The sequence below is a fragment of the Calyptranema fuscum S582 genome, from assembly GCF_055793305.1.
On record NZ_JBSLYH010000005.1, the window covers coordinates 115,343 to 173,013 of the forward strand.

Annotated in this window: 43 protein-coding genes (1 of these 43 cut by a window edge); 34 read left to right on the top strand and 9 right to left on the bottom strand. The window is 45.0% G+C overall.

The window, feature by feature from the left end:
* Positions 1-549 precede the first annotated feature (549 nt).
* The 28 genes from ACR6Z4_RS05485 (at position 550) to ACR6Z4_RS05620 (ending at position 37,212) form a co-directional block, all read left to right on the top strand.
* The gene (locus ACR6Z4_RS05485; protein WP_479716225.1) at positions 550-2,757 is read left to right on the top strand and encodes a GumC family protein; all 2,208 of its coding nucleotides are present in this window, start codon (positions 550-552) and stop codon (positions 2,755-2,757) included.
* A gap of 64 nt (positions 2,758-2,821) precedes the next feature.
* On the top strand, positions 2,822-3,892 hold the full coding sequence (locus ACR6Z4_RS05490) for a polysaccharide biosynthesis/export family protein (RefSeq protein ID WP_479716226.1): 1,071 nt from the start codon (positions 2,822-2,824) through the stop codon (positions 3,890-3,892).
* Between the two features lie 901 nt (positions 3,893-4,793).
* Entirely contained in the window at positions 4,794-6,584 is a 1,791-nt protein-coding gene (locus ACR6Z4_RS05495; RefSeq protein WP_479716227.1) for an SLC13 family permease, read from the top strand.
* A 758-nt stretch (positions 6,585-7,342) separates the two neighbouring features.
* Positions 7,343-7,897, top strand: coding sequence for an adenylyl-sulfate kinase (gene cysC, locus ACR6Z4_RS05500; protein ID WP_479716228.1), 555 nt, complete (start codon positions 7,343-7,345; stop codon positions 7,895-7,897).
* 94 nt (positions 7,898-7,991) lie between these two features.
* Entirely contained in the window at positions 7,992-9,797 is a 1,806-nt protein-coding gene (locus tag ACR6Z4_RS05505) for an ABC transporter ATP-binding protein (RefSeq protein ID WP_479716229.1), read from the top strand.
* Positions 9,798-9,914: 117 nt separating this feature from the next.
* Positions 9,915-10,754 (top strand): sulfotransferase family protein, encoded by an 840-nt coding sequence (locus ACR6Z4_RS05510; protein WP_479716230.1) that lies wholly within the window; start codon positions 9,915-9,917, stop codon positions 10,752-10,754.
* A 101-nt stretch (positions 10,755-10,855) separates the two neighbouring features.
* On the top strand, positions 10,856-11,803 hold the full coding sequence (locus tag ACR6Z4_RS05515; protein ID WP_479716231.1) for a sulfotransferase family protein: 948 nt from the start codon (positions 10,856-10,858) through the stop codon (positions 11,801-11,803).
* Positions 11,800-12,714, top strand: coding sequence for a putative capsular polysaccharide synthesis family protein (locus ACR6Z4_RS05520; protein WP_479716232.1), 915 nt, complete (start codon positions 11,800-11,802; stop codon positions 12,712-12,714). Before ACR6Z4_RS05515 ends, ACR6Z4_RS05520 begins: the two co-directional genes overlap by 4 nt.
* A gap of 105 nt (positions 12,715-12,819) precedes the next feature.
* Positions 12,820-14,187: a glycosyltransferase family 4 protein gene (locus ACR6Z4_RS05525; protein ID WP_479716233.1), complete on the top strand. Its 1,368-nt coding sequence runs from the start codon at positions 12,820-12,822 to the stop codon at positions 14,185-14,187.
* A 24-nt stretch (positions 14,188-14,211) separates the two neighbouring features.
* Positions 14,212-15,279 carry a glycosyltransferase family 4 protein gene (locus ACR6Z4_RS05530; RefSeq protein ID WP_479716234.1) on the top strand — a complete coding sequence of 356 codons (1,068 nt, stop codon included), beginning with the start codon at positions 14,212-14,214 and terminating at the stop codon, positions 15,277-15,279.
* A 56-nt stretch (positions 15,280-15,335) separates the two neighbouring features.
* Positions 15,336-16,301, top strand: coding sequence for a glycosyltransferase family 2 protein (locus tag ACR6Z4_RS05535; RefSeq protein WP_479716235.1), 966 nt, complete (start codon positions 15,336-15,338; stop codon positions 16,299-16,301).
* Between the two features lie 19 nt (positions 16,302-16,320).
* A complete protein-coding gene (locus ACR6Z4_RS05540; RefSeq protein WP_479716236.1) occupies positions 16,321-17,106 on the top strand; it encodes a sulfotransferase in 786 nt (261 codons plus the stop codon).
* Between the two features lie 45 nt (positions 17,107-17,151).
* Positions 17,152-18,399 (top strand): glycosyltransferase family 4 protein, encoded by a 1,248-nt coding sequence (locus ACR6Z4_RS05545; RefSeq protein WP_479716237.1) that lies wholly within the window; start codon positions 17,152-17,154, stop codon positions 18,397-18,399.
* Between the two features lie 119 nt (positions 18,400-18,518).
* Positions 18,519-19,820: an O-antigen ligase family protein gene (locus ACR6Z4_RS05550; protein ID WP_479716238.1), complete on the top strand. Its 1,302-nt coding sequence runs from the start codon at positions 18,519-18,521 to the stop codon at positions 19,818-19,820.
* Positions 19,821-19,873: 53 nt separating this feature from the next.
* Complete coding sequence (locus ACR6Z4_RS05555; protein ID WP_479716239.1) at positions 19,874-20,680, top strand: hypothetical protein; 807 nt, start codon at positions 19,874-19,876, stop codon at positions 20,678-20,680.
* A complete protein-coding gene (locus ACR6Z4_RS05560) occupies positions 20,677-21,822 on the top strand; it encodes a glycosyltransferase family 4 protein (protein ID WP_479716240.1) in 1,146 nt (381 codons plus the stop codon). Before ACR6Z4_RS05555 ends, ACR6Z4_RS05560 begins: the two co-directional genes overlap by 4 nt.
* 50 nt (positions 21,823-21,872) lie before the next feature.
* On the top strand, positions 21,873-22,862 hold the full coding sequence (locus tag ACR6Z4_RS05565; RefSeq protein ID WP_479716241.1) for a sulfotransferase family protein: 990 nt from the start codon (positions 21,873-21,875) through the stop codon (positions 22,860-22,862).
* Positions 22,863-22,901: 39 nt separating this feature from the next.
* Positions 22,902-24,080, top strand: coding sequence for a glycosyltransferase (locus ACR6Z4_RS05570; protein ID WP_479716242.1), 1,179 nt, complete (start codon positions 22,902-22,904; stop codon positions 24,078-24,080).
* 63 nt (positions 24,081-24,143) lie between these two features.
* Complete coding sequence (locus tag ACR6Z4_RS05575; protein ID WP_479716243.1) at positions 24,144-24,986, top strand: glycosyltransferase family 2 protein; 843 nt, start codon at positions 24,144-24,146, stop codon at positions 24,984-24,986.
* Between the two features lie 111 nt (positions 24,987-25,097).
* Positions 25,098-25,877: a WecB/TagA/CpsF family glycosyltransferase gene (locus ACR6Z4_RS05580; protein WP_479716244.1), complete on the top strand. Its 780-nt coding sequence runs from the start codon at positions 25,098-25,100 to the stop codon at positions 25,875-25,877.
* Positions 25,878-26,050: 173 nt separating this feature from the next.
* Positions 26,051-27,220 carry an endo-1,4-beta-xylanase gene (locus tag ACR6Z4_RS05585; RefSeq protein WP_479716245.1) on the top strand — a complete coding sequence of 390 codons (1,170 nt, stop codon included), beginning with the start codon at positions 26,051-26,053 and terminating at the stop codon, positions 27,218-27,220.
* 612 nt (positions 27,221-27,832) lie between these two features.
* On the top strand, positions 27,833-28,291 hold the full coding sequence (locus ACR6Z4_RS05590) for a cupin domain-containing protein (protein WP_479716246.1): 459 nt from the start codon (positions 27,833-27,835) through the stop codon (positions 28,289-28,291).
* Positions 28,292-28,556: 265 nt separating this feature from the next.
* Complete coding sequence (gene psb35, locus ACR6Z4_RS05595) at positions 28,557-28,772, top strand: photosystem II assembly protein Psb35 (RefSeq protein ID WP_479716286.1); 216 nt, start codon at positions 28,557-28,559, stop codon at positions 28,770-28,772.
* A gap of 362 nt (positions 28,773-29,134) precedes the next feature.
* Entirely contained in the window at positions 29,135-29,749 is a 615-nt protein-coding gene (locus ACR6Z4_RS05600; protein ID WP_479716247.1) for a hypothetical protein, read from the top strand.
* Between the two features lie 712 nt (positions 29,750-30,461).
* Complete coding sequence (locus ACR6Z4_RS05605) at positions 30,462-31,406, top strand: SMP-30/gluconolactonase/LRE family protein (RefSeq protein WP_479716287.1); 945 nt, start codon at positions 30,462-30,464, stop codon at positions 31,404-31,406.
* Positions 31,407-31,511: 105 nt separating this feature from the next.
* The gene (locus tag ACR6Z4_RS05610) at positions 31,512-32,396 is read left to right on the top strand and encodes an ABC transporter permease (RefSeq protein ID WP_479716248.1); all 885 of its coding nucleotides are present in this window, start codon (positions 31,512-31,514) and stop codon (positions 32,394-32,396) included.
* Positions 32,397-33,104: 708 nt separating this feature from the next.
* Positions 33,105-36,125 (top strand): glycosyl hydrolase family 28-related protein, encoded by a 3,021-nt coding sequence (locus ACR6Z4_RS05615; protein ID WP_479716249.1) that lies wholly within the window; start codon positions 33,105-33,107, stop codon positions 36,123-36,125.
* A 286-nt stretch (positions 36,126-36,411) separates the two neighbouring features.
* Positions 36,412-37,212, top strand: a complete 801-nt coding sequence (locus ACR6Z4_RS05620) for an E3 ubiquitin ligase family protein (RefSeq protein ID WP_479716250.1) — start codon at positions 36,412-36,414, stop codon at positions 37,210-37,212.
* On the opposite strand, the gene ACR6Z4_RS05625 is transcribed toward ACR6Z4_RS05620, so the two are convergent.
* Together ACR6Z4_RS05625 and ACR6Z4_RS05630 are read right to left on the bottom strand one after the other, a co-directional pair.
* On the bottom strand, positions 37,199-40,891 hold the full coding sequence (locus ACR6Z4_RS05625; RefSeq protein ID WP_479716251.1) for an MHYT domain-containing protein: 3,693 nt from the start codon (positions 40,889-40,891) through the stop codon (positions 37,199-37,201). The two genes, ACR6Z4_RS05620 and ACR6Z4_RS05625, sit on opposite strands and share 14 nt — an antisense overlap.
* Before the next feature lie 386 nt (positions 40,892-41,277).
* Positions 41,278-41,949, bottom strand: a complete 672-nt coding sequence (locus tag ACR6Z4_RS05630) for a response regulator (RefSeq protein WP_479716252.1) — start codon at positions 41,947-41,949, stop codon at positions 41,278-41,280.
* A 353-nt stretch (positions 41,950-42,302) separates the two neighbouring features.
* On the opposite strand from ACR6Z4_RS05630, the gene ACR6Z4_RS05635 reads away from it, so the two are divergent.
* Positions 42,303-42,692, top strand: coding sequence for a hypothetical protein (locus tag ACR6Z4_RS05635; RefSeq protein WP_479716253.1), 390 nt, complete (start codon positions 42,303-42,305; stop codon positions 42,690-42,692).
* A 156-nt stretch (positions 42,693-42,848) separates the two neighbouring features.
* Here ACR6Z4_RS05635 and ACR6Z4_RS05640 read toward each other — a convergent pair whose 3' ends face one another.
* Entirely contained in the window at positions 42,849-43,220 is a 372-nt protein-coding gene (locus ACR6Z4_RS05640; RefSeq protein ID WP_479716254.1) for a hypothetical protein, read from the bottom strand.
* Positions 43,221-43,388: 168 nt separating this feature from the next.
* On the bottom strand, positions 43,389-44,279 hold the full coding sequence (locus tag ACR6Z4_RS05645; RefSeq protein ID WP_479716255.1) for an ABC transporter permease: 891 nt from the start codon (positions 44,277-44,279) through the stop codon (positions 43,389-43,391).
* A gap of 59 nt (positions 44,280-44,338) precedes the next feature.
* On the opposite strand from ACR6Z4_RS05645, the gene ggt reads away from it, so the two are divergent.
* Positions 44,339-45,907 (top strand): gamma-glutamyltransferase, encoded by a 1,569-nt coding sequence (gene ggt, locus ACR6Z4_RS05650; RefSeq protein ID WP_479716256.1) that lies wholly within the window; start codon positions 44,339-44,341, stop codon positions 45,905-45,907.
* 187 nt (positions 45,908-46,094) lie between these two features.
* On the opposite strand, the gene ACR6Z4_RS05655 is transcribed toward ggt, so the two are convergent.
* Positions 46,095-46,793, bottom strand: a complete 699-nt coding sequence (locus ACR6Z4_RS05655) for a carbonic anhydrase (protein WP_479716257.1) — start codon at positions 46,791-46,793, stop codon at positions 46,095-46,097.
* Positions 46,794-47,138: 345 nt separating this feature from the next.
* Here ACR6Z4_RS05655 and ACR6Z4_RS05660 point away from each other — a divergent pair, with 345 nt between their 5' ends.
* Both ACR6Z4_RS05660 and ACR6Z4_RS05665 read left to right on the top strand, forming a co-directional pair.
* Positions 47,139-47,312, top strand: coding sequence for a PCP reductase family protein (locus ACR6Z4_RS05660; protein ID WP_479716258.1), 174 nt, complete (start codon positions 47,139-47,141; stop codon positions 47,310-47,312).
* Positions 47,313-47,468: 156 nt separating this feature from the next.
* Entirely contained in the window at positions 47,469-47,705 is a 237-nt protein-coding gene (locus tag ACR6Z4_RS05665; protein WP_479716259.1) for a hypothetical protein, read from the top strand.
* Between the two features lie 156 nt (positions 47,706-47,861).
* Here the strand turns inward: ACR6Z4_RS05665 and ACR6Z4_RS05670 are convergent, their stop codons facing one another.
* From ACR6Z4_RS05670 to ACR6Z4_RS05685, 4 genes are all read right to left on the bottom strand, one after another.
* Positions 47,862-49,313, bottom strand: coding sequence for a hypothetical protein (locus ACR6Z4_RS05670; protein ID WP_479716260.1), 1,452 nt, complete (start codon positions 49,311-49,313; stop codon positions 47,862-47,864).
* 1,179 nt (positions 49,314-50,492) lie between these two features.
* Positions 50,493-51,242: a class I SAM-dependent methyltransferase gene (locus tag ACR6Z4_RS05675; RefSeq protein WP_479716261.1), complete on the bottom strand. Its 750-nt coding sequence runs from the start codon at positions 51,240-51,242 to the stop codon at positions 50,493-50,495.
* A 50-nt stretch (positions 51,243-51,292) separates the two neighbouring features.
* Positions 51,293-52,192, bottom strand: a complete 900-nt coding sequence (gene rsmH / locus ACR6Z4_RS05680) for a 16S rRNA (cytosine(1402)-N(4))-methyltransferase RsmH (RefSeq protein WP_479716288.1) — start codon at positions 52,190-52,192, stop codon at positions 51,293-51,295.
* A gap of 266 nt (positions 52,193-52,458) precedes the next feature.
* Positions 52,459-55,530, bottom strand: coding sequence for a DUF4347 domain-containing protein (locus ACR6Z4_RS05685; RefSeq protein WP_479716262.1), 3,072 nt, complete (start codon positions 55,528-55,530; stop codon positions 52,459-52,461).
* 916 nt (positions 55,531-56,446) lie between these two features.
* Between ACR6Z4_RS05685 and ACR6Z4_RS05690 the strand changes: the two genes are divergently transcribed.
* Positions 56,447-56,947, top strand: coding sequence for a pentapeptide repeat-containing protein (locus tag ACR6Z4_RS05690; protein ID WP_479716263.1), 501 nt, complete (start codon positions 56,447-56,449; stop codon positions 56,945-56,947).
* Positions 56,948-57,082: 135 nt separating this feature from the next.
* A protein-coding gene (locus tag ACR6Z4_RS05695) for a 5-(carboxyamino)imidazole ribonucleotide synthase (protein ID WP_479716264.1) crosses the window boundary here: on the top strand, positions 57,083-57,671 show its 5' portion. 584 nt of this gene lie beyond the right edge of the window; the window shows 589 of its 1,173 coding nt (coding positions 1-589); the start codon lies at positions 57,083-57,085; its stop codon lies beyond the right edge, outside the window.

Consider the following 57,671-nt stretch of genomic DNA (forward strand, 5'->3'; position numbering starts at 1 on the left):
CAGGCAAATCTAAGTCGTAATGCGAATGTACTATCAAATTAGCATTAACCTGGCAATTCAATCAAACTGTTGCGAACACTAAATTTTGCAACATGGGGGGGTGGACTGCGCCCCCACGCAGGGGTTCCACCCCTGCACCCCGTTATGAAACGTCTAATTGTGCCGGAAAGCGTCTCAGAGCGCTCTGTTCACTACATCATCATCCTGGTTGTGAGGGCATAGTGCTTGGGAGAGAATGAGGCAAACGAGAACTGATCCGGGGGAACTGACTTGCTAAATTCGCGTCAATGTTCTCAACACTTATTCATAAAGCTTTCTTAAAGCTGCTCTACCGATTATGTCTGAAAGCCTTGAATAGGCTTACCTCCGGACACTATCCGTAAATCTCTGTAAAGCTGCCTATAGCTCATCAGTAGCTCAGCATCCGTCAAAAATGCATTGCTTGATGATGAATTTGAACGTAAACCCTTCGGGTTCAGATCCAAATTCATCTTCCAAATCAGCAGCGCTAAAAAATCACCCATCGTCCCTTACACAAGCTCAACCCTCATGGAGTTAAAAGACTATTCTGAGGAAATTGATTTCCAGAAATATTGGCTCGTCCTCAAACGACGCTGGTTTCCTGCAACATTGGTGTTTAGTGCTACGGTCGCCCTGGCAGCTCTCTATACCTCCATGCAAACGCCAGTATATCAGGCAACTGGAAAGCTGTTGTTTAGGAGCGATCGCACCTCTTCTTTAACTGGGTTGGAAACGAACCTGGGAGAGGCTGAAACTTTTACCAGAGATAGCGATCCACTGGCGACTCAATCAGAAATCATTGTTTCTTTACCCATAGCCGAAGCCACGGTCAAAACACTGGATCTGAGGGACGAAGACGGCGAACTGGTTGACCCTAAAATGATTGCCTCGGGTCTGGATACAAAAACCATCACCGGAACAGATATCATTCAGCTTTACTACAAATCGACCGATCCTGAATTGGCGGCGGCTGTGGTCAATGAGGTGATGAAAGCCTACATTCAGAATGATGTCCTGAGAAACCGCGCAGAAGCAGCATCCGCCCGAACATTTATCCTTCAACAATTGCCAGCCAGTGAGTCTGCTGTGAGCAAAGCAGAAGACAACCTGCGCCGCTTTAAAGAACAAAATGGCATTTTGGTGTTGCAAGAAGAAGCCAGTGCCGCTGTTTCAGCAATTAGCAGTTTAGATAAAGAACTCACTGATGCTCAAGCAGATCTCGCCGATGTCAGTGCCCGCTCTGCCCAGTTGCGTCAGCAAGTGGGAATGGATACGGCGACGTCACTCACTATCAGTACGTTGAACCAGGCTCCAGGGGTTCAAGATGCCTTGCATGAACTTCAGGAAGTACAGACTGAACTGGCGAGTGAACGTGCTCGTTATCAGGAAAGACACCCGACAATTACCCAACTGGAACGTCGTCAAACAGAATTACAAGAGTTGCTGCAAGAGCGGGTTCAGCAAGTCTTAGGCACCAATCAATCCGTATCGGTTGGCGATCTGGAAATCGGTGAACTCAAACAAAAATTGATCGAAGACTTTGTACAAACGGAGAACCAACGAGTTGGGTTAATTCGGCGGATTAATGATCTGTCGCAATCTCAATCGGCTTACGTTCAAAGAAGTCAAGTGTTACCCGGGTTAGAAAAAACGCAGCGCGAACTCGAACGACAATTAACCGCTGCCCAAACAACGTATGAAACGTTATTAAGTCGTTTACAGGAAGTACAGGTCGCCGAAAATCAAAACATCGGCAACGCCAGTATTATTTCTGAAGCAGTTGTACCCGCCGGTGCGATCGCACCGAGTAAGGAGATGGGTCTGGCAGCGGGTGCGGTGGTGGGTATCTTTTTAGGAATTTTGGCTGCATTTTTGCTAGATCTGGGCGATCGCTCTATGCAAACGCTCAAGGAAGCTAAAGATCTATTCAAATATACCCTTCTGGGCATTATTCCCGATGTCAGTAAGCTAGAAAAAGCGATCGCGTCTGCGGATGATTCAGATCCTCGCATTCCTACAGTATTTGCTAGAGATTGCCCGGACTCGGCAGTGCAAGAAGCCTATCATATGCTCCGTGCTAACTTGAAGTTCCTCAGTTCTGATAAAGAGCTCAAAACAATTGTCATTACCAGTTCTGTTCGAGCCGAAGGGAAGTCGGAAGTTGCTGCTAATTTAGCAATGGCGATCGCTCAGGTGAAGCGCCGAGTGTTATTGGTCGATGCCGATATTCGTCATCCGATGCAGCATCACATTTGGAATCTGACCAATATGGCTGGTCTGACTAATTTGATTGTGGGTGAAGTGAAAGCTAGCGATGTGATTAAAACGGTGTCACCCACGTTGCATGTTCTGCCTTCGGGGGTGATTCCACCCAACCCATTAGCTCTGCTTGATTCGGCAAGAATGGCTACGATTGTCAACGCTGTTTCGCAGAAGTATGATGTCGTGATTTTTGATACGCCTGCTTTGTCAGGAACAGCGGATGCGTCTGTTTTGGGCAAAATGACCGATGGTGTGTTGCTGGTTGTTCGCCCCGGCGTGGTCGATTCAGTCAACGGTGCGGCAGCCCAGACCTGTTTGAATCAGTCTAACCAAAATGTGTTGGGTATGGTTGTTAATGGGGTGAATGCCAAAGGGGAACCCGATAGTTACTTCTACTACACCCAAAAAGATCAGGGAACGCCCAAACGAAATAAATCAAATGATGCTGTAGACGTGTTGAGCCATATTAAATAGCATGGTGGGTGCAAAGGTCTGATACGTCTTCCACGATGATTTAGTAGGATTGAGAACGTAGCCTATGCCGAACTTGAATGAATTTAAAACTCTATCGCGATCGCTTGTTTTGACAGCTGCTTTGTCTTTAGCGGTGCCGTTTTCTTTCCCTGCTCAGGCTGTTCCTGAAAACCCTACGCAAACGTTATACCCTGCGTATATTTTGAATGCAGGCGATCGCATCGAAGTCACCGTCTTTGGCTATGAAGAATACACAGGTGTACAAACTGTTTTACCTGATGGCACCATCATCTTACCTGTCATTGGCACCGTTCAAGCGGCAGGAGAAACCCCCGATAGCCTTGCAGAACAGCTAACGGTTAACCTCCGCCCTTATCTGGTTGATCCGGTTGTTACCGTTCGGATGGATACCTTGCGTCCCGTGATTGTGAATGTCACTGGCGAAGTGCAGCGCCCCGGTCCCCTGCAACTGCGAAGTGTGACCAGTGCCACAGGTGGCGGCAGCAGTGGTACTACCGCCCAACCGGCTCTAGAAGGTGCACCCCGGATTAGTTCAGCATTGGTCGAGGCTGGTGGTGTAACCTCCCATGCCAATATTCGTCAGATTGAAGTTCGGCGCACCCTACCGGGGGGTGAATCGAGGACGGTAACGGTTGATTTATGGGATGCAGTCTGGTCTGCCAATGCACCGGAAGATCTGGTGTTGCAAGATGGCGATTCTATTTTTGTGCATCGTCTACCCGAGGGCGAAGACTTTGATCGGCGCTTACTCGCCCGGTCCAGTCTGGCACCCCAAACCATTCGTGTTCGGGTTGTGGGTCAGGTAACTCGTCCGGGTGAGGTGCAGGTTTCGCCAGATAGCTCTATTTCGAGTGCCGTGGCGATCGCAGGGGGACCCACTGAAGACGCCAGGCTCAGTCGGGTTGAACTGATTCGTCTCAACGAAGACGGCACGATTTCTAACCAACAGCTCGATCTCAGGGACTTAAATGATGCCGTTCAGGTACAAGAAGGTGATGTTGTCATTGTGCCAGAACGCGGAGACAGCTCATTTTTTAGAGTCTTAGGTCGTGCTTTAGGACCGTTGGGGTCTTTACTAGGCATCTTCGATCGGATTGGCAATCTAGGAAACTAGTACACCAACTTAAAAGTTTTAGAGGGGATGGAGGGGGTAAAACCCCCTCTTGGGGGCGCAGCCCCCAAACCCCCATGTTGCAAAATTTCGTGTTTGCAACACTAGGGTAGCGATTTCTGATGGCGCTCTCTGGAGGTCTTCGAAATCTCCAAAGTTTAAAGTCCTTCTTCTCATTTTGCGTTTGAATGTTGAGACAGCACTGGATGGGTTGTGTTTATTAAGGATCGTGGATTTAATCAAACCGAAGATTCATTTTTGTCAGCGCGGCGACGCCGCGCTGACAAAAATAAACGTCCGGGTTTTAATTAATTGTGATCCTAAGTGGGAGCCTCGCGCAGCGAGGCTCCCACTTAATAACATGTACTTCACCCAGGGAGAATTGCTATAAACCCCAGAAGATATATGTGTGGAAGCGCGGCGGAGCCGCGCTTCCACACATATTTACGATTTACGGGTTATTAAATTCATGATCTTTAGCTAAGGTCTGGGTCGGGATCAGCGAATTAATCGGTCAGAGTAGAGAATTGCGATCGAAATCCCAGTTTTTTAGTGGAGATTCTACTCTACATCACCTTATCTGTTGTTCAACAAGTATTTTTCAACCCCCTCAAGGATGATTTTGCGTGATCCAGTATTGGTGAAAAGTACAATTAAATACATACAAAACCTAAGGTTTACGTAGATATAACTGGAAAATCTAGGATTTTATCGTAGATATTTATCCAAAATTTACGAATTGAGTGTCAGTTTTGACTCTGTATGAAAAAATAATGAAGACTGAGTCAAAGTACAGTTTCCTTCCGTAGATTGTGGCTAATATTTAGCAGAACTGTTAGAAATTACCCAAAAATCGTTAGACGTTGTTCAGTGTTTACTTAAAACTCTCTAGGGTTGCTTCGGTATGCCGTCAATTTTTATCACTCTAGGCATTGTTGTAGTCGCACTTATTTTATTTGTTGCCGAACTTGTTCCTGCTGACATTACAGCGATCGCCGTCATGATCATGCTGATGTTATTAGGCGTGGTCTCTCCTCAAGAAGGCATTTCTGGTTTTAGCAATGAAGCCACCATCACTGTCTTAGCGATGTTCGTACTCAGTGCCGGAATTGACCGCACTGGAGCCGTTCAAATGATGAGTGAATTATTACAGCGATGGGGCGGTAAAAATGTATCTCAGCAGATTTTTGCACTAGGAGTAATTGTTGGTCCTATTACTGCCTTTATCAATAACACTGCTGTTGTTGCGGTGTTTATGCCCATCGTAGAAGATTGGTGCCGAAAACGTGGAATATCGGCTTCAAAATTACTCATGCCTCTATCTTTTGTGACGGTTTTAGGGGGAATGATTACAACGATTGGTACTTCCACCAACGTCCTCGCTAGCGGTCTATCTAAAAACTTGGGATATGGGGGATTCAGCCTTTTTGAATTTACCGCCTTAGGATTGAGTACATTCGTCATCGGGCTAGTGTATCTGACCTTTGTAGCACCTCGATTGCTTCCCGATCGCAAAGGTTTGATCAATGATGGCGTCAGTCAAGCCTATGGTTTGAAAGATTACGTTAGTGAAATTGTGATCACACCTGGCGCAAAATTGATTGGGCAATCGCTCCGTTCAACCCAATTACAACGAAAGTTTGATATTGACGTCCTTGAACTGATTCGCAATGATGTGCATTTCCCCCAACCGTTAGCCGATAAAGTGCTGCAAGCAGGGGATATTTTATTAGTTCGGGGTGGACGCGAAGAACTGCTAAAAATTAAAGATGAGCGAGAAATTGAGATTTTGCCGGATGTGCAATTTGGCTCGGCTCTAGCCGACTCACTCAGTTCGGGTGAAGATACCGTAGCTGAAGTTTTGATTTTATCTAACTCTAACTTAACCGGCTCAACGCTCAAAGAGCTTCGCTTTCGGCAACGATACAATGCAACCGTTCTAGCAATTCGTCGGGGTGAAGAATTAGTAAGAGAACGACTGGGTAAGATTCCTTTGCAGTTTGGCGATTTGCTCTTGGTACAGGGTCCCAAAGAAAGCTTTTTAGGTCTTCAAACCAGTCAAGATTTGCTCGTCATGGAGCAACGGGATATTGAGACACTGCGACGAGATAAGGCACCGATTGCATTTGCCATTGTGTTAGGCGTCATTATCGTCTCTGCGTTTGAATGGCTACCGATTTTGGTGAGTGCACTGGTCGGTGTTTTGTTGATGATTGTGACAGGTTGTCTAAAACCTGGTGAATTATATGATTCAGTGCGATGGGATATTATTTTTCTGCTTGCCGGTCTGATTCCACTGGGGATTGCCATGGAAAATTCTGGTGCGAATGAATGGCTATCAACCTCTTTAGTCTCGGTGGGAAGTGGATTATCTGGTTACTGGATGATCTTATTCTTTTACATCATTACCTCATTAATTACTGAAATTCTCTCTAACAGTGCCTCAGTAGTTTTGCTGTTACCCATCGCTGCAAAAGTAGCAGTGACACTGGGACTCAATCCATTTGCCTTTATTATGGCGGTAACCTTTGCCGCTTCAAATAGTTTTATGACCCCCATCGGTTATCAAACAAACACTATGGTTTATGGTCCTGGTGGCTACCGATTTTTAGACTTTTTCCGAGTTGGAGCACCCCTTAATTTAGTACTGACAGTTGTTACTCCGCTGTTAATTGTTTTTTTCTACGGCTTATGATTGGCAAGCTGAGGAACTATAAAAATGCGATAACCTGCTTTTAATTGAGAGCAAAATATAGCCTCTTTCAAAGAAGTCAAAAGAAACCCCAACCGTCCATTCAGAGACGGTTGGGGTTTCTTTTAGTTTTCTGGGTTGATAATGATGTGCTTGAGTTTACTGCTTAGAGCCGTGTGCAAGTTCTTAAGTGCAGAAACGGTGTTGTGAGGCAAGAAGTATCCCACAACACCGTTTCTGAATCAACCCGCACAGCGCCATACTGGGTTACTGCTTTACTTGTAATGATTTTGTGTTACGCAGGTGACGCACGCGCAACACAAAATCATTACTTTTTTAGGACTGCCATGTGAGAACTGCGCTCCGCGAGACACTCTCATAACACCGTATACGTTATGCCCTTGAAAATCGCTATATCCTTATATTTAGGGTTTGCCACTTTAATTCAACCTAACTATTTGCACACACTGTATTTAGAAAAATCATCCTCACGAGAGATCTTTTGTTCATGAAGCACACTTCTACATTTTTAGTTGATTTGTGGAACTTTTGAAATCTTCTGAACGTGTTTATCTAGGTGTTCGGAATAACTTTGATCAAACAACTAAAACCTGAAAAAGTGAATCAAAACTTTCCGGGATTTCAAGGAGTATTCCGAATAAAGCAATAGTTCATACCTCAAAGGTTGCATCCAGACTTTGTCAATATCAATGGATTTTTTTGAGTAGAGTTCACTCAGAAATATTTGAGGTTAATACATCATGAAACAATGTGGCGTTACGGTATGGTTTACGGGTTTAAGTGGAGCCGGAAAGACAACAATTTGTCAGGCTGTTGAGCAAGAACTGCGTAATCGAGAACTGGGTTTGGAAGTGTTAGATGGCGATATTATTCGCGAAAATTTAACGAAGGGTTTGGGGTTTAGTAAAGCCGATCGAGACGAGAATATTCGGCGAATTGGATTTGTGGCTAAGTTGCTTACTCGCAATGGGGTCATTGTACTGGTGTCGGCTATTTCTCCTTATCGCACAATCAGAGAAGAAGTCCGGCAGGACATTGGAAACTTTGTCGAGGTATACGTCAGTGCGCCTCTAGACATCTGCGAGCAACGGGATGTTAAAGGCTTGTACAAGCGAGCCAGGGCTGGAGAAATCAAACAATTCACAGGAATTGACGATCCCTATGAACCACCCGTTCATCCAGAGATTGAATGCAAAACCCATGAAGAAACGCTGGAACAAAGCGTTGGAAAAGTGCTGAGCACTCTAGAGCAGTTAGGCTATCTGCCTATGTCCCCGGTGCTAAAAACGGCATAGGACTCATCAGTTTTTTGAGTTGGGCATCTGCCCAGCTCAAAAAACTCGTTCCGTTGGTATTTTACTCAACCTCTCTCTGGATGGTGCGAACCTCATGATTAAGTATCTTTCTAAAGTCTTGTATGTATTGACCGGAGCTAAACGAAAGCTACTATTTTTGTTGCTAATTTTTTCGTTTACGTCGGTCTTGGAGGCTCTGGGTATTGGTTTAATTGGTCCTTTTATTAAATTTGCATCTGAGCCAGAGTTAATCCATAAATTTCAGCCTTTAGATTGGCTTTATCAGCGTTTAGGATTGCAGGAAAGTAATCAATTTATTCCAATATTAGGTTTGGCGATCGCCATCATATTTTGCATTAAATCTATCCTATACTTTCTAGCCCGCTCTTATATATTTAAGTTCAGCTTTACTCAAAAAGAAGAACTCATTGCTAAATTACTCAATGCTTATCTGACCGTTCCCTATACTTTTCATCTCAGTCGTAATACGGCTAGCCTGATCAAAAATACGATTATTGAAACGAATCAATTTACCCAGGCTTGTTTACTGCAATTACTCAATGCGATCGCCAGCCTGATCATTGTTTTTTCCTTATTAGTGCTTCTAGCTCAAACGGATTTAATCCTTTTAGCTATGATTTTAGGCGTTTTACTTCCTATCTTCTTTGTATTCAGCTTACTCAAGAAGAAATTTAGTCGTTGGGGCAGAGTCAAATCCAAAGCTCAACAAGAAATGATTCGAGTTTTGAATCATGGATTGGGGGGCATTAAAGAAACGCGAGTGATTGGCTGTGAATCTTACTTTGAAAGACAAATGGAGCTACAGGGGGCAAAATTTTCAAGGGCAGCTACCTTATTTCAAAGCTCTCAGCTTCTACCGCGCATTTTAATTGAAACAGTGTTAGTTATCTTTATTGTTTCTTTTGTCTCAATTTACCAGGTATCATTTCAACGAAATATACAGGATCTCAATGCGGTGTTAGGGGTCTTTGCTATCTCTGCTATTCGTCTTATTCCTTCTGCCAGTCAATTTATGCAATCGCTTGGGCAGATGCAAAATGCGAGCTACACCTTAGACATGCTCTACTTTGATTTGAAGGAACTTGAAAAACATGGTTTGAATGGAGCGATCGCATCATCAAAACCGCGTAAAAATCATGCTTTAGCAGAAGATTCCTCCTTAAATGAATCTGCCCTAGACTTCACAGATCAAATTCAACTGATGAATGTCAGTTACCACTATCCAGGCATTACTGAAAACGCAATCCAAGATATCTCACTAACCATTAAAAAAGGACAGTCCATAGCCTTAATTGGTAAATCTGGAGCGGGTAAAACAACGCTTGTCGATGTCATTTTGGGACTGCTTTTACCTCAAAATGGTGATATTCAGGTCGATGGCATTTCAGTTTATAACGACCTGCGTTCGTGGCAGAACTTAATCGGCTATATTCCTCAATCAATTTTCTTAATTGATGACACCATCGAGAGAAATATTGCATTCGGCGTGCCTGACCGTTTAATCGATTCCAAGCGGCTTGAATTAGCAATTCAGTCTGCTCAACTGACCGATTTGATTCAAGAGCTGCCAGACGGAATCAAAACAGGCGTTGGAGAACGGGGCGTACGATTATCGGGCGGACAACGGCAACGTATTGGCATTGCTAGAGCCATCTATCACGGTAGAGAAATATTAGTGCTGGATGAAGCAACCTCTGCTTTAGATACTGAAACTGAGGTTTTAGTCAGTGATTCAATTCGAGCATTGGCAGGTACTAAAACCCTCATTATCATCGCGCATCGACTATCAACCATCGAACATTGTGATTGCGTTTATTTCTTAGAAAAGGGACATTTAACCAAGTCAGGGAGCTATCAAGAAGTCGTTCTAAAGAAATGAAAAGTTAGTATCAAACAATTCAAGACGAGCTATCCAATCTCATGTTTAGCGCTGAAGAATGTAGAGCATACTATCAAAATCATTTTTCGAAGATTGTAAGTAGGATAGGTTTTAACCATGAATAATCAACCAAAACCAGCACCAATTTTTCTGATAGGTGTGCCTAGATCGGGTACTACTCTGTTGAGAATGATGATAGATTCTCATCCTCAAATAATGTGTGGACCAGAAACTCCCTGGCTTGCCGGTCGTGGTGTTGGAAATCAAATCAATTTTCAAAACCTAACTAAATTTCTTGTTCATCATAAATGGGGTCCAGTCAATGGATTTACAGGCATTGAGGAAGAACTAATTTATAAAACAGTTGCTTCAAGTATTAATGAAGTGATGTCCACTTCTGCACACAGTCAAGGTAAATTTTATTGGGCAGACAAAACACCAGAAAATATCATTTCTGTTCCCTTTTTGTATAAACTTTTCCCTGATGCCAAGTTTATCCATATTTTTCGAGATGGTCGTGACGTCGCTTTATCAACTAAAGCAGGTCAGTGGAAAACCATCAATCTTCAGTCTAAATATGTCAAGAATAACTATATTAATGCCCTAACTCGGTGGTCGTCCTGGATAAAGAAGTTTCAAGACGATGTCCAAAGTTTAAATATTACTTATCTTCCAGTTAAATACGAAGATTTGGTTCGTTCACCTAGAGAAGAAATGAAAAGGATTTTTAGTTTCCTTGAGATTGAATGGAGTGATCAAGTTTTAACGCCACACAAAGCAGCCCATGATGTTGTTGATCAAAAAGGAGAAGGTGTTCAATCATTTTACAATCGTCAATCTGTTGATACTCAATCGCTCTATCGATGGAAAACTCAATTAAATTGGTTTCAACGACACCGAACAAAATCCTTGGCTGAAGAATTCTTGTTAGAGCTGGGTTATGAACCTACTTTGTAAAATCAGTAATTTAGGAAACTTCTGAAATAGATATTCCTCAATACTTTAATTGATCAAACTGTGTCAGTCATTTGATCCACGTTCAAGCCGTCAATGAAATTATGCCAGCACATATCGAAGCTCCGATTTTTTTGGTTGGCTGTCCTCGTTCTGGAACAACGTTACTCCAGCAAATGTTAGATGCACATCCATCTGTAGCGATCGCCCCTGAAACTCACTTTATCCGGCTTTTTTGGCTACGACGCGATCGCTACCTGGATTTAGCCAAGGATGAAAATTATCGGCGGTTACTGGCTGACTTGATTGCTCTGCCGGAATTTAATGAAATGGGCTTAGATCCACAACATTTTTCTGAACGGGCTTGGCAGCAAGAGAGGACATTTCCTAACTTATTTCATTTGCTACTGGAGCAATTTGCGCATAAGCAAGGAGTTAGTATTGTTGGCGAAAAAACACCCAACCATGTATTACATCTGACTACCCTCCAGCAGTTTTTTCCGGATGCCCGGTTTGTACATATTGTGCGTGATCCCAGAGCCGTTGTTAATTCCTGGCGCACCGTTCCCTGGTCTACAGGCAGTATTGCTGGAGACGCTGAAATGTGGCGATATTACGTGTCTGCGGCACGGTACAGCCCAATATCAGTGCACTCTGCTTTATTGACGCTGCACTATGAACAGTTGGTTTTAGAACCTGAAGCTCATTTGCGATCGCTCTGTACGTTCTTAAATTTAGAATTTACGCCTGCAATGTTGGCGTATTACCAACACCATTCTCAGCGAGTTAATGTGACACGAGAACCCTGGAAAGCTAATGCCATTCATCCAGTCAGTCACACCTCATTACATCGCTGGAAAACAGATCTTTCAGCCGCCGATGTTGCGGCAATTGAAGCAGTGACCTGGTTTGAAATGCGGCACTTTCACTATTCTACCGATACCCCATCTATCACCCTTCCGGCTAAAGCAACATCCTTGGCGATACAGCGACGCATTCAACATATTTCAAGACGTATTCGTCACCACGTCAATACCTGGAGAAAGTCATGATGATCAAAAAACTATTCAGAACATTCGTTCCTTTTTCTAAAAGGGAGCAAAAGATCAAACATATGTTGCGAAGATGGAACGTTCATATTCGTGATTTCAGGAAAACGCCTCCTATCCTGATTTATCAGATGGGAAAAGTAGGATCTTCTACCGTAGCAACATCTTTAAAGCCGCTCAAGTTAAGAAAACCGATTTATCAAATTCATCGACTCTCTCACGAGGGTATTCAAGAGGCAGAAGCGACTCACAAAACCTTCCGCAATCCGGAGCTTTCAGATGATATTAAGCTAAGTAAAACGCTCCGTCAAAAAATCGATAGGTATGGCGGAGTTCAAGGGATTGATTGGAAAATTATTACCCTGATACGTGAGCCAATTGCTGTCATGGTCTCAGCTTTATTCCAAAATATGGAAAAGCGGCAAGCGGATTTAATTGATGAAAATGGTCATGTCAAATTAGAGGATGCAATTGCTGTATTGCTTCACAAATTTGAGAACTTCGATGAAAATTCCAGCTATGTTTGTCAGTGGTTTAACCAAGAATTAAAAACAGTCTTCGACATCGATATTTACCAATATCCGTTTCGGCTCAATCGTGGATATGGCATTATTCATCATGATCATGCAGATGTCCTAATTATCCGACTCGAAGATTTAAACCACTGTGGGAGTGAAGCTTTAACTCAATTTTTAGGTTGCGATCGCCCTGTTCAATTACTCTCAGAAAATGTTGGGATAGATAAGAAGTATTCTGCTGCCTACCAATATGTGAAAGAACATCTTGTCGTTCCTAGAGCTGCTTGCGAAAAGATTTATGCATCAAAGCTGGCACAGCATTTTTATACAGATCAAGAACGCCAGAGCCTAATTCAGAAGTGGTCTAAAGATATTGCCGTTCTCCATGATGCCTGACACCTAATACTTGCATGTACGCGATGCTCGTACGATGCCCCTCCATAGATGTGGCGTGAACAAAATTGAAGTAACACAGTCTGATGACTATGGTATCGGTTGACCGTGAAGACCCATTTCTCTCTACCCACGATGCTTGAGCAGAAAACCAGCCTAAAAGTCGGATATCTCCATATGGGCCCACCTGAACATGGTGTTTGCCGGTATGGACGTTTACTGGCAGATGAAGCGCAAAAACGCTCCGAATTAGTTGTTATTGAGGCGCATGTCACTTTAACCGACGACAAAGCTTTAAATCAGCAGATGTTGATGCAGGCGGCACGTCAACTCTCTGACGCAGACGTGATTCACTTTCAGTTCAACAAGTTCAATAAATTAAGCTGGGGTGGCGGTCGGTTACAACTGGACTACTTACGCATGTTTATGCGTCATTGCTCATCTCCACTGGTGGTAACGCTCCACGATGTTTTTTATTCCCCTTCCCGTTTTACCAAGATCCTCAAGTTTATTTTACCCAAACGCCCATCTGCTACCCTATCGAGTAAAAGCAATAAGGTAGAGCAGTCGGAGCCTCAAGCTTTAGCCAAGAACTACACGACAGAGGACAGTGTTCTTGTTCCAACCGCAACACCGAAACGTTCACTTGTGACAAGAGGGATAAAATTTTTTCAAAATCTGGTCGAAGATTTGTGGGGTGCAGATGCGATCGCCTTACGTGAAATTAGAAAACAGGCGAGCTTAGTTTTGGTCTGCACGGAAGCGGAAGCTAATCGCTTAAGCGATCGCATTGATCCACATCAATTAAGAGTTATTCCTCACTTTGTCGAAACGCGTTCGATTTCAACTAGCCCTCGTGAAGCACGCCAGTTACTGGCATTAGAAAACGTACAGGTTGTGACGTTGCTTGGATTTATCTATCCTCCTAAAGGTCATCAAATTTTAGTCGAAGCTTTGCCCCATTTACCTCAAAACGTAAAAGTTATCTTTGCTGGGGGTTCTAGCTCTAGCACCTACGATACGTTTGTCAACGAACTTGTGGAATATGCTCAACGTCAAGGGGTAGGCGATCGCCTAAAAATTACAGGCTATCTAAGTGAAGCAGAATTAGAGCTTTATCTACTAGCAACGGATTTAGCAATTTGTCCGTTTTCAAGATTTTCAGCATCAGGTTCTCTCTCAACCTGGATTTCTGTTGGCTGTCCGATTCTGGCATCGAATTTGCCTCAGATTAGCGAATATAACCGCCTTGAAGCACATGCAATTGAAATTTTTCATCCCTATACACCAACAGTTTTAGCTGAAAAAATCCAGCAACTTTTATCACAAAAACGGCAACCTGAAGAATTTGCAATCCAACGACTTCAAGAAAAACTATCGATTTTTAATGTTTTTGATCAGCATCTAACGTGTTATCGGCAGATCATTGCCCCTGGGCAAAACTATGTGCCGCAAAATGTTGGAGTTCTGAGTTAGTCAGCTGAAATAATAGTGGACGTCATGAAAGTAATTTTTCTGTCTGAATGGTTGGCGAACCCTTACAAGAAAATTTTGGCAGAGCACTTGAAAAGTCAAGGTGTTGAAGCTGAGGAATATCGTTGGAGAACGCTATTTTTACCTACTGTTATTCAATCTGTTGGCGTGTGGAAACGAGGTGTTTTACACCTTCATACCTTACATCCATTTTTTCGTGCAAAAACTGATTTAGCGCAATTCCTTAAACTACTCATATTTATTACTCAGGTTTTTTTATTAAAACTGGCAGGTATTCAAACGGTTTGGACGGTTCATGAATGGTCCGATAAAATCGGCAATGGCAAATTAGATATTCCTCCAAACTATACAAAACTATTAGGCTACTTCATTGATGGATTTATTGTACATTGCGATTCTACAAAGCATGAAATTTCTCACGCATTTAAAGTAGAAGGGAAACCCAAAGTTTTTGTTATACCTCACGGCAACTATATAGACTCTTATCAAAATCAAATCAAACCTTTAGATGCCAGAAATCAACTTAAAATTGCACCTGAAGATACAACTTTTTTGTTGTTTGGCAGCATATATAAATACAAAGGATTTTTAGAAGCAATTGATCTATTTAAGAAATTAGATCAACGAGATGTAACACTGATTATTGCGGGTCAGCCTAAAGAAAATGGCTTGCAAGAACTGATCGAAGAAAAAATCCAGGGTCATCAGAATATTCAATTTATATCTGAGCGAATTGATGATGCTGATGTTCAGCTTTATATGAATGCGTCAGATTGTGTGTTGGTACCCTATCGAGTTTTTACAACGTCTGGTATCGCTATCTTAGCAATGTCATTTAAAAGGGTCTGTATTGCTCCCAATGTAGGGTTTTTCAGGGATATGTTAGATGAATCTGGAGCTTTTCTTTACGATTCAGATTCAGACCATAGTTTGCTACAAGCTATGAAATGTGCAATCGAAAAGAAACAGGAATTATTACAAATGGGGCAATACAACTTTGAAGTAGCCAAGCGATGGAGCTGGAACTTTGTGGCTCAAGAAACGTTCAAGCTGTACCAAGGGTGCTTGAAATAACCATAATACTTCAGCTATTAGAAAAAATGCTTTCACTCTAGTTCTGAGATCTAAAAATGACTAATTGGCAACTCAAAACTCCCGTTATATTTATCGTTTTTAAACGACCTGACACTACCGCAAAAGTGTTTGAAGTAATTCGTCAGATGAAACCGCCTAAGTTGCTACTCATCGCAGATGCAGCTCGTCCACAGAAACCAGGTGAAGCCGAAAGTTGTGCGGCGGTGCGTGACATTATTGAGCAGGTAGATTGGGAATGCGAGGTTTTCAAAAACTATGCGGATACCAATATGGGCTGTAAACATCGGATTTCAAGTGGGTTAACTTGGGCTTTTAGCCTGGTTGAAGAAGCCATTATTCTTGAAGATGATTGTTTACCTCATCCTACCTTTTTTAGATTTTGCGAAGAGGTGTTGGAGAAATATAGAACTGTTGATCCAGTCATGATGATCTGTGGAACCAATATTCTAAATGAGTGGAAATCTGGTCAGCAAAGCTATTGCTTTTCCCATTACAGTACCTGTTGGGGATGGGCTACCTGGCGGCGAGCATGGCAACACTATGACATTGAAATGAAGCTTTGGACTCAACCTGAAGGGAAAGAAAAAGTTAAGCAGGTGGTTGGCGATCGCCAGCACTATAAAACTTGGAACGAAATTTTTAATTCTGCCTATGCTGATGAAATGGATACCTGGGCAATTCGTTGGCTATTTACTCGCTGGATGCATTCTGGTTTATCCGTTATTCCAGCGGTTAATCTAATCTCAAACATTGGGTTTGGGAAAGACTCCTCTCACACAACGAATAGTAAAAGTGAAGTATCCAATCTGGCTATCCGTCCGATCAATTTTCCGTTAGAAGAACCCCAGACTAATGTGATATCGGATCGAGACTATGCTCAGATGTTCTATCAAAAAATGTTTGCCAATCGAAAATCAGCGAGACGGTTTCTTCGACATCTGAAAAAGATCATTTTCAGGGGGTTAGAACAGCGATCAAATTATCAACACAACCAAGTTTAGCTACTGAGGGATCGATTGTATGACAGCACGAATTTTGATCATTACTGGAATGCATCGAAGTGGGACATCGCTAATGGCTCACTATCTACATGAATGTGGCTTGAATGTCGGATACAGTTTACACAATTCAGCGCTGTCTAACGCTGTCAGTGCCTTTGATGGTCATCATGAAGATCAAGATTTCTTAAACTTCCATAAGGCAATCTTGGCTAGAAAGCGAATTTATAGCTTTCCAACACATGAATTCTGGTTACCTGTACGTGGTAATCAGCGAGATCGAAAAAAAGCGTTGGAACTGATTGCAAATCGATCTGATTTATCGCAATGGGCGTGGAAAGATCCCAGAACAACGCTATTTTTAGATTTTTGGGATGATTTACTGGAACATCCCAAATACTTGTTTTTGTTCAGACATCCATTAGCGGTGGTTGATTCTTTAGTCAGGCGGGCAACCGATGAAAAAATTGTGCAAAAACCAATTATTGGTTTACGCGCATGGAAAGTATATAACAAGCAACTGCTGCGCTTTTGGCAGAAGCGATCTGCCGTTAGCTTAGCCTTTGAAATTGATGATCTGATTCAAAATCCTGGAGAGGTTACTCAATCGTTGAAGCAGTATTTAGAAATAGATTTGCATCCTATTCCGTTTGAGCAAATTTTCTCTAAACAGGCGTTTCGTTCTGAGTTCTCAGAACGAGTTGAACAGCTTAAACGGCTATATCCTAAAGAGGTTCAAGACGCATTAAGTCTCTATCAAGAGCTTCGAGCTATTTCTCAATCAAAACAAGAAATCTTGGTCAGTTAGTTTGAATAACTAACTTGAAGCACGCTCAATTTGAACGAGATAGTCATGAACATTCTGCTTCTAAGCAATTCTGATATTAATGGTGGAGCTGCACGAGCCACTTACCGCTTGCATACTGGGCTGAGGCGCATAGGTTTAGCCTCACACATGCTTGTTCAAGAAAAAGCCAGCGATGATGTAGCCGTGGTTGCACCTAAAACTCGTTTGTCTGAAGGTATTGCGCGTACCCGCGTTGCCTTTGATATGCTTCCTCTCAAGGCGTATCCTCAACGGCAAAAAGCAACGTTTTCAGTGCAGTGGCTTCCAGATACGGTAGCGTCTCAAGCCGCCAAATTGCAACCCGATCTGATTAATCTGCACTGGATCAACCAGGGGTTTATTCGCCTTGAAAATCTTAAAAAATTCAAGTGCCCTCTTGTCTGGTCTTTGCATGATATGTGGGCGTTTACAGGAGGATGTCATTACGATCAAGGGTGCGATCGCTACACCTTATCCTGTGGGGCTTGCCCTCAGCTGGGGAGTCAACAAGACCGCGATCTATCGCGCCAGATCTGGAAACGAAAATCAAACGCTTGGGCGACAGCAAATCTAACTATCGTCGCTCTCAGTTCGTGGATGGCGGAGTGTGCTCGTTCGAGTTCACTATTTAAAGATTTACGCATTGAGTGTATTCCCAACAGCCTGGATACGGCACTGTATCGACCCATTAATCGTCAAATAGCACGAGAAGTTTTAGGCTTGCCTCAAGACGTTCAATTGGTTCTTTCCGGATCGCTAAATGCAACGGGTGATAAGAGGAAAGGATTCCACTTACTCCAGCAGGCGTTACAACAGCTCAGTCAGTCTGGATGGCGAGATAAATTGGAACTGGTTGTCTTTGGAGCGTCCCGCCCAGAGCAAGATGCCGATGTAGGTTTGAAGGTGCATTATTTAGGGACATTAAATGATGATATTTCTTTAGCCCTTGTCTATGCGGCAGTTGATGTTTTTGTTGCCCCATCGCTGCAAGATAATCTGCCTAACACTGTGATGGAAGCGATCGCCTGTGGTACACCCTGTGTTGCCTTCAATATCGGAGGACTGCCCGATATGATTGAACATGAAAAAAATGGGTATCTAGCTCAACCTTTTAAGATTGAAGACTTAGCTCAAGGAATTATCTGGGTGATTGAAAATACGGAAAGATACCAAAAACTGTCCTATTACTCTCGTGAAAAAGCAAAACAGGAATTTAGTTTAGAAATCCAAGCAAGACGTTATTCAAGACTTTTTACTGAAATTTTAGAAAACTAACGGGATTAACGCAGGATTACAAAAAAACTATAACAGCCGACGGGGTGGCACCCCTGCACCCTGTCCTCATTAATTATTCAATTACCATACGTAAAACTTGTAATATCGGAGATTAAACATTGACAGATCAAGCAATTAAAAGCCCGATAAAAAAGTTTGACATATGGATGACGATTCTGCTGCTCTTGTATTACACTGAGCCTCTTTTGCCTCATCCAATTCAGGGCATTTTCAAATATCTTGGCTATGGATTAATTGTCTTACTAATTGTGCGATCGGGACAACTAAAACGACTAGCGTATGTTGGCACACGAGATATTTTACTGTTCGTTTTAATTGCGCTTTGTCTGGTTTCTTATACTTGGTCTGCGGCTCCAAATTATACCCTGGACGAAGTGGATCCACTGATTCGAGCTTCTATTTTTGGAATATATCTAGCCACACGATATTCCATCAAAGAACAAATGCATTTATTGGCTTGGGTGTTGAGTATATCAGCAGTCATTTGCTTTGTCATCACATTAGCAATTCCGTCTTATGGCATTTCCTATCCTGGCGGAGAACCTGCATGGGAAGGCATCTATTCTCACAAGCAGTACTTTGGTCGTTTCATGCTGATCGGATGTATCACACTTTTACATATTGCCTTTGAAAGTCGTAAGCATCGCTGGATAGCTATAGCTGGTGTGTTATTCACTATTATTTTAATCATATTATCTGATAGTAAATCAGCATTAATCCTTTTACTAATTTCATTTTCACTACTCCCTTTTTCCAAATTTATTAAGCAACACTATAAACTCCAAGTTTCTTTGTTTATTGCTGCATTTTTATTATTCAGTAGCATCCTTGTACTGGTATTAGGCAATTTAGAAACGATCGTTGTCGATGTACTGGGGAAAAATATGGAGTTCAATGGACGTTTACCCGTATGGACTTTAGCCATTGAGAAAGGATTAGAAAGACCCTGGTTTGGTTACGGGTATGCAGGATTTTGGACGTCTGACGAAGCACTCTACGTTATTCAAAATACCTGGGCAGCAACGAAGGTTACAAAGGGTACAAGATTCCATGCTCATAACGGTCTTATCGATATATTTTTGCAGCTCGGGTTTGTAGGATTGTTTCTTTGTCTACTCAGCTTTGCAATCGTGCTTTTTAGGGTCATTGGGTTAATAAATTCGACCAAAAGCACTGAGTCTTTCTGGATGCTTCATTATTTAATCGTTTATTTTTTAGCTAATCTGAGTGATGTTAGAACCTTTCTTGGTGGTGGAACAATTTGGGCTTTATATGTATCAATGTCTTTGTCAACCATCGTTTGGAGTAATCGAATTAAAAGAGAGTATGCCCGAAAAAAATTGGAGGTAAATGCTGAAAATCAGAACCTATTGGAGGCATCTAAGGAAGTCAGCTATTAACACTTAAACAGTCGCTAGCTATTACAGTTAATTGATCCTGCAAGACAAAAGTAATGAAAGTCATCAAACATTTTGCCTTAAATTTACTCAATAATTATTACAGTATTCTCATCAATACACGAGCAGAGCCTCATAAATTTGTGTTTGTCCTTTGTCACATGCGATCGGGGTCTACACTATTATCTAATCTATTAAACTCAAATCCTGAAATCGTTTCAGCAGGCGAATTTAAAATTAAATATCATTCAACTGAAGACTTCAAAAATTTAATTTTCAGATCTCATCGCTATCTTCATAAATTTAGGATGACTGAGAAATATGTCATAGATAAGCTTTGTCATGATTACTGCTTGCCTGACGAACAGATGCTTTTGTCTGGAGAGATTGATAAGTTTATATTTTTAATTAGAGAGCCTAAAGGTGCCCTAAAAAGTCTTTTGGGGTTGAAAAAAATAGATCCCAGTTTTTCGAGTGTAAGTGATGAGAAAGTTTTGCAACATTATTTAAATCGTCTTCCAAAACTGGAAAGATATGCAGAAATGATTAGTAATAAGCAGGTTAGTCTATTTATTACTAATGAACAACTGATTAGTCAAACAGAGTTGACGCTCAAAGCGTTACAGGAATTTCTCCATCTGAAATGTCCTATTCCAGCTTCCTATCAAGTCTCATCCGTAACCGGGATGTATGGAAGGGGTGATGTTTCAGAGTTTATTAAGTCCGGTGAAATTATTAGAGATCGTAAAAAATCAAATGTGATTATTCCTTCAGAATTTCTTGAGAAGGGTGAGCAAGCGTTTAATCAATGTTGCACTACATTATCTCAAACTTGCACCGTAATTGATGAGGAAGCCATATGAAAGTCGCGTATGCAACCCAGTATGAGGCAAACGATATCAGAAATTTTTCTGGCTTAGTGTATTACATTGCCCAAGCCATTCAGCAGCAAGATATTACCCTTGAATCTCTGGGACCTCTAGATGAAAAAAACGTTTTACTGTTTAAAGGTAAACAGTTTCTTTATTCCAATCTGTTAAAAAAACAGTACTTACGAAATAGAGAACCATCGATCCTCAAACATTTTTCTAAACAGATTGATACTAAACTATCGAAAATTCATGCGGATCTGGTGTTCAGTCCAAGTACTGTTCCCATTGCCTATCTTGATTGTCGCCAGCCCGTTGTTTTTTGGACTGATGCAACTTTCTCTGGATTATTAAACTTTTATCCTAAGTTTTTCAATCTGTGTCAGGAAACCATTGAGGCTGGTCATGAAATGGAAAAACTAGCTCTGGAAAAAAGTGACTTGGCAATATATTCATCTGACTGGGCTGCCCAAACAGCAATCGAAACATACCAGGTTGACCCCTCTAAAGTAAAAGTGGTTCCTTTCGGAGCGAATGTTACTTGCAATAGAAATTTAGACGATATCAAAGCATTGGTAGAGGCTAAATCGTCAACGGTTTGCAACTTGTTATTTTTAGCCGTTGACTGGCTGCGCAAGGGGGGAGATATGGCTCTTGAAGTGACGAAAGAATTAAATAGACAAGGCTTAAACACAAGATTAACTATTGTCGGATGCCAACCTCCTGCTACGCACTCTCTTCCCAATTTTGTCGATTCATTAGGGTTTATTAGTAAATCATCAGAGACAGGGTTGCAAGATATCAATCGCTTATTTTCTGAAGCCCATTTTTTGATCTTACCTTCACTGGCTGATTGCACACCTGTTGTTTTTTGCGAAGCAAATTCTTTTGGGGTTCCTTGTTTAGCGACCAATGTTGGCGGAATCCCGACTGTTATTAGAGATGGGGTTAATGGTAAGACTTTCTCGCAAACGGCTTCTATCGAAGCATACTGTGCCTATATTAGTAACCTTTTCTCCAATTATTCTCAGTATAAAGAGTTAGCTCTCTCGTCGTTTCATGAATATCAGTCGCGCCTTAATTGGACTGTAGCAGGTCGAAAAGTTAAGGCATTGATGACGGAACTGGTCACATAACTGATTGTCTTAGTTTAGCCTTTGAATCTTCGTCTTTTTACATAGGATTTATGGATATTGTACTCTCAGAACTTTCAGTGGCGATGAAACAGGAGTCCCCTGTATTTATTGTGGGTGCGCCCCGCAGTGGAACTAGCATTTTATATCGAACCCTGCAAAATCATTCCAGTTTTCAGCCGCAAAACTGTACAAATTCATTGGGGGTAGAGTTAACAGAATCCAATATTTTCAAAGCCCCTTATTCCATTTATGCAGGTGAGGGTTCTGATGCCTTTGCGTATCTCCTCAGCGACCCATACCAGTATCAGCAATTTTTAGACCTGATCCAACCAATTCTCACGTACCAACAGCTCTTATTGGGTAAGGAGTTACTACAGAAAGCGATTCCCAGTCTTGCTTTTCTGACTCCTTCTTTAAGAGCGCTTTTATGGAAAACAACAAAAAATGACATTTTAGTTAGAGCTTTTCTTTACTACGCGAAACAGTCACGGGGTGTAAAAAGGATCTTAGAGAAAACGCCTCAACACATTTCTCGATTACCCGAAATAAAAGAGACGTTTCCTGATGCCAAACTTCTTTTCATGCCTCGCCACCCTATTGATGTGTTTAGTTCTTATCGACGACGATTACAAGATTCGATCCAATCGGGTATGGATAAGCGCAGCTTGAAATGGCTAGAGATTTCGCCACAACAGTTTTGCAGAAAGTATGCGAGTTCTACACAACTTGCGCTCAATGAATGGAGTACTCATCCTGAGTCGTTTATGCTAGTTCGCTATGAAGATTTTACGAGGAATACTCAAGCTGTTACCCAGCAAATCCTCACTTTTTTGAATGAAGTTTATGAGGAAAGCTGTATTGCTGAAACTAAACCAAAAAAAACAGATTGGGGTGCTGATCCGAATCTATTTGGATCAATTAAGAGTAGTACCAAAAAATGGCAAGATTTTATCGATGAATCAGAGGCTCAGTTTATCGAAACTCGCTTATCAGCCATTATGAAGCAGTTGAATTATGAACGATACACATCCAGTCCTTGATGAATTGGAAAGTAGACCCTTCAAAAATAATGAAGAGCTATGGATAGCTTAAAGCCGGACGATCAGAAAAAAATTTTGTTTCTCACGACAATTCTTCCCAGAAAGTTACGGATGGGAAGTGAAGTTGCTTCGCAATGTTTTATTGATGCGTTAACTTATCTGGGGTATGAGGTTGATGTTGTCGGTTATATGCGTCGAGATGATGTATTTGAAGCGACTTCTAATGAAATTGTGATCGATCAACGGTATATTGAAACCAAAAGAGCTAAGTTTTATGTTGTTCTTTGGTTAGGTCTAAGCTTTTTATTGGGGTTACCTTATTCCGCTGGCAAATATTATTCAAGAGCCTATATTAAAACAGTCAAAGATTTACTTGATCGTCATCCATACCATGTCGTTTTTATCGATCATCCTCAACTCGGCTGGCTAGAGCCTTTGGTCAAAGATAAAAAGCATTTAGTTACGATTTCTCATAATATTGAGCATGAGATCTATTGGAGTAGCTTTAAAAATACTCGTCATTTAGTTACTCGATGGATTTATCAACGGGAAGCTGTTCTGATCAAAAAATTGGAAGATGGAATTGCGGCTCAAGCTAGAGAAGTTTGGGCGCTTACCTTGCATGATGCGAACTATTTTAATCAGTTAAAGCAAGTAGGGAATGTAAAAGCGTTTGCTCTACCTCCTGGGATAAAACAGGTTAAGCATCAATGTATTGATAAACAAGTTGATGTTGGCATGATTGGGAGTTGGGCATGGAAGCCTAATCAAGAAGGATTGGAATGGTTTTTTAGTCACGTCTATCCTCTCTTGCCATTAGAATGGTCGATTCATATTGCTGGGAGGGGTGCAGATTGGCTAGTTGGTCAATATCCTAATGTTGAATATCGCGGGTTTGTGCCAGATGCCCAAGTGTTTATGGCGACGTCTAGAGTAGTAGTCATTCCAACGCTCAGTGGTGGCGGCATTCAAATTAAAACGTTAGATGCGATCGCTTCTGGTTCACAAATTGTTGCTACCCCTATTGCTCTGCGAGGCATTAGTGACCCCCCTTCCACGGTGCAAGTTGCCGAGCATCCCAAAGATTTTGCTACTCATTTGATCTCAGCCGTAAAGATGCCGGTTAGTATATCTGCTTCACAAGAGGCATTTGATTGGTTTAAGGCGCGACGAGAGCAATTTTTAGTAGATATTAAACAGGCGATCGCAGAGCTATAAAGCTGTCCCAGCTACGATCTCAAGTTGACTCACGAAACACCCATTATTCTCTCAAGCTTGCCCATGAAACTATCTATCATTACACCCGTCTATAATGCTGAGAAAACCATCGAAAAAACGATTCTCAGTGTTATTCATCAACAGAGAAATTGGGAATTAGAGTATATTGTGATCGATGGTGCTTCTCAAGATCAAACCTTAGACATTGTTCATCAGTATGCTGAACACATGAGTAAGGTAATTTCTGAATCTGATCGGGGGGTGTATGACGCCATGAATAAAGGGATTCAACTAGCCTCTGGAGATGTAATTGGCATCATCAATTCGGATGATTGGTATAATGATGATGCTTTTTTAGAAATTGAAAAAGCGTTTGAAAAATATCCGGAGGCTGACATCATTTATGCTCCGGTTGACAATTATTTTGAGGGAAAGTATCTCAATACCTTTCAGCCCGGTAGTCTAGAAAATTTAAAGTTCAAGTTTACGATCAATCATCCAAGTTGCTTCGTCAGACGCTCGGTTTATCAACACATTGGTATGTTTGATCTGACCTATGCGATCGCTGCTGATTATGACTTTATCTTTCGGGCATATACGGCAGGACTTTCATTTCATGCGATTGAAACACCTCTGGTTTCCTATTCTCTGAATGGCATGAGTGGCAAACCGCTGAGTAAGTTTCAACAAATTCGCGAAAGCTGGAACGTAGGGGCTTTGTTTGCACGTCAACATTCCCATGATTTAGTTGCCCAACGTCGTCGTTTTTATCGCCATTGGTTTCTGAAAGAATTATTGGTTTTTCCCATTAAACAGGTTGTCAATCCCCATATCACCCGAAAAATTAAAGGGTCTATCCGACAACGACTGGGAACATTGCCATCAGATCAGTATGGTGCATGGTAATTCCGGATGGTTGAGTTCGTTTTTGAAGAAATAAAGGATTCAAATAAGGGCGATCGCCCTCATTCGTTCATTTCCATATTTCTAGATAGATCTCTACTCCAACTTAAAATTATGCAAAAGATCATTCAGTCCAAACGATTTGATGAAGTTGTCTTACTGGGCACGCGGTTTCATAAAGTAAGTGTTTCGGATCTGATCGATTATATTGTGACGGCTGCCAAGAAGAAGGAAAAGACCATTGTTGGCAACGTTAATGTTCGCGCTATGAATTTTGCCTGGATGCTGCCCTGGTATCGCTATTTTCTCAATACATCGGATCTGGTGTTTTGTGATGGATTTGGTGTTTTGCTGGGTGCCAAAATGTGTGGGCACTGTGTCGATTCTAGCCATCGGATGACCTGTCCCGATTACATCGAAGACTTAGCTATAGCCTGCGAGCAAGAACGAGTGTCGTTATTTCTGTTAGCCGGAAAACCTGGTGTAGTCGATAAAGCGATCGCCAAATTAAGTAGCGTTGCACCTCATTTAGATATTCAAGGGCATCATGGCTACTTTAATAAATCGGGGGAAGAAAACGATGCCATTATTCAACAAATCAATCAATTTAAACCGGATGTTTTATATATTGGTTTTGGGATGCCCATTCAAGAACAATGGATTTTAGAGAACTTGCATCGCATTGATGCCAGAGTGTTCTTACCATTGGGTGCCTGTCTCGATTTTTATACCGATACGGTGTATAGGGGACCCCGGTGGATGACGGATAGAGGGTTAGAATGGATGGCGCGATTATTTACGGAACCGAGTCGTCTTTGGGAACGGTATGTGGTAGGGAATCCGTTATTTTTTTACCGGGTCTTCAAAGAACGCATTACCAGAATTTTTCGATAAACAATGCGTTTTGATAGCGTATCAACTGTGGTGTTAATTTTTTGGAAAGGCGCGCTCTGCGCGCCTTTCCAAAAAATTAACACCACATCTAGAACATTACCTTCCTTTTGAGCGCAACGGCTCCGCTGTCGCGCTCAAAAAGAGTTACAACGTTTGCTCTACCCTGTTATTGAATGCCGATGAAGAGACGACACGCACTGAAACTCAGTTTGGCTGCTCTAACGGGAGTAGGTGGTACGGCGATCGCGGCTAGAGTCACGGATGTTCAACGACTAAAACAACGATCTCAGTTAGACCCTGAATCTAGTCGTGTGAACGTTGCCGCAGACGCACCGTTGCAGCAACATGCAGCGGCTAAAGGGTTGATTTATGGCGCGTCGGCGCGTTATCAAAACTTATCGTCTGATGCGGAATTGGTCACTCATTTCACCCAAGAATGTGGGCTGCTGGTTCCCAGTAATGAGCTGAAATGGCAGGTTCTGCGCCCCAGTCCCGATCGGTTTGACTTTACTCAAGCAGACTGGATGGCTGATTTGGCACGCGATCGCCAGCTATTATTTCGCGGACACACGCTGGTCTGGAATCAAAGCTTACCCCCGTGGTTTCGCCATACGGTCAATCGCCAGAATGCTGAGCGGCTATTGCTTGATCACATTGCGACGGTGGTAGGGCATTATGCCGGTAGGATGCATTCCTGGGATGTAGTGAATGAAGCGATTGCATTGGGCAGTGAACGCAGCGATCGCTTACAGCGCTCTCCCTGGTTAGAATTTCTCGGTGCCGATTATCTGGAGCTGGCATTTCGGGCAGCGGCTGATGCCGATCCGCAGGCGTTATTGGTCTACAACGATAATGGGCTGGATCATGATACGCCGGAAAGCGATCGCAAACGAGCTGCCGTTTTGAATTTGTTGGAACGCTTAACGGCTAGCGGCACTCCCGTTCATGCCCTCGGCATCCAAGCCCATCTGTTTCGCCACAACCATGAACGACGGTTTAATGCTGAGAAATTGGGTCGATTTCTCAACCAGGTTGCCAGTCTGGGGCTAAAGATTATGATTACCGAGATGGATGTCACCGATCGGGGGTTGCCACTGAATATTGCCAGCCGCGATCGCATTGTGGCTCAAGCCTATGACGAGTATCTCTCGATTGTTTTAGACCAACCTGCGGTGATGGCGGTGATCACCTGGGGGCTAAGCGATCGCTATACCTGGTTAGAAAAATCTCGTCCCCGTCAAGATGGCGAACCGACTCGTCCGTTACCGCTCGATCGGCAGATGCGTCGTAAACCTGCCTGGAATGCGATCGCCCGTGCCTTTGACTATGCTCCAGTCCGATAGATCCCCAGATCTGAGGGTGGAGATTAAGGCGATTTTTCACCCAGAGTTTACTCGGTCGGTTGCCCTTCGACTTCGCTCAGGGCACGTACTGAATTTACCTGGTTGGTTGCCCTTCGACTTCGCTCAGGGCACGGGCTGGTTAAATGCAGTCAAAAATAGTCCACCTTCTTCAACTGCATTTAGAGCACACGCTGGTTGAGCGGAGTCGAAACCAGCGAGGAATTTGTTTGATCAACACTTCTCGTTAGCATGCCCCGATTCCGGCAATATTCGCTTTTGTCAGGAATAATCCTCGCAGAACGCTTTTACACCCAAATGTACGATTGTGACCAAGACAGCGACAACCAGCGATCGCAAGATTTCCCCGGTAAACCCCATCGCTCTAATCTTCTTCAGAAAAGATACGAGTCATATAGATCCTCTAGCAAAACATCTACAGGCATGATTTTTTGTGGTGCGGGCTTTACCCGCACCACAAAAAATCATGCCCCAAATATCTCTACCATCTTCCCTACTCCTTCTCGATTGTTGCGTACCGTAGGAACTATCAGGAGTCCAGGGCATTGTATTTAATCTCTTGAACCCATACGTTACCTGCATTGGAGAAATTTTATGTTCAGTTTATCTCAACAAAAACCCAAAGTTTTGTTACCCGGTGAAGGTGAATCATTTCAGGTGTTAGGTCATACCTTTACAGCAAAAGCAACGGCAGACGATACAGACGGGGCTTGGGCGATGTATGAAGTTAGCGATGAGGAAGGGGGTGGCGCACCCTTTCATAGTCATCCTTGGGATGAAAGCTTTTATATACTTGAAGGTGAAGTAGCACTACAAATAGGAATTCAAACTGTAACGGCGACACCGGGAACTATCAGCCACATACCCAAAAATACGGCTCATGGATTTAAGATTTTATCGCCCGTGGCGCGGTTTTTAATCATCGTTTCTCCCGCTTCAGCAAGTGCGTTTTATCAAGAAATGGGGCGTAAAGTTAGCACCGTTCCTCCTAATATGGAAGTTCTGCAACACGTAGCGGACAAGCATGATGTTCGCCTACTGGTTCAGCGTTAAAGACCCTCATAAAAATAGCTTGAATAACGTTTTTGGAGAGTGCAGCTCCGCCGCACTCTCCAAAAAACGTGTCAGCATCCTGTTCAGGGTTGACTCTACCGCAGCTTCAGCCCGATCAGCCCGACAAAGGTAAAAGCGGGTCAGCCTTGAGATAATCGCGATCTCTCTAAAAAGAGGGAGGAGTTGCCATGAACTTAGTTGGTAAATTTCAGGTAATTCTGCATTCATGTGCAACCACCATTCGTGAGGTTCTTAGTCTATGAATATGAATTTGTTAATGGCAGAAGTAGCGTCTGAGATGGCTTCTAACGCGCCCCACTTTCCTGTGGCGGCAGTACTTGTGTTAGTGGCTGGCTTTATTGCTGCTGTCTCGATCGGCTCGATCGCCTGGTATAACTCCAAGCGTCCGATGGGTTGGGAAGATAAAGAACGCCCCAACATGGTGCCCAAAGTGGATAAGGAAGAAATCCCTACCATCTAGTAAGCAATCTGCCACTCTGGTCTTGGCTCGTAGCGTAGGGTGCAGGCGCTAGATGAAAAATTCACTGCCGCACCCTCTGCCAAAATCGGGTGGATGAAGCATTGTCCTGATTTTGAATCAAGCTGAGTCGGATGAATAGAGAAGCAAAAGATGTACCTCTACAGGTCTTTCTAGTACACCAACTTAAAAGTTGTAAAGGGGGTGGAGGGGGTAAAACCCCTTCTTGGGGGCGCAGCCCCCAGACCCCCATGTTGCAAAATTTCGTGTTTGCAACACTAGTTTTACTTCCTCTATCCCGATCAGGCTGCCAAAAAATGGGGACTGCATTGAAGCAAGGTTTTAAATTTTAGAGAGGTTCGGTTATGACTCGATTGAATACGCTGATCAAATCTATGCAACTCAACAAAATAGTAGCTGTTTTTGTTGCAGGTTGCTTGCTCTGGCTGACGGCTGCTTGCGGTCGCCCAGACACGACGCAACTCTCTGAAGGGGGTACTTATAACGAACGGAAGGGAGAATTTACAGAATTATATGACCCCATCCAAAAGAAAGTTGGCGGAATGAACCAGTACGAGGATACCGATCCACGGAATGATACAAGCGGTGCAGAGCGAAAAGCACAGCGCTTAGTTGATCGGGCTCGCTCCAACACACGCCAGGTAAACGATCCGGATGACTTTGCTCGTAGCTATCAGCAAGGCACACCGCTGAACGAACGGGCTAAGAACCTGGCGAAAGACGTGGGTCAATCGGTTCAAGAAGTAACGGAAGATGTATCTGAAGGAACGCAACGGGGTCTGCGTAACCTGAAAAACAACGCTAGCAATGCTAAGGATGAAGTAGGTCGGGCTGGCGATCGCACACTTGACCAGGTTTCAGACGGAACCCAAAAAGGAATTCGTAACCTGCGCGACAATGCTCAAAATACTGCTGATCGGCTGACCAATGCAGCCGATCGCGCCGTCAACCCTAGCTAAGCAGTTTTTAGCTAAAACTATCCACAGGGTGGATGTTTGAATCGTTTGACGACCAGTAGACTTAATTGGAAATAAAGTTTTGGGGTAGAAATGTTGTGGGGGCGCTTGCGCCATACCTGCAACATTTTTTTTTGCGTCTTTGGAATGCAGCAGTCTGATCCATCGCAATCCCACATGGGATGTGAGAGGCGCACCCCGAAAGGGTGCGCCTCTCACATCCTGTCTATTTGATAACTCGCCGCTCTGGGCAATACTTTTCGGTTAGTCTTATCACCCGCCCTGAATTGAAATTCCGGGCTAATAGCTCAAGTCCCATAAAGGGACTGAAAGACTCGTTAGTTCTGGGTTGTAGTCCGTTTCAACGGACTTTTGCTATGAGCGAGGGAATTAATTCCCTTGGGGGCAGAAGCTTAACCGAGAGGTATTGCCGCTCTGGGTATCTATCACCCAAAATTAGGGTCTGGTTTAAGGGTTGTTTTTTCGGGCGTTTCGCGCCCGAAAAAACAACCCCCTTCGCGAGTTTTAAAACTCGCCCTAGAGAAATGCTTGAGACGATCGGAAATTTAAGCACGGTGCCGCTTCAATAGGGGATGATTGAATCTTGAAGGATTCGGTCAGCGCTCGGTTAGACATGACAACCCTGTAAACCTATCCAAGGATGTAATCAATGAGAAGTCTTAATTCCTTATGTCTGCGGGTTTCAGTAAGCGTGATGGGTGCGATCGCCCTGGCTGCACCCCTTGCCGTTGCCCAAGATCTGCCGCCCATCTTTGCCGATGATCCGGTTGAATTAGTACCCGATCAAGCGATCGCAACGTTTCCAGTAAACACTTTTCTAGAAAATCTGATTGTCAGTTCTGACGGCACTTTATTGATCACCAATCATGAAATTGGTCAGATTATTCAAATTACACCGGATGGTCAGTCATCGGTGTATGCAACGATTGATGGCAAAGTATCAGGCTTAGCCTTTGCCCCGGATGGTGGAGTGTTGGTGGCAGGATGGACGAGTACGAATGTCCCTGTTATTTCGCATGTTGCGCCCGATGGTACGGTAGAAACCCTGGCAACTTTACCGGAGGCTATCTTTTTGAATGGCATCATCCATTTAGCCGATAGCCGCTATTTGATTGCTGATTCTTATCGCGGTGCCATCTGGGAATTTGATGCCGATCAGCGCACGGCACAGATTTGGTTAGAACATCCTCTCTTAGCCCGTCGAAGTGCCGATAGCCCAATTCCTGCGGTCAATGGCTTGAAACTGTTTGGCAATGATTTGTATATTTCTAATACCGATCAAATGCTGCTATTGAAAGTTTCGATTGATTCACAGGGTGCAGCTGGAGAACCAGAAATAGTAGCTACCCAGGTGAATATTGATGACTTTGCCTTTGATGTCGAGGGCAATCTCTATGGTGCAACCCATATCTACAACAGTGTCGTAAAAATTACCCCAACGGGCGAAATTACCACCATTGCCCAGGCTGATCAAGGTGTTATCGGCAGTACAGCGATCGCCTTTGGTCAAACTGAGCGCGATCGCACCGCGATTTATGTGGTTACGAATGGTGGTATGTTTTTGCCACCACCAACCGGCGTGGTTCCGGCTGGAGTGGTGCGATTAGAGGTAGGCGTCGCTGGGGTATCGGTTCCCTAAACGCAGTATAAGATGGGGAGTACTAAAACGTTTTTTAGGGTGGTCTATGGCGTGGGCTTCGCCCGCACCATAGACCACCCTAAAAATCAGGTAGCCCTATAGAAAATGATGATGAATCCTGTTGCTGAGCCAAATGCTAAACGCCAGACCCCACCCCGCATCGGGCTATATGCTTCCCTCTTCCCCCCGCTGGTGTGGATGTCGGTGTTGTACTTCATCCCGTTGGCATTGCTGATTTCTTATAGCATTTGGCGATTGGAAGGATTCGACATTGTCAAAGAGTTTAGCCTGGTCAATTTCAAAACGATTCTGACCAATACTGCCTATCGCACAATTATTGTTAGAACCGTAACGACAGCTTTAGCCGTAACGGTTATTGATATAGCGATCGCCCTTCCCCTCGGCTTTTTCATCGCCAAATATGGAGGACGTTATCGCACATTGCTGACAATTTTAGTAATTCTGCCCTTATGGTCGAGCTACTTGGTGCGGGTGTTTGCCTGGAAAATCATCTTAGGCTACAACGGCGTGCTTAATACGGCTCTACTGTCCCTGGGCATTTTGAAAACACCCAGCCAGATCTTCCTTTACAATCAGTTTTCTACCATCCTTACCTTTGTGCATGTCTGGTTGCCCTTCATGATCTTGCCCATCATCACCGCCTTTGAAAAATTACCCGATACCTTATTAGAAGCCTCTGCCGACCTCAACGCACCCCCGGCAACGACCTTTCGCCGCATCATCTTGCCTTTAGTAACTCCGGGTATTTTGGCAGGTTCTATCAATGTTTTTTCACTCACCATGGGCGATTTTATTACCCCCAGTTTGGTGGGTAGTCCCAGTGGCATCATGCTGGGCAATGTGATTTCATCGCAGTTTGGGGTTTCGTATAACTGGCCTCTTGGGGCTGCCTTTGCGCTAGTCGTCATGATCATTGTTTTTTCGGGATTGGCGATCGCTGTCAAACAGGGCGCACTCGATAATCTGTAAAGGGATAGCCCTAAAACAGCAATGATTTTCTGTGGCGCGGGCGACGCCCGCGCCACAGAAAATCATGACCTGGTTTTGGATCTGAATGGGGCTGTGAACCCGCAGGTTTCACAGCCCCATTCAGATTTAAAGATAGCGATGTATCTCTAAAAGTTACCCGCAATTGTTGCTTGAGCAGGTGTAGTCATTAACGTTGAAAACACTTGTGAGTGTCCTGCCAGAGGTCACACTCTTTCCCCTGGGCATGGCTAGTTTGGGGTCCACTGTTTGCTGGTGAAATCGCAGGTTTCATCGGCAAAAAAAGCTGCCGTTCAGCAATAGCATGGCTGAACGTTGCAAGTGTAAGCATAATGCATCACCGATTGCATACCTGGCGTAAAACTTGACGGTTAGGGTGATAACTCATAAGACGGTCTATCAATCGCCCAAGGGTTTAGATCTCGTTGTCTGAGTTGGGATGGCGATCGCCATCCTCTTAAACAGGGTACTGCTGAAAGAATCAATGCTTTTGGCAGTGCAATATTGCTGTGCCTATTTCAGTTGTGCCTATTTCAATGGCGGTTTAATTGCCCCCAATTCCACCGAGCGCTGCGATTAGAACCAGGATGGTTAGCCAGCTTGGGATATCTACCACGCTCATCGAACTTCATTGACCGAATTAGACTTCATGTTCCCCCGCATAATCTATGACGTTTGGAGAATTGATTCATGACAGGTTCAGGACTGACGGGTCGTTATTACAGCGGACGTAATTTTAACAATTTAGTGCTGACTCGCACCGATAGCACTATCGATTTCAATTGGGATTTAGGGTCTCCCGATGCCCTGATTGCTGCCAATAACTTTTCAGTGGTATGGAGTGGTAAAATTCACAGTCTCTATTCAGAACCCTACACCTTTTACACCGATTCCGATGAAGGGGTAAGGCTTTGGGTCAATGGTGAATTACTGATTGATAATTGGCGATCGCACCGAACTACTGAAGATAGCGGCACAATCACCCTAGCTGCCAATCAGTTTTACGAGATTCGCCTGGAATATTACGATCTGAGAGATACGGCAAACCTGCAACTGTCCTGGTCAAGCACCAGCCAGACCAAGGAGATCATCCCCCAGAGTCAACTCTATGCCACCACCGATCCATTGCCGGGTGCAGGCACCTTACAACTGAGTGCAACAGACTATCGTGTCACCGAAGATGGCTTAGTGGCAAGCATCACCGTTGAGCGCACCGATGGCAGTGATGGAGCCGTGAGTGCGTTGCTCAATCTGGTTGATGGCACAGCAACGGCATCAGAAGACTACGACAATACAGCAATAGTGGTTAACTTTGCCGCCGGAGAAACCCAGCAAACAATTGATATTCCTATCTCCGATGATAGTCTTGCTGAAACTGATGAAACCCTGACCCTGACGTTGGAATCCCCCACGGGTGGAGCCAGTATTGGGGCTCAGAATACCGCGACTGTGACAATCATTGATAATGACAGTACCGTGCCACCAGCGACCGGACGAGTCTTTCCGGAGGATTTGGGATTTGTCAATGTCAAAGACTATGGTGCTGTAGGCGATGGCATTACCGACGATACTGCCGCTATCTTACAAGCCATGGCAGAAAACAAAGCACTTTACTTTCCCGATGGCACCTACTTGATCAAACGTGCTTTGAATTGGGGCGAACAAGCCAGACGCGGGTTAGTGTTACAGGGGCAAAGCCAGACCGGAACGATCCTGAAGTTAGCCGATTATGCTCCTGACTTTCAAGATCCAACCCAACCGTTACCCTTTATCAGTTTCTTTGAAGGAATCAGTACAGGAATTGCATTTGGCAACTCTGTATCGGATCTAACCCTTGATGTCGGAACCGGGAATCCGGGTGCCGTTGGGCTATCGTTTATCAACAATAATCAGGGCGGCATTGAAAATGTCACGATTCGGTCTAGTGACCCCAACTATAGGGGGCATACCGGACTGGCACTCACCCAACCCTGGCCGGGACCTGGGTTGGTGAAAAATGTCACGATTAGTGGCTTTGACTTTGGTATGCAGGTGCGTCACGCCGAATATGGCATGGTTTTTGAAAACCTGGCGTTAGACCATCAACGGATAGTGGGCATTCGGAATGTCGGCAATATCCTGAGTATTCACGGCTTAACCAGTCAAAACACCGTACCTGTGATTGAGTCTAGAAATGCGGGGAGTGGCATCATTACGTTAGTAGATGCTAATTTGACGGGTGGTAATGGCAATACTTCAGCCATCCAGATGTTTGCAGGAACGTTGTACGCCCGCAATATCAGTACGTCGGGCTATCGATCTGCAATTAGTAATAATGGGGTGGCAGTTCCGGGCACCTTCATTCACGAATATGTTTCCAATGTCTCGCAAGGGGGGCAAATTTTTAGTCTATTTCCTACGGCTCAAACCTCGCTCAATTTACCCATTGAAGACACCCCCACTATTCAATATGACGACTTGAGCCAGTGGATGAGTGTTACTGAATTTGGGGCAATTCCCAACGATGGTCTGGATGATACCCAGGCAATTCAGCAAGCCCTCGATTCTGGATATTCAACCATCTATCTTCCGACTGGCGCTTACACCGTCAGTAGTACCTTGACAGTGGGTGATTCGGTAAAAATGATTACGGGTGCTGGATATGGCTCTGAAATTACCGTTGCCAATCCGTTGCGAAATCAAGATTTGCCCGTATTTCGCTTTGTTGGAGATACTCAAGAGGTCACGGTTTTAGAACATCTTCGCGGTACTTTAGGGCTGGGGGGAGACTTTCATTGGATTGAGCATGCGTCTTCAAAAACGTTGGTGGTACGCCACTTTACGGCGGCGGCGGCAGACGCATACCGCAATACTGGAACGGGTCGGTTGTTTTTGGAAGATGTGGTCGGGTCGGGTTGGGTGTTTGACCATCAGCAAGTCTGGGCACGCCAACTGAATGCTGAAGGAACGACGACAAAAATCATCAACAATGGTGGCACACTCTGGATTTTGGGGCTAAAGACCGAACAATCGGGAACAATCGTTGAAACCACCAACGGTGGGCAAACAGAAATTCTAGGCGGCTTGATTTATCCGGCTGGAGGGGCAAATGATATTCCCAGTGATCAACCTGCGTTTATTAACAATGAGTCTTCTCTTTCCATCGTGGGTGTGGGTGAATCACGATATGTTGATGGCACCTATAACATTTTGGTTGAAGATACCCAAAATGGCGTGACTCAAACGTTGCTTCACGATGATAGTTTGTTGCGCGGAATCAGTGGTTTTCTGCTGCCGTTGTATACCAGTTCCCATGCGGATGGTGACACGCTCGTCGGGGATGCTGCCGCGAATGTGTTGCAGGGGGGTGCAGATAGTGACATGCTGACCGGCGGGGGCGGGGCAGATACGTTTGTCTATGCAGCTGCCAGTGAAGGATTGGATACGATTACTGATTTTGCTGACGATGATCTGTTGCAAATTTCTGCCAGCGGGTTTGGCGGCAATCTCATCGCGGGTGTGCCGCTGAGTGCCACGGCAATGCCGACGGGTACGTTTGTGAGTGGCATACAGCCTACGGCAATTGGTAGTAATCCACATTTCTTGTATGACACCGAGACGGGAATATTACGATTTGACCTGGATGGTTTTAGCGCAGGGGCGGCGGTGGCGATCGCCCAGTTCCAGGGTGCGCCAACCGTAACCGCTAGCCAATTTGCCATTGTTGCTTAGGGGTTAGTCTGGACACTTGCGGATTCGTGCCCTGGGGGCACGAATCCGCAATGTGGCTACAGTCCTGCGAATTGTGGATCTAAGAAAACCGGATGTTAATTGTTGGAAGCGCGGCGTCGCCGCGCTTCCAACAATTAACATCCGGTTTTGTTTAATTTGTGATCCGTAAGAAAAGAGACCGTCGTTTTGTAACTCTCTATTTCAATGTCTGACCAAGAACGGATCGATTCAGTCAAGATGTTTTTGGTGGCGATCGGTCGTTATCGTGGTTGGGAGACGCAGGTTCATGGCTATGGCTATTATCGGATTGGTTTTGATTGGGATCGGGATTGTCCTTTTCTTTGTGCAAAAAAGTCAGCGAAATAAAGCATTTAGCATTCGTACTGCCAGAGGGGCAAAAGTGGCTGAGTTAGCCCAGATGTCACAGGCGATCGCCCAAGAAATTGGCGGTGGCGATTGGAGAGACTATGTCAAAGTGACGGGCACCATTGAATGCGAACATCCCATCATTTCTCAGCTCAAACAAGAACCTTGCGTTTACTACAAAATGGAAGTCAAACGCGAGTACGAAGAAACTGTGACTCGTAAAGATGATGAGGGTAAAACCTATCAAGAAACTCAACGCGGATCAGAGGTGATTTCTAGTCATAAACAATCGACACCCTTCCAATTAAATGATCAGACCGGGTACGTTTCCGTCAATCCAGACGGGGCAGATATTGAAGTCATCAAAATTTTAGATGAGTTTCGTCAAGAGCAAAGCCGAGGGGGGTTGTTATCGTTTGGTCAGTTTTCGTTAGCGCTGGGCAATGAAACCTTTGGCGGACGCCGGACATTAGGCTATCACTACTCTGAATCGATCTTGCCCTTACGTCGTCGAGCCCTGGTCGTGGGAACGGTGAGCGATAGTGGGGGTGAACTCACCCTACAAAAACCGACGGATGGCAAGCAAAGGTTTATTATTACCTTGAAAACGGAAGAGGAACTTACTCAAGCGGCGGATCGAATCGCTCAAATTACGTTTTATAGCATGATTGCCTGTGGGGCGATCGGCGTTATTTTGCTCATCCTTGCTATGCTGTCTTAGATTGATATTGGGTTAATTTGGCAATTTGGTCGAACTGAAAATTGTCGGTCAGCGTTTTTAGAGTGGTAATCAACGGCAGGGCATCTGGAGGAATCTCTTCGATGAGCTGAAAAATCGATAGATCATTGCATTGCAACGCCGCTTCATGCAATTGTTTAATCCATTTTTCCGGCATATCATGCACTAATAGGTTCGAGTTGGGCGATCCCCAGGCAGATTGGGGATGCGGTTGTTTTTCTAAGGGAATCTCGTCGGCATACAAATATTGCACCCCCAAATATTGGTTGAGCTTTTCCAATATTTCTTCGCGCTGAAATGGTTTTCGGACAAAATCATCACACCCAGCCGAGAGGCTATCCTGTCGTTGTTCTTCAAAGGCACTGGCGGTGAGCGCAATGATAATAGTGTCTTGACCTCCCGGTAATTCTTTAATGTGCCGAGTTGCTTCATAGCCATTGAGGTTGGGCATGCGCATATCCATCCAAATCAGGTGGGGCTGCCAGCTTTTCCAAAGGGCGATCGCCTGCTGACCATCTTCTGCTTCTTTGATTTCAAACCCGAGCGAGCCTAACAGCCGTACTAACAATAAGCGATTCACAGGATTATCTTCGGCAATCAAAATCCGGTAGGGGGGCTGATTGGGTACGATGCCAATCACCTTTCGACCCAGAGTTTGACTGGGTTTGATGCCTGTTTGCTCGACTAAAATGACCGGAATCGTGAAGTGAAACACACTACCGACATTGGCTTGGCTGTAGGCTGTGATCTCGCCACCCATCAACCGGACAAAATGCTGGCTAATGGGTAAGCCCAACCCGGTTCCCTCTTCGGATTTTAAGCCCGTTTTTGTTTGTTCAAATGGCTCAAACAATCTGCCGATTTCTTCGGGTGCAATGCCGGGGCCCGTATCAACAACCTCGAAGTAGAGCATCAAGGGTTGAGGCGTTGAGGGATCAATGAATCCGTTTTGCAAGTCTTGATTGGCTGAGGCTGAAGCGATCGCCTTGACCGATAATTTGACATAGCCCTGCTGGGTAAACTTGATGGCATTGCCAACGAGATTGATCAGGACTTGCCGGAGTTTATTTTCGTCCGTTTTGATGTATTGAGGGATATCAGGTGCTTGTTCAACCATGAGCTCCAAGCCTTTGACTTGGGCTTTGAGATACAGCATTTCTTCAATGCTAAAAATGAGGCGATGTAAGTCAAAACGATTCTCGTTAAACAACGTCCGCCCTGCTTCAATCTTGGACATTTCTAAAACATCATTAATCAACTTCAGCAAATGTTCTCCGCTACGGCTAATGATGTTGAGATATTCTTGATGCTCTAGCAACATCGTCGCGTCTTGATGCATGAGTTGGGCAAACCCCAGAATGGCATTGAGAGGGGTTCGCAGTTCATGGCTCATATTGGTAAGAAAGTTGCTTTTAGCGTAGCTGGCTGCATCTGCGGCTTCTTTGGCTTGCTTCAGTTCTTCGGCTTGCTGCTGGGTTTTGACAAGCAGTTCTGCTTGTTGAATTGCGACACCCAGTTGAGTACCAATCTGGACAATCATTTTGATTTCGGTGGTCTTCCAGGTGCGAGGTGCTGAGTTTTGGTAAGTTGCCAGCAAGCCCCACAAGTGGTTGCCGCAGAAAATCGGTACGATGATGTAAGAGCGTGCTTGAATATGTTCTAACAAGTCCAGGTAGCACGGATCAAAATTAGCTTGATAGACATCTGGAATGCAGGTGTAGGCTTTTCCAGTTTGGTAGATGCCACCCTGATTTTCTTGCAGGTAGGTATCTTGAATAAAATTGATGTCGCTGGTCAGTGTTTTAATAATGCAACCCGGTTGATCGACGGTACTTTGAGTCAGGCTCGATTGCTGAGGTTGTGCGTTGACCAGTTGTTTCCAACCTTCGGCAACGGATTCAGAAACGAGTTCTCCACTCCAGTCTGGGTTAAACCGATAGACGAGAACGCGATCGCTTTTTGTGGCGTGTCTGAGTTCCTCGGTGGTCGCCCGAAAGATCGTTGCTAAATCCAATGTTTGGCGCATTCGCTGAATCACTTGTGCGATGGTGCGATCGCATTCGGCACCTTCTCGGAGAAGTTCTTCAGACTGTTTTCGTTTCGTAATATCGGTGACAACGCCATCCCAAATAATGCTGCCATCCGCCTGCAACTCAGGACGAGATACCCCTTGCAACCACTTCAACTGCTGATTGACATAGACTCGCCAGATACAATGCCAGGGCTGAAGCTGGCTGGCAGACAGAGCAATGGATTCATTCAACAATGCCACATCATCTGCATGAGTCATCTTCCAGGGTGAAATTATATTGCCGGTCAGTGCGTCTGGGTCTACCCCAAAAATTTCTCGACACCCCGGACTGACGTATAAAAAGGCGCTAGACCGATCGGGATAGAGCACAAATTGGTAGATCATCCCCGGTACATTGTCGGCTAAGTTTTGGTACCGGGTATTGCTGCGTTGTAAGGCAGCTTCTGCATGCTTGCGATCGCTAATATCGCTAATCGTACAAATGACTTGTTTAATTTCCTGAGTTGGTGTCAAATCAAGGTCTACGTTAACCAGGAGCCACTGGCGAGATGGGGCTTCGGGATGCTCAACCCCAATGACAACATTTTGAACCGGGGTTTGTGTGGCGATCGCCTGTTGAACAGGTAATTGTTCCGGCAGGAACGGAGTATTATCGCTGTGTAAAAATAAACACCCATCACCAAATGTTTGAGTTAAATCTGGATCGGTCTTGAGGTGCAACAATTGAACTGCTGCTGGGTTGCAAATCAAGATTTCGGCATCGGTATTGAGCAGCATCACCCCGACCGGCATATCGCGGATCAAGCGGCGAAACTGAGTTTCGCTTTCGTGTAGCGTTTGTTCGCGAGCCGCCTGGATCGTTAGCTGCTGGTCAAATCCAGAGGCAAGTAGGGTCAAACTTAAAATGAATAAGGTCACTGTACCAATGACCACGGCTAACCAAAATTGACTCAGGTGCGAGGATGGTTCAACGATTAGATTAGCTTGGGGAATGAAATGAGTGGCTTCCATCCCGGTGTAATGCATACCGCTGATGGCAATTCCCATGACTAAAGCACTGGCACTTTTTTGCAGCCAATGTTCAACTCTGGTGCCGTCAGAATTTTGTAGCCGGTTCGCCAGATAAAGGGCGATAAATGAGGCGCTGAAGGCGATCGCCACAGACCCACTTACCCACCACCCGTCGTAGTGGATCTGTGCAGGCAATCGTAGAGCAGCCATGCCAATGTAATGCATCGAACTAATGGCAGTGCCCATACACAGGCTGCCGCCGATTAAGATGGGCAGGCGATTGTGGGAGCGACTGAGCAGCCATAGGGCAATTCCCGATGCACTGATGCCACACACCAAAGACAGCAGAGTCGTCAGTCCGTCGTAACGCACGGTCTGGGGCAACTGAAATGCCAGCATTGCCACAAAATGCATCGACCAGATACCACCGCCCATGACGACTGCACCACCCCAAAGCCACAGCAAACGCCGCTTTCCTATAACCGAGGGCAAACGCACAGCCAGATCTAATGCAGCATAGGAGGCGACCACTGCGATCGCAAATGAGAGAGCTACTAACCCTGGGGTGTAAGTTCCAATCATCTTAATCTCTACAGCTTTTTCAGCAACCTCCAGCAATATTTTGATCCGTTTTAATGCCCGTAGGGTCTACAAATCAACTATTCCCTTCCCGATAAACCCCAAGATCCTTTTGTGGCAGGAGGTGCAGAGTTTGGCACAAAAGGTTGAATGTCATAGACAGTGCACTATGAATAGTTTTAGGATGCCCACGGATAGGGATAAGAGTAATAAAAAATGATCCAGACTCCGCTAATTCACGGAGTCTACGACGGTTAAATCCTGGGTTCTACCTCAATTTGAATAGTTTGAATAGGGGTTTAAAGGTTGTTTGTCGGGCGCGAAGCGCCCGACAAACAACCCTCTTAGCGAGTTTCAAAACACGCCCTAACTCAATGTGTGTTGACCTGACGTAGGGGTGTAGCCATTGATAAACAATCTGCACTCTAAAATAAACCCGATCGCAAAGCTAGAACGGCTGCCTGTACCCGATCATCGACAGACAGTTTATTCAAAATTCCTCGCACGTAAGTCTTAATCGTACTCAAACTGAGATAGAGAATCGCTGCAATTTCAGGATTGCTTTTGCCTTCGACAATTAGCTTCAGCACCTGAAGTTCGCGTTCGGATAGTTGTTCAAGATTTGTCGGGGGTGAGTTGAGGTTCGACGGTTTCAGTTGCTCTAGCACTCGACGGGCAATTTGTGGGTCGAGATACGTTGCACCTTGCTCGACAGCTGCGATCGCCACTTTTAATTGCTCAACACTCGTCCCCTTGACACAGTAAGCATCGGCTCCACTTGACAGCGCCGCCATCATTTCGGTGTCTGCCGTATGTGACGTTAGCATCATGATGCGAATATCAGGTTCAACGGCTTTGATTTGCTGAGTTGCTGCAATACCGTCTAATTGTGGCAAGCCGATATCCATCAGTACTAAGTCAGGCTTGATGCTGAGCGCCAGTTGTACACCCGAGTAGCCATCACTTGCCTGACCTACCAGAGAAAATTCTGCACAGCTATCAAAAAACTGCTCTAAACCCAGTTGCATAACCGGATCATCTTCAACAATCAAAATTCGCAGTGGCGTTGAGTCAGAAGGGGCATTGCTCAAGGTCATTGGGGAAATCCTTGGATAACACGTATGTTGATCACCATTCTCCTACTGTTCGTCTGACGCGACCGCATTGGGGCAGGTGATGTGTTAAAAAGCGGCGCTACGTGTCACTTTTTAACACACCATCCGCTTACTTCTGAGTGCATAGCGGTGTAGCCATGCCAGTCTAGAGAGGGCAATCAGATAGAGGGTACAGATAATTGTAGCGATCGCACTTCCCCCAAATAACTCACCCACTTGGGGGATTGATAGTCAATGTCTAGTACAAGCTATGGTGAGAGAGCCGTAGTCTACCCAGGTGCGAAGCGTTATATTTACCATAAAAGACCTCTTTAAAGTTCAACACCAAGAGAGTCATGAGCACCGAAATCACGATTACCTTACCCGACGATGTTTATCAACATGCTGAACGCTTTGCTCGATTGGCAAATCGGGATATTTCGAGCGTTTTAGCCGATACGATTCAACTTTCTATCCCACTTGTCAGAGCAAACGCAATGGATCTGGAGCCTGTCTCTGATCTATCTGACGAACAAGTACTTGCCCTAACTGAACTCCAGATGGAACCCGCACAAGATGCTCGATTAAGTGCATTACTCGATCGCCAACAAGCAGGTCTTTTAGCTGAAACTGAGCGCCCAGAACTACAGACGCTGATGCAAATCTATCAAGAGGGTCTACTGCGAAAAGCTACCGCCTTAGCCGAAGCGGTTAAACGTCAATTAATTGAACCGTTGAGCCAGTGAGTCAACTTTCTAAAGACATTCGGGCACGAGTTCGGGTGCAAGCCAACAATCCAGTGGGGTTATTGCCGTAGCTTACAAAAGTATGTATTAGGAATTTTAGAAATTGAGCACATCATTGAATACCACTACCTGTTAAGGAATGATCCAAAGTTTTCGTTATCCATCTGTTATTTTTCCCTTGACCACCAGATACAGCGACCCGGGCAACCACACGCCCAAAATTACTGCCGATCGCAAAATTGAGCTAACCCAGGCAATACTAGAGCTATGAAACATGCCATAAAGGGAAAAGAGGCAGCCAGCGACGCCGAGTAAGCCAATAAAACGAATCGTGACGGGGTGAGATTTTGGGAAAAAACAAGCGATCGCCAAAATCGCGCAGAGTATCATGAAGCCGACGGTTCCCCAAAACAAAACCTGCTGTTGATCTGGGGGAATTTCGAGCAACCGATCTTGGGTCGAATTCCACAGCAATAGTGCTGCCCCAATGCAAGCGACTCCCAATACATTCCAAACTGTTCTGGACATTAGCCGTTGACCTCATCCGCTCTGAAATTATCGTAAGGGATGCTCGTTTAACTTAGGGATTGGGCAGATAATTTTTGAGAGCGGTGCTTTGCACCGCTCTCAAAAATTATCTGTCTGCTTTGAAACCCAAGCCGGTTGTCAATGCAACCGATGCTCAGACGCTCTTTTCTACTTCCAATTTTCCCGTCGCAATAACGGATTGACAAACTCATTCAACCCTTCGCCCACCAGCGATAGCGCTGTGACCAACGTCGTCAACGCCAACCCAGGAAACAAGGCTGTCCACCAGATGCCAGTCGGTAGTGCATCCAACGCTTGTCGCAAATCCAGCCCCCATTCGGGCGTTTGGTCAGGCAAACCCAACCCCAGAAACCCCAGACCTCCTAACGTCAGGGCAGCATCGGCAGCATTCAAGGTAAATAATACAGGAACACTCTGAATCACGTTTAAGAACAAATACCGCGACAGCACCCGCCAGGTTGAGGCACCCATTGCCTGAGCCGCTTCTACAAATAACTCGGTCTTAACGCTGACGGTATGGTTACGCACGACTCGATAATATTGAGGCACATAGGCAATACTCAAGGCGATCGCCGCATTCACCACGCCTCGACCGACCACAAATGCCAATGTAACGGATAACAAGAGTCCCGGTAAGGTGTAAATGGTGTCCATCAAAAACAACAACGCCCGATCGAGCCGTCCCCCCAGATAGCCGCTCAACAATCCCACCGGCACACCCACCAGCACACTCATCAACGTAGCTAAAACAACCACATGCAAAGCAGCCCGACTGCCAAACAGGGTACGAGAAAAGACGTCATAGCCCTGGCGACTGGTGCCAAACCAATGGTCTGCGGTAGGGGGCTGATGGATGGGGTTCGACAATGACTCCATGGGGTCTTGCAACCAACCCCATGACTGCATCACGGGTGCAAACAGCGCAATCAAAATAAAGGCAACTGTGATCACAAGACCTACCCGCATCATCCATACAGACAGGCTGGGACTTTGCGATAATCTGAGAGCACCGAGCAAGCGGAGTTTGGTTGAAGTCATTAGTCTTTAGCCAACAGAACAAAAAGAATCTCACTCAAGAAATATCACATTGCGTTGTTATGGGCACAAAAACTCGTGGAGCGATCGCCGCTGGTAATCCTAAAACGGCTGAAGCGGGCATTGAAATGTTTCGGTTGGGGGGCAATGTGTTTGATGCGGCGATCGCTGCCGTCTTGGCATCCTGTGTGGCTGAACCGTGTCTAACGTCGTTGGCAGGCGGCGGATTTTTGCTTGCCCACACCCACGACAATCACAACACATTATTTGATTTTTTTACGCAAACCCCCCGGTATCGAAAAAATTCCCAGGGGATCAACTTCTATCCGGTCGAAGTCAACTTTGGCACTGTGATTCAAGAGTTTCATGTGGGCTTAGGTTCAATTGCCGTCCCAGGTGCGATCGCCGGACTGTTTCATGTGCATCAAAAGCTGGGACGATTGCCCTTCAACGTTTTATTCGAACCGGCAATTCACTACGCTAAAACGGGTGTGGAAATTGATTCGTTTCAAGCCTATTGTTTCAAAATTCTTAGCCCCATCTGGCTGGCATCTCCAGAAATGGCAGAGGCGATCGCACCCCAAGGGACGCTATTGCAACCGGGCGATACGCTAACCATGCCAGCATTGGCTGACACCCTGGCATATTTTGCTGAACAGGGACCTCAACCGTTGTACACGGGCGAATTGGCGCAGCAATTGGTCAACGATTGTCAGGAGCAAGGAGGCTATTTAACCCTAGAAGATTTACAAAACTATCGCGTTATTGAACGCGAACCGCTGACCACCTGCTATCGCGGCAACACCTTTTTGACCAATCCGCCTCCCAGTTCGGGAGGTGCGTTAATTGCCTTTTCGTTAGCCTTGTTAGCCCATCTCGATTTGAACTCGATTGCCTTTGGCACCGATCAGCATTTGCAAGTGTTGGCGCAAGTGATGAACCTCACTAACCAGGCACGAAAAGATGGGTATGACACTCGCTTATATGACCCCGATGTCATTCCTCAATTTCTATCGACAACCCATCTTCAGCTCTATACCCAGCAACTATTGAGCGATCGCCATCCGGTCAACAAATGGGGCAGCACGACCCATATCAGTGCTATTGATGAGGACGGCAATGCTGCCAGTGTGACGACTTCAAATGGCGAGGGATCGTCCTACGTAATTCCGGGAACGGGCATCATGCTCAACAATATGTTGGGAGAAGCCGATCTGCATCCCAATGGTTTTCATCAGTGGCAGGAGGATGTGCGGATTTCTTCGATGATGGCTCCCACGATGGTCTTAAATGACCACAACCAGCCAGAAATTGTTTTGGGATCGGGAGGGTCTAACCGAATTCGCACAGCAATTTTACAGGTGATTTCCAATATCATCGACTTTCAGATGTCGGTGACGGATGCGGTCAACAGTCCGCGAGTCCATTGGGAAAATGGCACGTTTAATCTAGAACCGGGGCTGGAGGGTTTAACAGTCGATCGCTCTACCTTTCCCTTTGATGGGGATGTGGTGTTTTGGGAAACGCAGAATATGTTTTTTGGTGGCGTGCATACGGTGATGCAAGATGCAGCGGGACAAATTACAGCGGTGGGCGATCGCCGTCGATCTGGGGCGATCGCCCATAGTTAGCAGGGAGGGGTGCTGCATCTTTTAAAGAAATAATGAGTTTGGGTGGTGCGGGCGCAGCCCGCACCACCCAAAGTACTAAGGATCATAGATTTAATAAACCCGGACGATTTATCTTTGGAAGCGCGGCTCCGCCGCGCTTCCAAAGATAAATCGTCCGGGTTTTAATTTGTGATGCTAAGTCAAATAACTATGCCGCAGGGGCAACAGGAGCCGCGATCGGTGATGTGGTGATCAACGGATCAGGCACCGGATACGACCGTTTTTCTAACGGAATAAATTGCCGCGATCCGGCATCGTAAACAAATACCACGCCCGTCTCAATTTCATACATCCAGGCATGAAGATTGAGTTGCCCACCATGCAATTTAGAACGAATGGTCGGATACGTCTCTAAATTTTCAATTTGCGTTAATACATTCTGCTCGATCGCAATTTTCAACATCTGCTCAGGTTTTAGTCCGGCATAATTGTCAATCACCAGCCGACGGGTGGCTTCACCGTGACGTTTGAGCCAGTCATATACCGAGGGCATTTGCTCTGCCAGCGAGCCGACCTGCAACAACCCTTTCATTGCCCCACAGTGCGAATGCCCGCAGACGATAATATCTTTGATGCCTAACGCTTGCACAGCATATTCAATTCCGGCGGCTTCTGCCCCGCTGACTGCGCCAAACGAAGGAATAATATTGCCCACATTCCGCATGACAAACAGTTCACCGGGTTGGGCTTGGGTGATCAGACAGGGGTCAATCCGAGAATCCGAACACGTAATAAACAAAACATCTGGAGATTGTCCGGTGGAGAGGCGCTCAAACAACTCTCTATGATCGTTGAAATAATTGTTGTGAAAGGTGTTCAGCCCTTGAATTAGACCTGTAAGTGACATAGTTCCCTTCCGAGTTTTGGTAAAGCCATCTGGGCATCAGCCGCTTCGTTAATGGCAACGTCAATGGCAAACGTCTGACATTTGTCAGTCTTATCATTCCCTACTACAACGCTAATGTATCACTTTCCGTATTTTTGTAAAGTTAAGTAAAGCTTATCGAATTATTTCTATCGTAATCATAAACGTTTTAGAAGTAACGTCTACTCAGAGGATAAGCACTTCATCTACAATTAACGTGGCAATGAACGTGGCGATCGCTTTCAGACCCGATTTTGACTAAACAGACTCGTCTCTTGGTAAGATTGGTTTTCCAGAAATTTTCCGCGCGATGGAACCGATCCCCGCATGAGTAGCTCCGTAGAATGGACATCTGAAGCCGAAGCCCGCTTAAAAGAAATTCCCTTTTTTGTTCGGCCTGCTGCCCGCAAAAAAATCGAAAAATTTGCCCAAGAACTGGGGATCGCTCAAATTACCCCTGAGGTTTATGAACAAGCGAAACAAAAGTTTGGTTCTCAGTGAAGAATTATGCCAAACCCAAATTTTTCAGGGGATGTGACTGCGGCACAATCGTGGTAGAACTGGCTTAGGATCATAGATGGCACCCTTTCATTCATTAGGGTTCATTCACTTGGGTCACTAGAACAACGCATCATTTTGTTCTCAGGAGGGATTCCCATGAAAGTTGAACATCCCAATGCCCCAACACCTTCTCTAGAAGACATCCGAGCACTGGAACATCTAAAAGTCACCATCGAACAGGCGATCGCCGATGGCAGGATTTCACGTCACGAAATGGACAGGATTCAAGCGAGTATGGCAGCCGATGGCAAAGTTACCTTTGACGAACTGGAACTGTACCGCATCTTAGTCCAAACCAAAATTGATCAAGGTCAACTGGAATACGATTGGTAAACTTCAACCATTCGCAAGGGGAATGCCTGTGGAACTCTCCATAGCCCTGATAACCCTATGACGTTGAAATGTCATGATTTTTTGTGGCGCGAGCGTCGCCCGCGCCACAAAAAATCATGACATCAATATCACTATCCGTCAGGGCATAGGAACCGATTATTTCCATACGTCCTCGTGCGGCTCTTCTGTCGGACTCGTCTCGTCTTCCGGCAGAATTTCACCAGAACTCATCATGGACTGTTCCAGAAATTCAGAGTCAACATCAATCGTGTTGATCATTTTATGCTGTGAAAAAATACGATACGTGTCCAGTCCCTTGCCTGTTACCACAACAGCCTGGGCATTGGGAAATTGAGAATCTGGACAGGTACTTTGCATACTGACCAGACTAAATTCAATGTTTTCTGCATAGATTGACATCGTAATTCGAAAAATCTCAAAAAAGTTCACAACCCAATGACACTCTGCTTCCGGCATGTCTTTGTAATGCTCGATCAAATTAGCAATGCGTGCCTCTAAATGGGTACGAGCATTTCTGCAAATCAAAATGATCTTAAGCAGCACAACTACTAGCGTTAAAGGACTGCCCTGAGAGAGCAACGTCACAAATAGTGGAGAAGGATCTTGGTGATTTTCAGTGGTGAGATATTCAATCACACGGTTGCAGGTGCGCAACAGTAATGCATCATCAATTAACTTATCATGATGATTGACATACAGTGCATCTAACTTTTCAGATAATTGTTTTTTTAAAGTTTTAGAAAATCCTTGATCTCCGACTGAAAAAATCAAATATTTTTGTAAGCTTTTCTTGAAATCTTTATAAGTCAAATTTTGAGTTTGGCTAATAAAAATGTTTGCCAAATTCGCATAGCTAAACTGACCCCGTTTCACCACAATCGATTTGATCAGGCGAAGCACTTCATCTCCTAAAGCCGTTGGATTTTTAGGCAACTGTTCCCTAGACATAGCAGATTGGGAGCGTGCCGTATACATGGCTAAATCAAATTTGAATCTTTCTTTGAGTTGCCTGGATAGCGCTCGTGCTGCCTGCCGCTGTTCTAACGGATTGTTTAAATCGATGTACTGGGGCACTAGCAAATAAGAGGTATAGCGCTCCCGCCAATGGATGGGATCTCGATCCTCATATTTAGCAATAAAGAGTTTGAGTTCTTCAAAATCTTTACTATTGACAAAGGCTTGTAACCATTTTCGCAGGCGTTGCAGCGTAGGAGAAACGGTGCTCCGCTTTAAAATGGGGTCGTCGAATAGCTGAATTAGTTTTTGGATGGGTTCGTGGGTTCTAGCAATATCCCAGTTGTTGATCAAGATATAGCAAGAGCGTTTTAAGGTGTTGCGAAACTCTTGTTCTTGATTGGCAAAAACAATTTCATACAGAGAGGGCAGGGTGGTCGAACTAACGGTATTGTTGTGCTGAATAAACAGGCGCTTAAATTCTTCTAAAACATCGTCTGGAGACCAATCTCTAACAATTTCCAGTAAGTAGTTATAGATGATCTCTTGAGCTTTAGGAATGTTGCGCTGAAAATGGTGATTCCGCGACAAAGGATTAAATTGAGCGCCCCCTGATGGTCGATTTTCAGTCATTCCAGAACTCATGACAACCATAATTATCGAAAAATTAAAGATTATACACTACCATGACTCGAACTCAGCGATTGAAAAAACAAAAATGCCGAACCTAGCCTGATGAAAAGGACACTTAATTCGGAATTTGTAAAGTGAATTAAGTATCAATGCTTCAGTCAGTTGGGAAGGTTCAGTCAATGAATTGGTATGGCGTTTCTGGAGAAAGATTGGTGGATAAAAATCAGAGTGTCATCACTGCTGAGACGTGAATCTACCTGTTGCTGGAGATCCTCAACCGCGATCCGGCAAATTCCGGTAAATTTTTCATAAATAATTAAACAAACCCTGTATCCCCCACGCCAAGCTCATACCCACTTATCGGATGTAAGACCTGAAATTATGCAGACGCACCTCAATATTTTTATAGAGAGAGGTTACCTCTAAAGCCGTACTCTCCCAAACCCTAGCTGACGTTGGGATCGAGTCCGGGGTGCCTTTCATAAATGCACTTTACAGGAAACCTTCATCTTGTGAGTCTTTCTACGGAGATAGGTTGTGCCTGATATTTCCAATATCTCTGGGTAGATGCTTGGGCTGAGACTGCCCAGACTCTTCAATTATATAGAAAAGTATTAAAGAACAGATGAGCTATATCGAGTATAAAAGTGTCTAGGACAGTCTCCTTAAAATCCCTTAGGATCACAAATTAATTAAAATCCGGAAGCTTATTTTTGGAAGCGCGGCTCCGCCGCGCTTCCAAAAATAAATCTTCGGGTTTATTCAATCCACGATCCTCAGGACTGTTCATCACTAGTGTTGTAAACACCAAATTTTGCAACATGGGGGTTTGGGGGCTGCGCCCCCAAGAAGGGGTGGAACCCCTTCACCCCTTACAAAACTTTCGTTTTGCTGTACTAGTGTTGCAAACACCAAATTTTGTAGCATGGGGGTTTGGGGGCTGCGCCCCCAAGAAGGGGTGGAACCCCTTCACCCCTTCTAAAACTTTTAAGTTGGTGTACTAGTTCTCATGAGAGAAATTTATTTTCCCAATAGCAAAATTTGACTTTTGGTAGCTGTAAATTTTTAAGAACCATTTGATTTAGTAGGTAAATCGTGTACGAGGTACGCATTAGGGTTAGGACGGGGTGCAGGGGTTTTACCCCTGTGTGTGGGTATTGCCTCCACCCCCCCGATGTCCTACAAATACCCGACTCTGAGAAAGAGTTGCCAGCGGACTTGTAAAAGTAGGGTTTGCTGGCTCCACGCTGTTCGCAATTTTTCGGTCGCCTCTGCGATCGCTGCCTCTCCCTGTTGGGTGACATACTGCTGAGTGGCAGACCAGGTGTAGAGATAGCCCATCAGTTCATCAGCCGTCCAATGAGCTATCATCCATAAATTGGGTGGGGTGATTTCTGCAAACGGGAACGGAAGGGTTTGATAGCCAGCTTCAACAATCCGCCGTTCAGGTGTCCAATAGGGTTCAATTAAGCGACAAACGTCGTCAACGATACCCTGAATAGGGTCTGATGCTTGCAGCAGTTCAAACGGACCATAGCCAATGATGGCGATCGCAGCCTTCGGTTTTCCCACCCGTTGCACTTCATGATAAAAGGTATCCAGCTCAAACCAATGCAGGGCTTGTCCCACAGTAATCAGGTCAGCACTTCTATCGGGTAAACCAGAATTTTCTGCCGGGGCAACGGAGTAATGGATCTGCTCGTGCGGAAAGGCTTGAGAAATCTGTTGGACACTGGCATCTGTCGCAAAAATCTGATGGAAATAGGGCGTTAAGCCCAACGCCAGTTGACCATTTCCGGTGGCACAGTCCCAAACGGTGTTATGACCTGCCGTGAGACTTGCCAGATAAGCAAACAACTCGGCTGGATACCGAGGTCGGTAGCGAGCATAATCCCCTGCCTGTTTTGAAAAATAATCTTTGAACGCCATCGAGAACGCCTACCCTTGAAAGCGGTGGGACAGCAATAGACCTGAACGTTTCAATCGCTAGTAGAGCGCCGTTCGGCAATGCGTAATTTGGCAGAGCGAGAACGAGGATTTTGGGCGATTTCTGCTTCAGTTGCCTGAATCGGTTTCTTGGTGATAATGGCTAATTCTGGAGCTTCCTTAAACGCATGTTTTACCATCCGATCTTCCAAACTATGGAAGCTAATAATGGCAATGCGTCCACCCGGTTTCAACCACTGTGGTGCCGTTTTCAGGAATGTTTCTAATACCTCTAATTCTCGGTTTACGGCAATTCGTAATGCTTGAAACACACGGGTGGCTGGGTGAATGCGACCATAGCGATATTTGGGGGGTACAGAATGGGCGATCGCCTCTGCCAGTGCGGTTGTGGTTTGAAACGGGCGGCGTTCGACGATCCGACGGGCAATGCGGCGCGACAAGCGTTCTTCACCATAGAGATAGAAAATCTCTGCTAGTTTGACTTCGTCCCAATAATTAATGACATCGGCGGCTGTTAGATCTTGCTGTTGATTCATCCGCATATCTAAGGCAGCTTCGTGGCGAAAGCTAAACCCCCGTGCCGCAATATCAAACTGGGCAGAACTAACGCCCAAATCTGCCAAGATACCATCAAATGTTTGCTTGCCAGGGTTGTAGTTGGCAAAGTTGGTGTGGTGAAATTGGATGCGATCGCTATAGTCTACTAAGTTAGCCTGAGCAGCGGCGATCGCCTGTTCATCTTGATCCAGGGCTGTTAAATAAACCTCGGGTGCAGCTTGCACGATCAAACGACTGTGCCCACCCCCACCAACGGTCGCATCGAGATAGTGCCCGCCCGGTTGCACCGCTAAACCCGCTACCACCTCCGCTGCCAATACGGGAATGTGGACGAATGGATTGGTTTCATCTGCCTTGCTGACTTCAGAATTAATCAATAGAACCCCACTTTGAAACCCTGGATCTTAGGGCGTGTTTTAAAACCCACTAAGAGGGTTGTTTTTTCGGGCGCGAAGCGCCCGAAAAAACAACTTTTAAAACAGACCCCAGGTGTTGTGTTTCTCATCAAATAGCTAATTATAGTCATTCTCAATGGCGTGAAGGACAAGTTGTGGAGAGAGAGTCGCGCTCCGCGCGACTCTCTCTCCACATTTCGTGCCTGGATTCAACAATGCCGATTTTTGGATGGTTTGAAAGGGCTTCAGGTAATTACAAAGTTACGGGAGCCTATCTGATCCGCAGATAGGTTGGTCAATGTTACCAGTGTCTGGAATGCTAGATTCAAGTATCTGCCATCTGCATCAATTCTAACTTCGACGTTTGCCCCTACCTGGACTAATTGGACGCATTGAGTGAATTTAATGTAGGGCGTAAGCGTCTCAAAAGGAACATTAATATTAATCCCTCGGAGGTCAATTAAATCATTTTTGCTGTCGAAGTCTATGATGCGTTCACTTTGTCTATTTGCACTGCCACCTTCTGCCAGACTATTGAAGACAAATAAATCTCGACCTTTACCTCCGGCAAGAGTATCTATGCCAGCACCCCCTACTAACACATCATTGCCCCTGCCACCTAATAACTGGTCATTACCCGCACCCCCGTTGAGAAAATCATTGCCATGATCGCCATGCAGATGGTCGTTACCATCGCCTCCATCAAGTTGGTCATCTCCTTTTTTGCCATTTAGGCGATCGCTCCCTCCAAGTCCCTGAAGAATGTCATTATTTTGCTTTCCTTCTAACGTGTTATTAGCGGCTGTTCCGATTCGTGTTATTCCTGCAACACCGCTGGCAAAATCAATTGGGGGTGGAGCAAAACCGACTTCACCAATGGTCAGATCAAAAACATCACTAACAAAGGCACCTAGCTCGTCCGTGGCTGTCACTTGAATATTAAGGACGCCAACGTCGTTACTCGCTGCGGTGCCGCTAAAACGCCCGGTTGCTGGATCAAACGTCAACCAATCGGGCAAAGCACTACCATCGGCAAGCGTTGCGCTGAGAGTCAGATCATCGCCAGGATTGTGATCAAAAAATGTACTACTGGGTACAGTGAAATCAAACAGAAACCCTGCGGTTGAAGCTTGATCAGGAATGGTATAACTGACAAAAGGCTTGTAATTCGGCATTGCATCGACAGTCAACACAAATTCATCGCTGACAGATGCGCCAAAATTATCGGTAGCTGTCACTTGAATAGACAAAGTAGTACCAAAATCCCAGGCGGTCGTACCGCTAAACCACCCTTTGCTGGAGTCAAAGCTGAGCCAACTAGGTAAAGGACTGCCATCTGCAAGGGTTGCACTGAAGGTCAACGTATCGTCTGAATTGGGGTCGATGAAACTATTGCCAGGTATGGCAATCAAAAAATCATACCCTGCTCTTATCGTTCGATTGACCAGTGGACGAGCCACAATTGGGGCATGATTAACTGTAGAAATGTCTCCGTCTCCTGTGTACTTTTTAAGGAGAATGTCATACTTGTAGTGGTAATTTTCGTCGAAATAGCCAAGCGTTTGGGCTACCACAATACTGCCATCTGGTTGAAGTATCAGGTTGCTGCCTGAGCCGCTAAAAACTTTACCCTCATTGCCAAAGCTGCTATCGAGGCTACCATCGTTGTTATACCGAGCAAGCCCAGACGAGCCAACGACTAAAATCTTGCCATCCGGTTGGAGAGCCGCACTCACAGAACTTTCGTAGTCATCGAGGTCGGGATAAAAATCGGTTGTGACGATGCCCCCTGCTCCAAAGGAGCTATCCAAGCTACCGTCATTGTTATAGCGGGCGATGGTAAATGCCCCCCCTACGTCGCCTGTGACAACGAGTTTGCCATCTGGTTGGAGAAGGACATCAGAGCGGTTGTCAAATACATAATAGTTATAACTACCCCCCAAGTCAGTTTGGACAACCCCTCCATCACCAAAGCTGGTATCGAGACTACCATTGCTGTTGTACCGTAAGAGCGTTGGAGAAAAAGATGGCAACTCGCTCTCATAATAAGGCAGTGTGTCATTGGTATATCCCAGCAAAACAATCTTGCCATCGGGTTGTACCGTGACACTTTGGGCAAAATTGATAGGGTTAGATCCAGCTTGACTACTAACAATACCATTGTTGCCGAAACTGGTGTCAATTGTGCCATCGGCGTTGTAGCGTGATAATACAAAATCTGAGTAGATGGAGCCTGTGATTACAGAACCGGCAATTAGAATCTTGCCATCGGGTTGCAATGTAACGCTATTAATATCTCTGAAATATAGTGAGGGAAAAATAATGCCGTTGGCACCAAAACTAGTATCAACGCTACCATCAGTGTTGTAGCGAGTCAGAACAACATTGGAGGAAAGATCTTCGCGAAGCCAGACTTGAGCCACTACAACAATTTTGCCATCTGGTTGCAGAATGGCATCTCCAGGAGAGTCTGGTTGATTGTATCCTGCATAGTCAGGCGTGAAGTCTGCTCGAACAATGCCATTTTCCCCAAAGGTGTTATCAACACTGCCATCGCTGTTATATCGAACTAAAGCAAGATCATTTAACGCAGTCCCAATGCTGATGAGTTTGCCATCGGGTTGCAACAGAAGACTGGAAATGCTATCGTCATCGGCAAGATCGAGGGTGACAATGCCACTGTCACCAAACGTAGTATCGAGATCTCCTGATGCTAGTGAGGCAGGATAGGCTGCGATCGCCTCTACGTTTAGGCAAAGGCTAGCTTCAACGGCTCCAATGGTGACATCTAAATCCCAATTACCACCTTGTTCTGCCTGTCCTGTGGGTGTGCTAGAAGCAGCAATGGGCAAGCCTGTCAGTTGATGAAGATGGTGAATAAATTGGGTTCCAGTCTCTCCTTCTGCCACCCGACACCCATAGAGAATCAGGGAGGGAGCGGGAGTTTGATTGGGTTTAGGCTTGTGCCATTGCTGTAACTGAGACGTGTAGTTATCGAGCGTATCTAGATTGAGGTGAGTATTCCCCACATAAAGACAGCCAGGAGAACCGTGACAGAGCAGATGAATCGCGGTGATTGTAGGATATTGATGAAGTACAGAGGTTATTTGCATCACCCCATCGCTCTCAAGATCGAGAATGAACAGGGCAGCGTTTTCTACTAACCCAAACGCCAGTGTTAGATAATCGTCGATCTGCGGATCAATAATAACTAAATGCTTGGGCGATCGCATTGTAGACGATGGAACATTCGAGCTGACGTCTGGTTGATGGGTTACGGATGGGAGGACTGGAACAACGGCTATTGTAGTTTGCATGGGTTGCTCTGAGTGAAATAGTGATCTAAACAGTGTTATGGCAATTTTTAAGGAGTGAAGGACATATTATTTTTGAAACCATGACTCAGCAATGCTTTCAAAAATAATGTGATATTCATCGAGCACGAAGCACTATCGCAAAATGAGGTAAATGAAGTAGCCTGATACAGGTGCTACCAACCAGGAAATCTTTATAAAAGCATTAGCCGATAACGATTGGATTTAGGACCTGATGGAGTTTAGGGATAGATCTCCTGCCCAAATGCAATGGTTTATAACTAATCGTTCAAAACTGATTTATGAATGTCTTGTCGTCAAGCAAGACTTTGGGACTATAGAAATATAGGAAAAATTATTTAATTGATAGAATTGGCTTTACCATTTGACTCCTATTCATGACGAAGGGGATTTAAACTCCCTGTTTAGCAGGGGTTATTATGCTTAGTAATACTTAGTAAAATCGTTCAGCATCGTTGAGCCGGAGAACCATAAACCCTGTTTCACCCAACGATGAATGTAATGACATCTATGGAAACTTACTTAGGTCAATTCAGGTTTCCGGTACATAATTTCCCCAACATATTGACATACAACCGTGAAACCACCCAGAAAAATCGATGCTACTTCATAGAAAATTTACCGATTTAAACGAGATGTAGCGGCATGCCTTGTGGTTGAGACGGGGTGTCCTAATGGAATCCCTATGTGTATGCCTTTGATAGCGTTGCATGCCTGAATAGATTACGGGTGTTATGTGAGAGCTGCGCGGAGTGCGACTCTCACGACCCATGTGGGATTGCTCTATAGTTCATGGCGTCGGCTGCATTCGTGTTTTCGTAACTGCAAGATGCCGATATTGTCTAAACTGAAGACAAGATTAAAGACATCGACTTGTTGCGCTGGCACTTGAACTCCTATGACCCGGAAAACGTTGATTGCATTTCTACTGTCACTATCACTATCACTGACGCTGTGGGCATGGGCAATGCCTGCCTGGGCAGATTGGACGATGCCGCTGTCGTTTAGCAATGCTTCGTTGAAAGGTCGTGACTTTTCGGGGCAGGAGTTGCAGGGGTCGGAGTTTTCAAATGCCAATTTAGAACTAACTAATTTTGCCAATGCTGATGTTCGGGGGGCAGTTTTTAGTGCCTCGGTGATGACCCAGGCAAATTTGCAGGGTGCGGATTTGACGGATGCTCTGGCAGATCAGGTAAAGTTTGATGGTGCAGATTTGAGTGACGCAATTTTTGTGAATGCAATTTTGTTGCGATCGACGTTTAATCAAGTCACGATTGTCGGTACAGATTTTACGGATGCGATGCTAGATGCGGCTCAGGTGAAGGAGTTGTGTCGTAAAGCCAGTGGGGTGAATCCTAAAACTGGGGTGGAGACGAGAGCTTCATTAGAATGTCGATGATTCACGGTGTCGGTGGTGTCTCAAATCCGTGGTTATTTTTTGAAAAGGCGCGCGCCGCGCGCCTTTTCAAAAAATAACCACGGATCTAGAACATTATCCAGGTTGTCTAGGTTCTTAAAGGATAGTTGAAGGGGCATGGTTAAGCGGGTTGGAGTGATTGGTGGCGGGCAACTGGCCTGGATGATGGCGGGTGCAGCAGAGCGGTTAGGGATCGAGTTAGTGATTCAAACGCCTCAGTCTACCGATCCGGCAGTGGCGATCGCTCAGCATACGGTTTTTGCGGCGATCGATGATGCTAAGGCGACGGCTGAACTGGCGCAGCGATGCGATGTGATTACGTTTGAAAATGAATTTATCGATCTAGACGCTTTATTAAAACTGGAACAGCAAGGGATATTGTTCTATCCCCGACTTTCATCGCTTGCGCCATTGTTAGATAAGTATCATCAACGCTGTTACCTGCGCGATCTGGGGTTGCCCACGCCCCAGTTTATCGATAGTGGTGCGCTTCTGCCATCTCCCACTGATTCATCACCTATGACGGCTTGTCCGTCTGGATTGCAATCATTTCCGTTGGTGCTCAAAACTCGCCGTCTGGGGTATGACGGTCAGGGAACTGTGATTGTTCGGGATGTCGCCGGATGGATGGCAATGCTGCAAAAATGGCAGGATCAACCATTTTTAATCGAAGAATTTGTGCCGTTTGAGCGAGAGTTGGCGGTGA

Coding starts and splice junctions, on each gene's coding strand:
- ACR6Z4_RS05485 (WP_479716225.1), top strand. CDS start 550: ATGGAGTTAAAAGACTATTCTGAGGAAATTGATTTCCAGAAATATTGG.
- ACR6Z4_RS05490 (WP_479716226.1), top strand. CDS start 2,822: ATGCCGAACTTGAATGAATTTAAAACTCTATCGCGATCGCTTGTTTTG.
- ACR6Z4_RS05495 (WP_479716227.1), top strand. CDS start 4,794: ATGCCGTCAATTTTTATCACTCTAGGCATTGTTGTAGTCGCACTTATT.
- cysC (WP_479716228.1), top strand. CDS start 7,343: ATGAAACAATGTGGCGTTACGGTATGGTTTACGGGTTTAAGTGGAGCC.
- ACR6Z4_RS05505 (WP_479716229.1), top strand. CDS start 7,992: ATGATTAAGTATCTTTCTAAAGTCTTGTATGTATTGACCGGAGCTAAA.
- ACR6Z4_RS05510 (WP_479716230.1), top strand. CDS start 9,915: ATGAATAATCAACCAAAACCAGCACCAATTTTTCTGATAGGTGTGCCT.
- ACR6Z4_RS05515 (WP_479716231.1), top strand. CDS start 10,856: ATGCCAGCACATATCGAAGCTCCGATTTTTTTGGTTGGCTGTCCTCGT.
- ACR6Z4_RS05520 (WP_479716232.1), top strand. CDS start 11,800: ATGATGATCAAAAAACTATTCAGAACATTCGTTCCTTTTTCTAAAAGG.
- ACR6Z4_RS05530 (WP_479716234.1), top strand. CDS start 14,212: ATGAAAGTAATTTTTCTGTCTGAATGGTTGGCGAACCCTTACAAGAAA.
- ACR6Z4_RS05535 (WP_479716235.1), top strand. CDS start 15,336: ATGACTAATTGGCAACTCAAAACTCCCGTTATATTTATCGTTTTTAAA.
- ACR6Z4_RS05540 (WP_479716236.1), top strand. CDS start 16,321: ATGACAGCACGAATTTTGATCATTACTGGAATGCATCGAAGTGGGACA.
- ACR6Z4_RS05545 (WP_479716237.1), top strand. CDS start 17,152: ATGAACATTCTGCTTCTAAGCAATTCTGATATTAATGGTGGAGCTGCA.
- ACR6Z4_RS05555 (WP_479716239.1), top strand. CDS start 19,874: ATGAAAGTCATCAAACATTTTGCCTTAAATTTACTCAATAATTATTAC.
- ACR6Z4_RS05560 (WP_479716240.1), top strand. CDS start 20,677: ATGAAAGTCGCGTATGCAACCCAGTATGAGGCAAACGATATCAGAAAT.
- ACR6Z4_RS05565 (WP_479716241.1), top strand. CDS start 21,873: ATGGATATTGTACTCTCAGAACTTTCAGTGGCGATGAAACAGGAGTCC.
- ACR6Z4_RS05570 (WP_479716242.1), top strand. CDS start 22,902: ATGGATAGCTTAAAGCCGGACGATCAGAAAAAAATTTTGTTTCTCACG.
- ACR6Z4_RS05575 (WP_479716243.1), top strand. CDS start 24,144: ATGAAACTATCTATCATTACACCCGTCTATAATGCTGAGAAAACCATC.
- ACR6Z4_RS05580 (WP_479716244.1), top strand. CDS start 25,098: ATGCAAAAGATCATTCAGTCCAAACGATTTGATGAAGTTGTCTTACTG.
- ACR6Z4_RS05585 (WP_479716245.1), top strand. CDS start 26,051: ATGCCGATGAAGAGACGACACGCACTGAAACTCAGTTTGGCTGCTCTA.
- ACR6Z4_RS05590 (WP_479716246.1), top strand. CDS start 27,833: ATGTTCAGTTTATCTCAACAAAAACCCAAAGTTTTGTTACCCGGTGAA.
- psb35 (WP_479716286.1), top strand. CDS start 28,557: ATGAATTTGTTAATGGCAGAAGTAGCGTCTGAGATGGCTTCTAACGCG.
- ACR6Z4_RS05600 (WP_479716247.1), top strand. CDS start 29,135: ATGACTCGATTGAATACGCTGATCAAATCTATGCAACTCAACAAAATA.
- ACR6Z4_RS05605 (WP_479716287.1), top strand. CDS start 30,462: ATGGGTGCGATCGCCCTGGCTGCACCCCTTGCCGTTGCCCAAGATCTG.
- ACR6Z4_RS05610 (WP_479716248.1), top strand. CDS start 31,512: ATGATGATGAATCCTGTTGCTGAGCCAAATGCTAAACGCCAGACCCCA.
- ACR6Z4_RS05615 (WP_479716249.1), top strand. CDS start 33,105: ATGACAGGTTCAGGACTGACGGGTCGTTATTACAGCGGACGTAATTTT.
- ACR6Z4_RS05620 (WP_479716250.1), top strand. CDS start 36,412: ATGGCTATGGCTATTATCGGATTGGTTTTGATTGGGATCGGGATTGTC.
- ACR6Z4_RS05630 (WP_479716252.1), bottom strand. CDS start 41,949: ATGACCTTGAGCAATGCCCCTTCTGACTCAACGCCACTGCGAATTTTG.
- ACR6Z4_RS05635 (WP_479716253.1), top strand. CDS start 42,303: ATGAGCACCGAAATCACGATTACCTTACCCGACGATGTTTATCAACAT.
- ACR6Z4_RS05640 (WP_479716254.1), bottom strand. CDS start 43,220: ATGTCCAGAACAGTTTGGAATGTATTGGGAGTCGCTTGCATTGGGGCA.
- ACR6Z4_RS05645 (WP_479716255.1), bottom strand. CDS start 44,279: ATGACTTCAACCAAACTCCGCTTGCTCGGTGCTCTCAGATTATCGCAA.
- ggt (WP_479716256.1), top strand. CDS start 44,339: ATGGGCACAAAAACTCGTGGAGCGATCGCCGCTGGTAATCCTAAAACG.
- ACR6Z4_RS05655 (WP_479716257.1), bottom strand. CDS start 46,793: ATGTCACTTACAGGTCTAATTCAAGGGCTGAACACCTTTCACAACAAT.
- ACR6Z4_RS05660 (WP_479716258.1), top strand. CDS start 47,139: ATGAGTAGCTCCGTAGAATGGACATCTGAAGCCGAAGCCCGCTTAAAA.
- ACR6Z4_RS05665 (WP_479716259.1), top strand. CDS start 47,469: ATGAAAGTTGAACATCCCAATGCCCCAACACCTTCTCTAGAAGACATC.
- ACR6Z4_RS05670 (WP_479716260.1), bottom strand. CDS start 49,313: ATGACTGAAAATCGACCATCAGGGGGCGCTCAATTTAATCCTTTGTCG.
- ACR6Z4_RS05675 (WP_479716261.1), bottom strand. CDS start 51,242: ATGGCGTTCAAAGATTATTTTTCAAAACAGGCAGGGGATTATGCTCGC.
- ACR6Z4_RS05685 (WP_479716262.1), bottom strand. CDS start 55,530: ATGCAAACTACAATAGCCGTTGTTCCAGTCCTCCCATCCGTAACCCAT.
- ACR6Z4_RS05690 (WP_479716263.1), top strand. CDS start 56,447: ATGACCCGGAAAACGTTGATTGCATTTCTACTGTCACTATCACTATCA.